Origin of the sequence: Microbacterium sp. Root322 (assembly GCF_001425645.1) — a bacterium.
GTDB classification, from domain to species: domain Bacteria; phylum Actinomycetota; class Actinomycetes; order Actinomycetales; family Microbacteriaceae; genus Microbacterium; species Microbacterium maritypicum.
Window position 1 is genome coordinate 1 of sequence record NZ_LMCS01000002.1, and the last position, 57,671, is coordinate 57,671.

Annotated in this window: 47 protein-coding genes and 1 tRNA gene (1 of these 48 running past the window's edge); 20 read left to right on the forward strand and 28 right to left on the reverse strand. The window is 69.0% G+C overall.

Annotation, left to right across the window (positions count from 1 at the left end; translation table 11 throughout):
- Window positions 1–285: rhamnan synthesis F family protein (locus ASC55_RS04870; RefSeq protein WP_327038150.1), on the reverse strand; the 285-nt coding region annotated here is incomplete at its 3' end.
- An 88-nt stretch (window positions 286–373) separates the two neighbouring features.
- Window positions 374–1,246, reverse strand: coding sequence for a glucose-1-phosphate thymidylyltransferase RfbA (gene rfbA / locus ASC55_RS04875; RefSeq protein WP_055864306.1), 873 nt, complete (start codon window positions 1,244–1,246; stop codon window positions 374–376).
- Window positions 1,247–1,325: 79 nt separating this feature from the next.
- Here rfbA and rfbB point away from each other — a divergent pair, with 79 nt between their 5' ends.
- Window positions 1,326–2,324: a dTDP-glucose 4,6-dehydratase gene (gene rfbB, locus ASC55_RS04880; protein WP_055864309.1), complete on the forward strand. Its 999-nt coding sequence runs from the start codon at window positions 1,326–1,328 to the stop codon at window positions 2,322–2,324.
- A complete protein-coding gene (locus ASC55_RS04885) occupies window positions 2,321–3,733 on the forward strand; it encodes a sugar nucleotide-binding protein (protein ID WP_442922346.1) in 1,413 nt (470 codons plus the stop codon). Before rfbB ends, ASC55_RS04885 begins: the two co-directional genes overlap by 4 nt.
- 60 nt (window positions 3,734–3,793) lie before the next feature.
- Here the strand turns inward: ASC55_RS04885 and ASC55_RS04890 are convergent, their stop codons facing one another.
- Together ASC55_RS04890 and ASC55_RS04895 are read right to left on the reverse strand one after the other, a co-directional pair.
- Window positions 3,794–6,610, reverse strand: coding sequence for a hypothetical protein (locus tag ASC55_RS04890; protein WP_055864312.1), 2,817 nt, complete (start codon window positions 6,608–6,610; stop codon window positions 3,794–3,796).
- A 134-nt stretch (window positions 6,611–6,744) separates the two neighbouring features.
- Window positions 6,745–7,818 carry a glycosyltransferase gene (locus tag ASC55_RS04895; RefSeq protein ID WP_055873218.1) on the reverse strand — a complete coding sequence of 358 codons (1,074 nt, stop codon included), beginning with the start codon at window positions 7,816–7,818 and terminating at the stop codon, window positions 6,745–6,747.
- A 122-nt stretch (window positions 7,819–7,940) separates the two neighbouring features.
- On the opposite strand from ASC55_RS04895, the gene ASC55_RS04900 reads away from it, so the two are divergent.
- Together ASC55_RS04900 and ASC55_RS04905 are read left to right on the forward strand one after the other, a co-directional pair.
- Window positions 7,941–9,704 carry a DUF4012 domain-containing protein gene (locus tag ASC55_RS04900; protein ID WP_055873221.1) on the forward strand — a complete coding sequence of 588 codons (1,764 nt, stop codon included), beginning with the start codon at window positions 7,941–7,943 and terminating at the stop codon, window positions 9,702–9,704.
- Window positions 9,705–9,848: 144 nt separating this feature from the next.
- On the forward strand, window positions 9,849–10,433 hold the full coding sequence (locus ASC55_RS04905) for a hypothetical protein (protein WP_055864321.1): 585 nt from the start codon (window positions 9,849–9,851) through the stop codon (window positions 10,431–10,433).
- Between the two features lie 210 nt (window positions 10,434–10,643).
- On the opposite strand, the gene ASC55_RS04910 is transcribed toward ASC55_RS04905, so the two are convergent.
- From ASC55_RS04910 to ASC55_RS04935, 6 genes are all read right to left on the reverse strand, one after another.
- Window positions 10,644–12,014 (reverse strand): LCP family glycopolymer transferase, encoded by a 1,371-nt coding sequence (locus ASC55_RS04910; protein ID WP_235563093.1) that lies wholly within the window; start codon window positions 12,012–12,014, stop codon window positions 10,644–10,646.
- A gap of 80 nt (window positions 12,015–12,094) precedes the next feature.
- Complete coding sequence (gene purE, locus ASC55_RS04915; RefSeq protein ID WP_055875921.1) at window positions 12,095–12,562, reverse strand: 5-(carboxyamino)imidazole ribonucleotide mutase; 468 nt, start codon at window positions 12,560–12,562, stop codon at window positions 12,095–12,097.
- Window positions 12,563–12,702: 140 nt separating this feature from the next.
- The gene (locus ASC55_RS04920; RefSeq protein WP_055873227.1) at window positions 12,703–13,827 is read right to left on the reverse strand and encodes a 5-(carboxyamino)imidazole ribonucleotide synthase; all 1,125 of its coding nucleotides are present in this window, start codon (window positions 13,825–13,827) and stop codon (window positions 12,703–12,705) included.
- Window positions 13,828–13,939: 112 nt separating this feature from the next.
- Complete coding sequence (locus tag ASC55_RS04925) at window positions 13,940–14,443, reverse strand: PH domain-containing protein (RefSeq protein ID WP_082524238.1); 504 nt, start codon at window positions 14,441–14,443, stop codon at window positions 13,940–13,942.
- 86 nt (window positions 14,444–14,529) lie between these two features.
- Window positions 14,530–15,300 (reverse strand): biotin--[acetyl-CoA-carboxylase] ligase, encoded by a 771-nt coding sequence (locus tag ASC55_RS04930; RefSeq protein ID WP_055873232.1) that lies wholly within the window; start codon window positions 15,298–15,300, stop codon window positions 14,530–14,532.
- Between the two features lie 2 nt (window positions 15,301–15,302).
- The gene (locus ASC55_RS04935; RefSeq protein ID WP_055873235.1) at window positions 15,303–16,586 is read right to left on the reverse strand and encodes a CDP-glycerol glycerophosphotransferase family protein; all 1,284 of its coding nucleotides are present in this window, start codon (window positions 16,584–16,586) and stop codon (window positions 15,303–15,305) included.
- 119 nt (window positions 16,587–16,705) lie between these two features.
- Between ASC55_RS04935 and ASC55_RS04940 the strand changes: the two genes are divergently transcribed.
- Window positions 16,706–17,779, forward strand: coding sequence for a glycosyltransferase family 2 protein (locus tag ASC55_RS04940; RefSeq protein ID WP_268244457.1), 1,074 nt, complete (start codon window positions 16,706–16,708; stop codon window positions 17,777–17,779).
- A 15-nt stretch (window positions 17,780–17,794) separates the two neighbouring features.
- Here ASC55_RS04940 and ASC55_RS04945 read toward each other — a convergent pair whose 3' ends face one another.
- The 3 genes from ASC55_RS04945 to ASC55_RS04955 are packed head-to-tail and all read right to left on the reverse strand — an operon-like array spanning window position 17,795 to window position 22,134.
- Window positions 17,795–19,231 carry a CDP-glycerol glycerophosphotransferase family protein gene (locus ASC55_RS04945; RefSeq protein WP_055873238.1) on the reverse strand — a complete coding sequence of 479 codons (1,437 nt, stop codon included), beginning with the start codon at window positions 19,229–19,231 and terminating at the stop codon, window positions 17,795–17,797.
- On the reverse strand, window positions 19,228–20,481 hold the full coding sequence (locus ASC55_RS04950) for a CDP-glycerol glycerophosphotransferase family protein (RefSeq protein WP_055873241.1): 1,254 nt from the start codon (window positions 20,479–20,481) through the stop codon (window positions 19,228–19,230). The genes ASC55_RS04945 and ASC55_RS04950 overlap by 4 nt, the downstream gene beginning before the upstream one ends.
- Window positions 20,482–20,529: 48 nt before the next feature.
- Window positions 20,530–22,134 carry a S1C family serine protease gene (locus ASC55_RS04955; protein WP_055875926.1) on the reverse strand — a complete coding sequence of 535 codons (1,605 nt, stop codon included), beginning with the start codon at window positions 22,132–22,134 and terminating at the stop codon, window positions 20,530–20,532.
- A gap of 98 nt (window positions 22,135–22,232) precedes the next feature.
- On the opposite strand from ASC55_RS04955, the gene ASC55_RS04960 reads away from it, so the two are divergent.
- Entirely contained in the window at window positions 22,233–23,435 is a 1,203-nt protein-coding gene (locus ASC55_RS04960) for an aminotransferase class I/II-fold pyridoxal phosphate-dependent enzyme (protein WP_055873244.1), read from the forward strand.
- 38 nt (window positions 23,436–23,473) lie between these two features.
- Here the strand turns inward: ASC55_RS04960 and ASC55_RS04965 are convergent, their stop codons facing one another.
- Complete coding sequence (locus tag ASC55_RS04965; protein WP_055873248.1) at window positions 23,474–24,304, reverse strand: carbon-nitrogen hydrolase family protein; 831 nt, start codon at window positions 24,302–24,304, stop codon at window positions 23,474–23,476.
- Between the two features lie 95 nt (window positions 24,305–24,399).
- On the opposite strand from ASC55_RS04965, the gene ASC55_RS04970 reads away from it, so the two are divergent.
- Window positions 24,400–24,473 (forward strand) — tRNA-Met (locus ASC55_RS04970).
- Between the two features lie 1,223 nt (window positions 24,474–25,696).
- Here the strand turns inward: ASC55_RS04970 and ASC55_RS04980 are convergent.
- Together ASC55_RS04980 and ASC55_RS04985 are read right to left on the reverse strand one after the other, a co-directional pair.
- Entirely contained in the window at window positions 25,697–28,609 is a 2,913-nt protein-coding gene (locus ASC55_RS04980; RefSeq protein WP_055873250.1) for a UPF0182 family membrane protein, read from the reverse strand.
- A 75-nt stretch (window positions 28,610–28,684) separates the two neighbouring features.
- Window positions 28,685–29,776 carry a YlbL family protein gene (locus tag ASC55_RS04985; protein WP_082524240.1) on the reverse strand — a complete coding sequence of 364 codons (1,092 nt, stop codon included), beginning with the start codon at window positions 29,774–29,776 and terminating at the stop codon, window positions 28,685–28,687.
- 118 nt (window positions 29,777–29,894) lie between these two features.
- Here ASC55_RS04985 and ASC55_RS04990 point away from each other — a divergent pair, with 118 nt between their 5' ends.
- Complete coding sequence (locus tag ASC55_RS04990; RefSeq protein ID WP_055864362.1) at window positions 29,895–31,304, forward strand: zinc-dependent metalloprotease; 1,410 nt, start codon at window positions 29,895–29,897, stop codon at window positions 31,302–31,304.
- Between the two features lie 839 nt (window positions 31,305–32,143).
- Here the strand turns inward: ASC55_RS04990 and ASC55_RS04995 are convergent.
- The gene (locus tag ASC55_RS04995) at window positions 32,144–33,865 is read right to left on the reverse strand and encodes an ATP-dependent helicase (protein WP_055873256.1); all 1,722 of its coding nucleotides are present in this window, start codon (window positions 33,863–33,865) and stop codon (window positions 32,144–32,146) included.
- Entirely contained in the window at window positions 33,862–34,743 is an 882-nt protein-coding gene (gene nudC, locus ASC55_RS05000; RefSeq protein ID WP_055873259.1) for an NAD(+) diphosphatase, read from the reverse strand. Before nudC ends, ASC55_RS04995 begins: the two co-directional genes overlap by 4 nt.
- 64 nt (window positions 34,744–34,807) lie before the next feature.
- Here nudC and ASC55_RS05005 point away from each other — a divergent pair, with 64 nt between their 5' ends.
- Complete coding sequence (locus ASC55_RS05005; protein WP_235563094.1) at window positions 34,808–36,169, forward strand: hypothetical protein; 1,362 nt, start codon at window positions 34,808–34,810, stop codon at window positions 36,167–36,169.
- On the opposite strand, the gene ASC55_RS05010 is transcribed toward ASC55_RS05005, so the two are convergent.
- Window positions 36,115–39,636 (reverse strand): ATP-dependent DNA helicase, encoded by a 3,522-nt coding sequence (locus tag ASC55_RS05010; RefSeq protein ID WP_082524333.1) that lies wholly within the window; start codon window positions 39,634–39,636, stop codon window positions 36,115–36,117. The genes ASC55_RS05005 and ASC55_RS05010 overlap by 55 nt on opposite strands.
- A complete protein-coding gene (locus tag ASC55_RS05015; protein ID WP_082524241.1) occupies window positions 39,633–42,851 on the reverse strand; it encodes an ATP-dependent helicase in 3,219 nt (1,072 codons plus the stop codon). Before ASC55_RS05015 ends, ASC55_RS05010 begins: the two co-directional genes overlap by 4 nt.
- Window positions 42,852–43,022: 171 nt before the next feature.
- Between ASC55_RS05015 and ASC55_RS05020 the strand changes: the two genes are divergently transcribed.
- Window positions 43,023–43,247: a DUF3107 domain-containing protein gene (locus ASC55_RS05020; RefSeq protein WP_017828623.1), complete on the forward strand. Its 225-nt coding sequence runs from the start codon at window positions 43,023–43,025 to the stop codon at window positions 43,245–43,247.
- 7 nt (window positions 43,248–43,254) lie between these two features.
- Window positions 43,255–43,542 carry a hypothetical protein gene (locus ASC55_RS05025; protein ID WP_017828624.1) on the forward strand — a complete coding sequence of 96 codons (288 nt, stop codon included), beginning with the start codon at window positions 43,255–43,257 and terminating at the stop codon, window positions 43,540–43,542.
- 51 nt (window positions 43,543–43,593) lie between these two features.
- On the opposite strand, the gene ASC55_RS05030 is transcribed toward ASC55_RS05025, so the two are convergent.
- Window positions 43,594–44,307, reverse strand: a complete 714-nt coding sequence (locus tag ASC55_RS05030) for a ferritin-like fold-containing protein (RefSeq protein ID WP_055873269.1) — start codon at window positions 44,305–44,307, stop codon at window positions 43,594–43,596.
- Between the two features lie 196 nt (window positions 44,308–44,503).
- On the opposite strand from ASC55_RS05030, the gene ASC55_RS05035 reads away from it, so the two are divergent.
- Window positions 44,504–46,024 (forward strand): DEAD/DEAH box helicase, encoded by a 1,521-nt coding sequence (locus ASC55_RS05035; protein ID WP_055873273.1) that lies wholly within the window; start codon window positions 44,504–44,506, stop codon window positions 46,022–46,024.
- An 81-nt stretch (window positions 46,025–46,105) separates the two neighbouring features.
- On the opposite strand, the gene ASC55_RS05040 is transcribed toward ASC55_RS05035, so the two are convergent.
- Window positions 46,106–46,978: a PHP domain-containing protein gene (locus ASC55_RS05040; protein ID WP_055873275.1), complete on the reverse strand. Its 873-nt coding sequence runs from the start codon at window positions 46,976–46,978 to the stop codon at window positions 46,106–46,108.
- A gap of 100 nt (window positions 46,979–47,078) precedes the next feature.
- Between ASC55_RS05040 and ASC55_RS05045 the strand changes: the two genes are divergently transcribed.
- From ASC55_RS05045 to ASC55_RS05055, 3 genes are read left to right on the forward strand one after another with little or no spacing between them, the layout of a single operon-like run.
- Window positions 47,079–48,101 (forward strand): endonuclease/exonuclease/phosphatase family protein, encoded by a 1,023-nt coding sequence (locus ASC55_RS05045; RefSeq protein WP_055864385.1) that lies wholly within the window; start codon window positions 47,079–47,081, stop codon window positions 48,099–48,101.
- Window positions 48,102–48,137: 36 nt separating this feature from the next.
- The gene (locus tag ASC55_RS05050) at window positions 48,138–49,559 is read left to right on the forward strand and encodes an aminopeptidase P family protein (RefSeq protein ID WP_055873278.1); all 1,422 of its coding nucleotides are present in this window, start codon (window positions 48,138–48,140) and stop codon (window positions 49,557–49,559) included.
- A 40-nt stretch (window positions 49,560–49,599) separates the two neighbouring features.
- On the forward strand, window positions 49,600–50,508 hold the full coding sequence (locus tag ASC55_RS05055; RefSeq protein WP_055873280.1) for a phosphotransferase: 909 nt from the start codon (window positions 49,600–49,602) through the stop codon (window positions 50,506–50,508).
- A 19-nt stretch (window positions 50,509–50,527) separates the two neighbouring features.
- On the opposite strand, the gene ASC55_RS05060 is transcribed toward ASC55_RS05055, so the two are convergent.
- Both ASC55_RS05060 and ASC55_RS05065 read right to left on the reverse strand, forming a co-directional pair.
- The gene (locus tag ASC55_RS05060) at window positions 50,528–51,178 is read right to left on the reverse strand and encodes an alpha/beta hydrolase family protein (protein WP_229778917.1); all 651 of its coding nucleotides are present in this window, start codon (window positions 51,176–51,178) and stop codon (window positions 50,528–50,530) included.
- A gap of 25 nt (window positions 51,179–51,203) precedes the next feature.
- Window positions 51,204–51,929: a general stress protein gene (locus tag ASC55_RS05065; protein ID WP_055873282.1), complete on the reverse strand. Its 726-nt coding sequence runs from the start codon at window positions 51,927–51,929 to the stop codon at window positions 51,204–51,206.
- Between the two features lie 85 nt (window positions 51,930–52,014).
- Here ASC55_RS05065 and ASC55_RS05070 point away from each other — a divergent pair, with 85 nt between their 5' ends.
- The 4 genes from ASC55_RS05070 to ASC55_RS05085 are packed head-to-tail and all read left to right on the forward strand — an operon-like array spanning window position 52,015 to window position 55,425.
- Window positions 52,015–53,280 carry a magnesium transporter MgtE N-terminal domain-containing protein gene (locus ASC55_RS05070; RefSeq protein ID WP_017828633.1) on the forward strand — a complete coding sequence of 422 codons (1,266 nt, stop codon included), beginning with the start codon at window positions 52,015–52,017 and terminating at the stop codon, window positions 53,278–53,280.
- The gene (locus ASC55_RS05075; protein WP_055873284.1) at window positions 53,280–53,792 is read left to right on the forward strand and encodes a DUF1003 domain-containing protein; all 513 of its coding nucleotides are present in this window, start codon (window positions 53,280–53,282) and stop codon (window positions 53,790–53,792) included. Before ASC55_RS05070 ends, ASC55_RS05075 begins: the two co-directional genes overlap by 1 nt.
- Complete coding sequence (locus tag ASC55_RS05080) at window positions 53,789–54,910, forward strand: Mrp/NBP35 family ATP-binding protein (RefSeq protein WP_055873286.1); 1,122 nt, start codon at window positions 53,789–53,791, stop codon at window positions 54,908–54,910. Before ASC55_RS05075 ends, ASC55_RS05080 begins: the two co-directional genes overlap by 4 nt.
- A 20-nt stretch (window positions 54,911–54,930) precedes the next feature.
- Window positions 54,931–55,425, forward strand: a complete 495-nt coding sequence (locus ASC55_RS05085) for a YcxB family protein (protein ID WP_055873289.1) — start codon at window positions 54,931–54,933, stop codon at window positions 55,423–55,425.
- Here the strand turns inward: ASC55_RS05085 and ASC55_RS05090 are convergent.
- Both ASC55_RS05090 and ASC55_RS05095 read right to left on the reverse strand, forming a co-directional pair.
- A complete protein-coding gene (locus ASC55_RS05090; RefSeq protein WP_055873292.1) occupies window positions 55,422–56,060 on the reverse strand; it encodes a hypothetical protein in 639 nt (212 codons plus the stop codon). The two genes, ASC55_RS05085 and ASC55_RS05090, sit on opposite strands and share 4 nt — an antisense overlap.
- Window positions 56,057–56,446, reverse strand: a complete 390-nt coding sequence (locus ASC55_RS05095; protein WP_055864411.1) for a twin-arginine translocase TatA/TatE family subunit — start codon at window positions 56,444–56,446, stop codon at window positions 56,057–56,059. Before ASC55_RS05095 ends, ASC55_RS05090 begins: the two co-directional genes overlap by 4 nt.
- 90 nt (window positions 56,447–56,536) lie before the next feature.
- On the opposite strand from ASC55_RS05095, the gene ASC55_RS05100 reads away from it, so the two are divergent.
- Window positions 56,537–57,175, forward strand: a complete 639-nt coding sequence (locus ASC55_RS05100) for an O-methyltransferase (protein ID WP_055873296.1) — start codon at window positions 56,537–56,539, stop codon at window positions 57,173–57,175.
- Between the two features lie 103 nt (window positions 57,176–57,278).
- Here the strand turns inward: ASC55_RS05100 and ASC55_RS17260 are convergent, their stop codons facing one another.
- Both ASC55_RS17260 and ASC55_RS05105 read right to left on the reverse strand, forming a co-directional pair.
- Window positions 57,279–57,452, reverse strand: coding sequence for a DUF3117 domain-containing protein (locus ASC55_RS17260; protein ID WP_017203323.1), 174 nt, complete (start codon window positions 57,450–57,452; stop codon window positions 57,279–57,281).
- 94 nt (window positions 57,453–57,546) lie between these two features.
- Window positions 57,547–57,671, reverse strand: the end of a protein-coding gene (locus ASC55_RS05105) for a hypothetical protein (RefSeq protein ID WP_055873309.1). It continues 1,093 nt past the right edge of the window; the window shows 125 of its 1,218 coding nt (coding positions 1,094–1,218); its start codon lies off the right edge, out of view; the stop codon is at window positions 57,547–57,549.

The following is a 57,671-nucleotide window of genomic DNA, read 5'->3' on the forward strand; positions in this document are numbered from 1 at the left end:
CAGCCGCGACCCCACATGATCCAGAGCATCCTTATGCGCCCAGATATCGAACCCGACGTTCTCCCGAACCAGGATCTCGTCCGACACCGCCTCCAGCTTGCCGCGACCCTCCTCCGACAGAGAACCGTTCACGACCACCAGCACATGAGCCGCATGCTCACGCAAACCCGCCAACGCGTACGGAACATAATCGTCCACACCACCACGCCGGTCGAACACCACATACACGACGAGCCGACGACCACCCACCGGAAAAACACCCGGCACCCGACTCACGACTGTCATGCTCCTGTGGGCCCCCGGATCCGGTGATGATCATCGACAGGCCCGTCCCGTCGACGCGTCGCGGGCCGTCGACCATCCTAGCCCGGGGTCAGACGCGACCCTGGGCGAGTGCCTTGAGCAGATAAGCCCCGTACCCGCTCTTCACGAGCGGCTCGGCACGCTCGCGCAGTTCGTCGTCGGTCAGGAAGCCCATTCGCCAGGCGACCTCCTCAGGGCACCCGATCGACAGGCCCTGGCGCTTCTCCACCGTGCGGATGAAGTCCGTCGCCTCCGCGAGCGAGTCGAAGGTCCCGGTGTCGAGCCAGGCCGTACCGCGCGTGAGCACCTGCACCTTGAGCTTGCCGCGGTCCAGGTACTCGCGATTGACGTCGGTGATCTCCAGCTCGCCACGGGGCGAGGGCTTCAGCGCCTTGGCGATCTCGATCACATCGTTGTCGTAGAAGTAGAGGCCAGGCACCGCGTAGTTGCTCTTGGGCTGCGCGGGCTTCTCCTCGAGCGAGACCACTCGGCCCGCGTCGTCGAACTCCACCACACCGTACGCCGTGGCGTCGTCGACCCAGTATCCGAAGACGACGCCGCCGTCGAGCTCGGTGTACTGCCGCAGCTGCGTGCCCATCCCCTGCCCGTAGAAGATGTTGTCGCCGAGAACCAGGGCCGCGGAATCCGAGCCGATGTGCTCTTCTCCCAGGACGAAGGCCTGCGCGAGTCCGTCGGGCGAGGGCTGGGTCTTGTAGGTGATGGACACCCCGAACTTCGAGCCGTCGCCCAGCAGACGCTGGAAGGACTCCGCGTCGTGTGGCGTCGTGATCATCAGGATGTCGCGGATTCCCGCGAGGATCAGTGTCGACAGCGGGTAGTAGATCATCGGCTTGTCGTAGACCGGGACCAACTGCTTCGAGACGCCGAGAGTGATCGGGTGCAGCCGGGAGCCTGTTCCTCCGGCGAGAATAATGCCACGCATGGTGAACAGTCTCCCTGATCGGCCCCACCTGAACAAACGCCCCGAGTCTCACAGGAGGGCTCCCGCTACGCTGGGGGGCATGCAGAGACTGCTCGTCACCGGCGGCGCCGGCTTCATCGGTTCAAATTTCGTGCACCACGTCATCGAGAACACCGATGCCCATGTCACCGTGCTCGACAAGCTCACCTACGCGGGCAACAAGGCCTCTCTCGAGGGCCTCCCCAGCGACCGCCTGCGCTTCGTCGAAGGCGACATCGCCGACGCCGAACTCGTCGACGGCCTGTTCGCCGACGTCGACTCGGTCGTGCACTACGCCGCCGAATCGCACAACGACAACTCCCTGCACGATCCCCGCCCCTTCCTCGACACCAACATCATCGGCACCTACACGCTGCTCGAGGCAGCCCGCCGTCACGATCGTCGCTTCCACCACATCTCGACCGACGAGGTCTACGGAGACCTCGAGCTCGACGACCCCGAGCGGTTCACCGAGCAGACGCCCTACAACCCCTCGTCTCCTTATTCCTCCACCAAGGCCGGCAGCGATCTGCTGGTGCGCGCCTGGGTGCGTTCGTTCGGCGTGCGGGCGACGATCTCGAACTGCTCGAACAACTACGGTCCGTATCAGCACGTGGAGAAGTTCATCCCGCGCCAGATCACGAACGTCATCCGCGGCATCCGGCCCAAGCTGTACGGTGCAGGGCTGAACGTCCGCGACTGGATCCACGCGGACGACCACTCGTCTGCGGTGCTCACCATCCTCGACAAGGGGGAGATCGGCGAGACCTACCTGATCGGTGCCGACGGCGAGAAGGACAACAAGTCCGTCGTCGAACTGATCCTCACTGAGATGGGTCAGCCGGCGGACGCCTACGATCACGTCACGGATCGCGCCGGTCACGATCTGCGGTACGCGATCGATTCCACGAAGCTGCGCACCGAGCTGGGCTGGACCCCGGCCTTCGGCGACTTCGAGTCCGGACTCGCCTCCACCATCGCTTGGTATCGCGACAACGAGGCCTGGTGGGCCTCGTCCAAGGATGCCACCGAGTCGTTCTACGCCTCCAAGGGACAGTGATGACGGAGTTCGGCAAGGCACTCGCGGTCACCGAGACCGCGATACCCGGACTGCTCCTCGCGGATCTGCCGGTGCACGGCGACTCCCGCGGCTGGTTCAAGGAGAACTGGCAGCGCGAGAAGATGGTCGCGGCGGGTCTGCCCGACTTCGGACCGGTGCAGAACAACATCTCCTTCAACGACGCGATCGGTACGACGCGCGGCATCCATGCCGAGCCCTGGGACAAGTGGGTCTCCGTGGCGACCGGCCGCATCTTCGGCGCATGGGTCGACCTTCGCGAGGGCCCTTCGTTCGGAACGGTGTTCACGGCGGAGATCGACCCCTCACAGGCGATCTTCGTACCCCGCGGCGTCGGCAATGCGTACCAGACGCTCGAGCCCGACACCGCCTACGTCTACCTGGTGAACGATCACTGGTCGGCCGATGCGGAGTACTCGTTCCTGAACCTCGCCGACGAGACAGCTGCCATCCAGTGGCCGATCCCGTTGTCCGAGGTCGAGATCTCCGCCAAGGACCACGCACACCCGCGTCTCGCGGATGTCACGCCGATCCCCGCCAAGAAGACGCTCATCGTCGGCGCCGGCGGTCAGCTGGGCCACGCGCTGCGCGCGCACTTCGGCGAAGCCGCCGAATACGAGTACGTGGGACGGGACGAGCTCGACCTCTCGGACGGGTCCTTCCCCTCGGCCCGCCGTTGGCGCGACTACGCGACCATCATCAACGCCGCCGCCTACACCGCGGTCGACAAGGCGGAGACCACCGAGGGAAGAGCAGACGCCTGGGCCGCGAACGTCACCGGCGTCGCGGCTCTGGCGAAGATCGCCGTCGACAACGGCATCACGCTCGTGCACGTCTCGAGCGACTACGTGTTCGACGGCACCAAGGTCGGCGAGTACACCGAGACCGACTCCGTCCGCCCTCTCGGCGTGTACGGCCAGACCAAAGCTGCAGGCGACGCTCTCGTCTCCACTGTCCCGCGCCACTACATCATCCGCACATCCTGGGTGATCGGCGAAGGGAACAACTTCGTGCGGACCATGGCCTCGCTCGCCGAGCGCGGCATCGACCCTCGCGTCGTGGACGATCAGGTGGGACGACTGACGTTCACCACCGATCTCGCCGCCGCGATCGCGCACCTGATCGACGGCGATGCCGAGCCCGGCATCTACAACCTCAGCAGCACGGGAGAGCCGCAGTCCTGGGCCGACATCGCCCGCGAGGTGTTCTCGGCGGTCGGACATGACCGCTCGCGCGTCACCGGCGTCACGACCGAGGAGTACTTCGGTTCCGCCGATGCCCCGGTCGCACCCCGGCCGCGCAACAGCGTGCTCGATCTGTCGAAGATCATCGCAACGGGTTTCACGCCGCTCGACGGCGCCGCGCACCTGCGCGACTACCTTCGTCGCTGACGGACAACAGAAGAGGGCCTGGGAGATATCCCAGGCCCTCGTCTTCTGTCCCCTCGAAGGTCAGGGCACGACGACGTTCTTGCAGCCCAGGAGCGTGTGCCCACCTGCGCCGTTGTTGATCGCGTAGACGCAGACCCCGTGGTTGCCCGGCGACATCGGCACCGTCTGGTAGAAACCGTGCTTGAGGCCCGTACCGGGGTATGCGGCCAGGACATCCGGGCGATCGAGGGCTGCGGTGTACGCGGAACCCACTCCGTCCACGTAGATGTGCACGGCGATCGGATCCGTCGTGTCCGGATCGATGGCCCATCCGGCGACGATCGCGCCGCCGGCCGTCGCCTGCAGTGCCTCGTAGTTTCCGAACGGAGCCCGTCCGCGATCCTGCACGGGCGCCGTGATCGTGACGCTCTTGCAACCGAGAAGGGTGTGGCCGCCCGGCCCGGTGTTGATGGCGTAGGCACAGACGCCGGTGGTGCCGTTGGGGACGGTGAACGACTCCGAGAATCCGTGCGCGTCGCCGTATCCCGGGTTGGCTCCGCCGACGTCGGCGCGGGCCTTGTCGGCCGAGTACTCGCGTCCGACTCCCGCGACGTACAGATGCACCTTGATCGACGACGCGGTGTCAGGATCGATCGCCCATCCGCTGGCCGTGACGGTGTTGCCGCTGACCTGAAGGGCTTCGAACGAGCCGATGGGCATCCGCCCTCGCTCCTGAATTCCCGAGGTCACGTTGACCTCCTTGCAGCCGAGCAGCGTGTGCGCTCCCGGACCAGTGTTGATCCCATAGGCGCAGACGGTCGACTTGCCTGCGGGAAGCGGCACCGACTCCTCGAAACCGTGGTTCGTGCCGTAGCCGGGGTAGAGCGTGCCGACGTCGGCGCGGTTCTTGTCGGCGGTGAACTCTCGTCCGATCGATCCGACGTACAGGTGCACCTTGATCGGCGAACGGGTGTCGGGATCGACCGTCCACCCCTTGGCCACGGCCGTCGTGCCCGAGACGACGACGGAGTCGAGTGCGCCGACCGGCATCCTCCCCTGCTCGGGGATCTGCGTGTTCACGGTGACCTTCTTGCAGCCGAGCTCCGTGTTCCCGCCCGCTCCGTTGTTGATGCCGTACGCACACACGGTCGCCGACTCACCCGAGACCTTGAGCGTCTCTTCGAAGCCGTGTCCGTCCCCATAGCCCGGGTTCGCCGCGCCCACGTCAGGGCGCGACTTGTTCGCGAGGAACTCCCGCCCGACTCCCGCTTCGTAGAGGTGGACGCGTGCGGGTGCCGCCGTGTCAGGATCCAGGACCCAGCCGGTCGCGGTGACGGTGCCTGGCGCGGTGGATGTGAGCGACTCGAACGCACCGATCGGCGCCCGCCCGCGATCCTCGATCACGGTGCCGGGGTGCGTGTTCTGCGAGCAGCCCAACTCGGAGTTCGCTCCGGGGCCGACGTTGATGGCGTAGGCGCAGATGGTGTGCACTCCCGCACCGGCGGGGATCGTCGCCTTGAAGCCGTGCTTCGTTCCGTGGGGACGGTACGCGGCCGGCAGATCCGTGCGCTCCACATTCGCGGTGAAGGAGCGTCCGACCCCGCCGATGTAGAGATGGACCTCGATGGGCGACGCCGTATCGGGATCGACCGCCCACCCCGTCACCTCGAAACCGTCCTTCACGGGCTTGATGCTCTCGACCGCGCCCGCGGGAGGGCCGCTCAAGCTCGCCAAGCGCTTGCAGCCCAGGAGCACGTTGGCGCCGGGTCCCGCGTTCATGGCGTACACGCACACCGTCGAGTCGCCGGAACCTGCTGCCGGGACGCGGGCGGAGAACCCGTGTTTGTTCCCGGCCCCCGGGTAGACGGCGCCCACATCGGGACGATCCTCGTCCGCGGTGAAGGCACGTCCGACGTCGCCCACGTAGACATGGACCGAGAGCGATGCGCTCGTGTTGGGGTCGATCGCCCACCCCGACACGGCGAACTCACCCGGACGGGCTTCGATCATCTCGATATTGCCGAAGGGGTTGTTCGCGCCGCCCTGTGTGGAGCCGAACCAGTCGGTGAAGTAGTTGTAGAAGTTGCGGTTGCCGTACGCGGAGCAGCCGTCACCCTCGCCGTAGCCCGCGCGCATCGCCGCTGCATTGGGCTGGTACGGCGTGTAGTAGTAGAGGGCCGACGTCGCCTTGTTGGCGATGTAGACGGGCGAGCTGCCGCAGTTCGCGTTCGGGTTGTAGAGGATGTTCCAGGTCCGACCCGGTGCGTACCACTGGAACCACTTGCCTTCCATGTAGATCTGCATCTGGCGCGCGGCGCCGTAGATCTGATGGAAGAAGCCGATGTAGTTCGGGTCGCAAGGCGCGGTGTCAGGGCACCCCTGCCCCAGCGCGATGTTGTATCGCCACGCGCTCGGCCAGGTGTGGGTGATCAGCCCCTGCTCCTTCTGGAGCATCACGATCAGCACCTGAGGATTGATGTTGCAGGACTGCGCGACACGGTAGATGATCCGCGCCGCGGACTCGTTGGCCGCGCCGGTGTAGCCGTCGCAGTAGGCGTCGGCGGGGCGGGTCACCGACGTGATGCGGAAGTCCTTGATGCAGACGTAACCGCTCTGACAGCTCGACACCTTGCTGTTGAAGAAGGCCTGGATCTGCGCCTCGGACATCGTGCCCGCGTTCGTGAAGACCGCATCGCTGATGATATTGCCCGCCTCGAAACCTGCAAGCGTGGACTTCACCATCCCGGCCGAGACCGGGTCGACGGCTGCTTTCGCGATGCTCGCGCTGCTCGAGCCGCTCGCGGAGACGGACGCGGTGGCGGCAGTGGCGGGGACCACCGTTCCGATGACAAGGGCGGAGACAGCGAGGAAACAGGTGAGGAGTCGGGGGAACCTCATGTTGTTTCGCGAGCGTGGGGCACGTCGAGACATGTGACCAGTGTGACGGAAGTTGCGTGATGATGCCACTGTTACACGCTTTGCGCCACAACTTTTCGGCGTGTCGCCCGTATGCGCAGGTTGCTCTCAGCGAATCACAGGTCTGCGTGCAGGCCCCAGAGGCGTTCCGCAGAGCTCGCCCAGGAGAAGGCTCGCGACCGGTCGCAGGCGAGCACGCGGAGTCTGTCCGCCGCTCCACCGGTCGCCTCGGCGACCGCGTCGGCGATCGCCTCGGCGGGGACCAGCATGCCCCCGTCGGCGATGACGTCCCGATGCGACCCGCTGGAGACCGCCACGACGGGCACGCCGAGCACCATGGCCTCCACCGCGCGCCACGGCCAGCCTGCCACCGCGTCCGTCGCGACATAGGCGGATGCGCCGTCTAGTACCGCTGCACGATCCTCGACGCTCAGTGCCCCCCGCACATGCGTGCGCCTCTCCGGCAGTCCTGCCGCCGCAGCGGCGTCGGCGTGACGAGGCTCCGCCCCTTCGGGCGCGTCGATGACCACCGCGTCGAGGCCGGCGGCCACCGCACCCCGGAAGCCGTCGGACAGACTCGAGACGGACCCGGTGAGAACCACGTACTCGTCGGGCAGCGAGAGAGCGCGGCGACGCTCGGACGCGTCACCGGGAGCACGGAATCCCTGAGGCGGTGCACCGGCGATCACACGGAGACGGTCGCCGATCTTCGCGAGCTCGGACAGACGCTCCGCGACGGCGTGCGAGGGCACCACGACCGCGTCGGCATGCCTGACGGCGCGTCGGAGCATGCCGCGCTGCCAGGCGACGCTGCCTTTGGAGAGCGTCTCCGGCGCTTCCCATGCGCGCAGATCCCACACCGTGACCGTGGTCTGGTCGTTGTCGTGCACGCGATCGTGGCGCACGAGCGGGGCCATGAGCGTCGGCGAATGGATCAGTCCCCCGCCGACACCGGGGACGATCCCGAGCTGCCAGGCGGCAGCGATTTCTCGGCGCCCCATGCCGAGGGTGCGGACGTCCCCGATTCCCGCCACGGGCACGGTCGCGCCCGACGGGACGATGGCATCGACCGCGCACCCGGAGGGCGCCGTCGCGACCAGTCCTGCCGCGAGTCCCACCGCGGCGTCCGCATGATCGGCATCGACGACGCTCACGAGCTGATCCAGAACAACACGCAGCCGAGCACCCATGCCCACAGGCTATCTTCGCCGTGCCGCTCCCCCACGGAACGCGCCGACCGCGCCGCCCGAATGTCAGCGTTCGCACAGTTTTCCCCCACCACCACTGCAGCGGTTCGTGCTTGAATGCTCGGGTGAGCGATGGTCGACTTCCCGTCCGGCGCCGATGGATCGGGTGGACCGTCGGCGTTCTGCTCTCCCTTCTCCTGATCGCCATCGGCTGGGTCTGCATCCGTGGGATCGGCGCGGTGAACGACCTCCAGCAGGTGGCGAAAGGCGCCTCTCAGCTGAAGTCTTCGATCGCGGCCGGAGACCTCGAGGGCGCCAAGCCGCTCGCGAAGAGCATCGCGCACAACGCGGAGTCCGCTCGCAGCCTGACGTCCGACCCCGTGTGGCACGCGTTCGGCGCCCTGCCATGGATCGGACCGAACTTCAGCGCGGTGAGCGAGATCGCCGAGATCGCCGACGACGTGTCGGCCGACGCGCTCACGCCCCTCCTCGACGTGGCGGCGGACTTCGATCTGGCGAGCCTGGGCTTCGCCGGCGGGGCGATCGATCTGGCGCCGTTCGCAGAGATCGCCGGCCCGCTCGGCACGGCCGACACCGCGCTCAGCACCGCGCAGCTGCACGCACGACGCATCGACGCCGATGCCACGCTCCCGCCGCTCGCCGACGCCATCCGCACCATGCGCTCATCCGTCACCGAGGCCGCGACGGTCGTGGGTTCGCTCCATGGCGCAGCCGTGCTGCTGCCCACCATGCTCGGCGGCGAGGGACCGCGCAACTACGTACTCGCGATGCAGAACAACGCTGAGCTGCGCTCGTCGGGCGGCATCATCGGATCCATCGCCCTGTTGCACGCCGAGGGGGGCAGGATCACCCTCCAGAGCCAGGCGTCGACGCGGGACTTCCCTCCGCTCGACACCGCGCTGCCCCTCAGCGACTCGACGATCGCGCTCTTCGAGGACCGTCCCGGCCGCTATCTGCAGAACATCACGAGCATCCCCGACTTCAGCGAGGCAGGAGCTGCCATCGCCGCCCGCTGGGAGGGTCGATTCGGTGGGACCGTCGACGGCGTCATCGCCGTGGACGCCGTCGTCGCGAAGCATCTGATCGCGGCGACCGGAGACCTCACGTTCGGCCCGTTCACGGCGACGCCCGAGAACGTCACCGACATCCTGCTCTCAGAGATCTACGCCGCGGTTCCCGATCCCGCCGTGCAGGACGAGATCTTCGCGCAGGCCGCAGGAGCGCTCTTCGGCGCCGCGCTGTCCGGAGGAGACCCGCGCGCACTGATCGGAGCACTGGCGACGTCGGCGGAGGAGGGCCGCATCCGGATCTGGAGCGCCCATGACGACGAAGAGGCCGTGCTCGCCGGCTCTGCACTGGGGGGCACGATTCCCACCGACAGCGTCGATGCGACCTACGTGGGGGTGCTGATGAACGACACCACCGGCGGCAAGATGGACTTCTACACCCGCGCATCCATCTCGACATCGGTCGGGAGCTGCCAGGGGACCCCGACCACGCAGGTGCGGGTGACATGGACCAACACGGCCCCCGCCGACGCCGCCACCTCGTTGCCGCCCTACGTCACGGCGGACGGCTTCTACGGCGTGCCCGCAGGCACGGTGCGCACGCTGATCGCCGTGTACGGCCCCGAGGGGGCGACGCCGTCGCGCATCGACCGGGACGGCGCAGAAGAGGGCGTGCAGACGGCGATGATCGGCGACCGCTCGGCTGTGCAGCACGAGGTCTCCCTCGCGCCGGGCGAATCGACGACGATCACGGTCGAGTTCCAGGGCACCGGTGCGGGAGAGCGACTCACGGATGTGCGGCACACCCCGCTGATCCACACCCCCGACACGACACGGGAGCCCCTCCGATGCGCCTCGTGACATTCCCGGCTCGATAGGGTACTGTCGACTCACTGGGGAATATCTGGCGTCTGCCATCCTGCCGTGGGGGCAGGAAGACGCCACGCAGTTGGATGCAGGGGTGTGTCCAAAAGCGATTCCGCGTGAAATTTCTGGGGAGAAATCATGCTGAAGAAACTGGCTGTCATCAGCCTTGCCGCTGGCGCGCTCGTACTCGTCGCGCCCACTGTGGCCACCGCTGCGCCGACTGTGCCGGCCGCGTCGTCCGACTCGTATCCGACGCCTCCCGGCGCCAAGGTCGGCGACCCGATCATCGACATCTGCGAAGTCTCGACGATCGTGTTCGGTCCGGGGTATTTCCTGGCGTCCGAGAACGTGAACGTGTCGGTGTCCGGCTACAACGCCGGCAAGGCCGCCGTCTCCGGCAACATCGCCGGCGCCGACGGAAGCCTGACCCTCACGTTCCGTCCGCCGTCCGACGGTGAGGGATCCTACGCCGTCGCCTTCAACGGCTCGCGTTCGTACACCGCCACGATCACGGTTTCGCACGGCCACGATGCGGCCACCAGCTGCGACCACGATCCCGGGGTTGCGACCGCGGGATCGGAGCTGCCGCTCACCGGTGGCGGTATCGAGCTGGCTCTCACCGGCGGAAGCGTGTCGCCCTGGGTCCTCGGCGGCGGAGCAGCAGCTCTGGTCGCCGGTGGAGCCCTCGTCGCGGTGGGAGCATCGCGCCGCAAGCGCGCCTAGGTCCGGCTGCCGCCTCGTGCGGTGGTCGACTGGACGACGGTGATCCCTCCCCCTCCGATCACCGTCGTCTGGTGCATCCGGTGGAATCCACCGGAAGCCCACGGTCGTTCTCCTTCGGGAGACGGCCGTGGGCTTTGTCGTTCATGGCGTCGGCACAGAGGGGCGCGCATGGGGTGCCGAGCGGGGAGCTCGACCCTCAGGCGGCCGTGATCACGGCTCGGGCGTCGGCGTCTCCGTCGGCGGATGCAGCTTCTGCTGGATCAAGTCGTGGATGAAGGCGTAGTCGGGCTGGTGCTCGTCCACGCCGGCGTCGGGGGTGAGCTCGATCGACGTGACCGGCTGCTCCTTCGCCTTGAGCATCAGGTCGAAGAACTCCGGCAGTTTGTCCGACGGGAGATCCGTGCTGATCAGGGCCGTCCCGGCCGCTGCCACCTCGTTGAATCGGGTGAGGACGGTCTGCGGCGTGAACTGGGCGAGGATGGCAGCCTGCAGCTCCCGCTGACGCTTCATCCGGTCCCAGTCACTGGTCGTGTAGCGCGAACGGGCGTACCACTGCGCCGTGTCGCCGTCCATGCGCTGCGTTCCCGGTTCGATCCAGCCGATAGCCCACTCGTTCACGTCGGTGCCCGTCCACCCCTCGGGCGGACCGCCCTTGGGCAGCCGCTCCGTGACGTCGATCTCGACACCACCCAGTGCATCGACGAGCTCAGCGAAGCCGTGCATGTCGACGAACACGTAGTACGGGATCTCGATCCCGAGTACGCCTTCGGCCGCATCCTTCGTCGCCTCGATACCCGGTTCCGACCCGTTGGCCACGGCGTCGGGGTAGAGACCGGCGCCGGCGTCTTCCCGGCAGACCTCGGCGGCGTTGCGCACGTGGTTCATCCATCCGTTCCAGCCGCAGGTAGAGGAGCCGTGGCCCTCGAACCCCTCCGGATACAGCTCCTGCATCGGGCTGCCGTCGCTGAACGGCGCGTTGGGGAGCTCCCGGGGGATGCCGGTGATCGTCACGGCACCGGTGTCGGCGTTCACCGAGACCACCGAGATGCTGTCGAACCTCATGGAGTCGCGGCCGTCGCCGCTGTCGGCTCCGAGGAGGAGGATGTTGTAGTAGCCGTCGCTGGGCTGCACACTGGGTCCGCTCTGTCCGAAGATCGAGCCGATGGTGTTGCGCACCGATCCGACGGCGGTGGCTGCGTATCCCGCCCCGCCACTGACGAGTCCCAGCAGTACCAGCGCCACGACCGGGATGGCGAGTCGGGAGACTCCTGGCACCTTCACAAGGCGCACCAGACGCAGGGTGTCGAATGTGAGCACCACCCAGAGCACGACGTATCCCACCAGCAGCACCTGAACGATCGTCAGTACGGCGGCCGAGAAGAAACCGCCACCGATCGTGAGCCACAGCAGGACAGGGCGTGCGAAGAGCGCGAGTCCGAGAGCGACGATCGCGAGGATCCAGGAGACCAGTGTGGCGCCGAGCCCGAAACGGCCGAGGCGGCGGTTGCCGGCGAGGACCTGGGCGGAGCCCGGCACCAGAAGGTTCACGGCGACCAGCCACCACCCGCGTTTGGTCATCATCCCCGAATCGGCGGAGTCCGGGTGCCGCAGCGGCCGGGTCTCGATCAGCGGGCGCCGTGTTGCGCGCGGAGGCGCAAGAGTCACAGGGAGGCCTTCAGCCGTTCGTTCTTCTCCTCGACCTGCGCCTCGAGATCGCGCGCGTGCTCCTCGACGCGGTCAGCGAGAGCGGTGTCGGCCGTTCCGAGGATCCGTGCGGCGAGCAGACCCGCATTGCGAGCGCCGCCGATGGAGACCGTCGCAACCGGGATGCCGGCGGGCATCTGCACGATGGACAGCAGGGAGTCCATGCCGTCGAGATACGCGAGAGGCACAGGGACACCCACCACGGGGAGCGGAGTCATCGAGGCGAGCATTCCCGGAAGGTGGGCTGCTCCCCCGGCGCCGGCGATGATGACGCGGATGCCGCGCGTGCGCGCTTCTCGCGCATACGACATGAGCTTGTCCGGGGTGCGGTGTGCGGATACCACCTCGACCTCGTGCGGGATGCCGAAGTCCGTGAGCGCCTGGGACGCGTCGCTCATCACACGCCAGTCGGAGTCGGATCCCATCACGACGCCGACCAGAGGCTCGGCGGAAGAGTGCAGTGGCTCGGTCACCAGATCAGGGTACGGTCTGCCGCTGTGAGATTCCCCGAACGGCACGCCTCTTGCCCCGCATGTGTCGGCGAAGAGGCGATGCGGGCTGCGGATCAGTCGAAGTGTGCGGCGACGGCCCTGGCGACGTAGACCGCGTCGTCGAGGTCGTCGTCGGCGACATTCACATGTCCGACCTTGCGGCCCGGTCTCGGCGCCTTCCCGTAGGTGTGGATCTTCGCCTGCGGGTGCTCGGCCATCGCCGCGCCGAAACGCTCGTCGAGCGTCCCCTCGACGGGTCCGCCGAGGATGTTGACCATCACGGACCACGCGGCTCGCGGCGCGGTGCTCCCGAGAGGAAGATCGGCGACGGCACGCAGGTGCTGTTCGAACTGGCCGGTGACGGCGCCGTCCTGGCTCCAGTGCCCGCTGTTGTGCGGCCGCATGGCGAGCTCGTTCACGAGGATGCGCTCGTCGTCGGTCTCGAACAGCTCGACCGCGAGCATCCCGGTCACGCCGAGCCCTTCGGCGATGGTGCGGCCGATCGCCTCCGCGACCTCGGTCAGGCGCTCGGCGGCGGCGGGGGCCGGAGCGATGACCTCGGCGCACACGCCGTCACGCTGAACGGTCTCCACCACGGGATAAGCGACAATCTCACCGCCCGCTCGACGGGCGACCTGCTGCGCGAGCTCGCGCACGAACGGCACGAGCTCCTCGACGAGAAGCGCCTCCCCCTCGGCGAGCGCTTCCAGCCAGTCCTGCGCGTCCCGTGCTGCACGGACCACGCGCACGCCCTTGCCGTCGTAGCCTCCGCGCGGAGTCTTCACCACTCCTGCTCCTGCGTGCTCGTCGAGGAACGCCTGCAACTCGGTCGTGGTGCGCACAGCCGCCCAGTCGGGCTGGGGCACTCCGAGTTCCGCAAGACGCGCACGCATCACGAGCTTGTCCTGCGCGTACTGGAGGGCGTCCGGCCCCGGGTGCACGACGACGCCGTCTGCGACGAGCTGACGGAGAACGTCCTGCGGCACGTGCTCGTGGTCGAAGGTCACGACATCGACGTCGGCCGCGAAGGCGCGCACGGTCTCCAGATCCCGGTAGTCGCCGACCGCGGTGGCCGCGAGTCCGGCGGACATCCCTTCACCCTCGGCGAGCACTCGCAGTTCGAGCCCGAGTTCGACCGCCGGAGCGATCATCATCCGGGCCAGCTGTCCTCCGCCGATCACGCCAACACGCAGCGCCATGTGCCGCCTCCATTCGTCTGCCCCCATTCTCCCGCACCGATGCGGGCGTGCACGACAGATTGCGGATCGGCGGCACGGATCACCGCGCTCGGCCGTGCGAATGCCGCCGAATTCAGTCGCCGACGGCCTGCGCGTCGCGGTGCGCGAGAATCTGCCCGACCTCGATCTGGTCGGCGAGGGTCTCATGCACGAGGGTCACGTTCGGGACGTTCGCCAACCGCAGCGGCGTGTCGACGCCGTTCGACAGCGTGATCGTGCCCGAGCCCCACATCCGCTGCAGCGGACCGCGGCGAACGGCGATGGTGTAGCCCCGGGCATGGGACATCTCGTGACGCCGACGGGAACCGATCCCCTGGCGGGCGATGACCCTCCTGGTCGTGACGGTGGTGCTCCGCGAGTACCAGATGACGAACGGCAGCACGACGGCCAGCAGCACCAGAGCCCCGGCGGCGGTGAGGAGCATCCAGTCCTCGATACCCTCTGGCAGATTGCCGAAGAAGTACCCCGTCGCCCCGAAAGTCGCGATGAGCACGAGTGCCGACCCGAACAGGCGACGTGCGTGGCTCCGGAAGCGCGCGATCAGCAGCTCCTCCGAAGGCGTACCGGGCGGCGGCATCAGGGGCCTCCCGCCGAGCGTCACAGGCTGGGTCACCCCACCATTGTGCCCGTGATCTGCGACAAAGCCGTCTGTGCGGCGGCGTGTCAGGTTCCGGCCGGTCGCACGTGCACGACGTCGCCGGCGGAGATCGGGTACTCGCGACCATCCGATTCGACCAGAAGACGGCCCTCCGCATCGATCGCCGTGGCCACCCCGTCGAGGGAGCGGCCGGCCGGCAGAGACACGCTTACCCTCAGCCCGAGCGTCGCGCAGCGGGCGGACACGACACCGTGCAGGCCGCTCACGACGGCGTCTCCAGAGGCGGTCAGCGCCGACAGGTGCCCGTCGAGCTTCTCGAGGTAGGCGGACAGCAACCGGTCCTCGTCCACGACGACGCCGAGGGATGCGAACGACGTCGCCGTCGGCACAGGGAGCTGCTCGATCGTCATGGCCGTGTTGACGCCCGCCCCGACGATCACCGCCGCCGTCGTCGCCTCCGCGAGGATGCCGCAGATCTTCCGCCCGTCGACGAGAACGTCATTCGGCCACTTCACGGCGACGTCATGTCCGACGAGCTGCTCGGCGATCGCCTCCGTCATTGCCGCACCAGCGGCGAGCGGGATCCATCCCCGCGCGGCCGGATCGGCCGGAATCATGCGCAGCAGCACCGAGATCGCGAGAGCGGAATCCGCCGGCGCGACCCACGTGCGATCGAGGCGACCACGTCCGGCCGTCTGGTTGCGCGTGACCAGGGTCGCCAGGTGCGGCCAGTCCCCGGCGTCAGCCGCTTTCGCCCGCAGGTCGGCATTCGTCGAACCGGTGTCCGCCACCAGCTCGAGGCGAGGCACGATCGCGCTCGCGAGCGGGAAGTCCATCCTCAGGCGTCCTCGTCGTCTGTTTCTTCGTCGTCGTCGTCCTCGTCTTCGCGGACGGTTCCGACCTCATGCGCCTGCCAACGCTCCCACTCCTGCATGAGGCGCTCGACCGCGGCATGGAACTTCGCGGTCGCCACCCCCTGCGTGGTGTCGCCGAAGTAGTGCTGGACCCACATCCGCAGCCGGGCGATCGCAGCCTCATCGGCTCGGACCCGATCGACCTCGGCGACGATGTCGACCGCAGCCTCCGCGGTCAGCCATTCGCAATCCGACAGGTAGCCCTGCGTGTCGATCGATGCCTGCTCGTCCGTCGGACGCGTGATCATCAGCGGCTTTCCGGCGGCGAGCCGGTCGTAGACCATGGCGGAGATGTCGACGATGGCGACGTCGGCCGCGGTGAGCTGCCAGCCCAACTCCGGAGCCGCGTCGTAGACATGGTGAGCGGTCGCGTCCGCGGCATTCGCCGCTTCGATCGCGGCCACGATCCGTCGATGCGCGGCGCCGTACGCCTCATCGACCACGCCACTGCGGGGATGGGGGCGGTAGATCACACGGTGGGCACCGGTCGCCAGCAGCCGGCTCACGAGCTCCTCGCCGTGCGAAGCGATCGAACCGTAGTGGGCGCTGGGACGGTCGCCTTCCCAGGTCGGCGCATAGAGCACGACGGTCCGCTCATCGGGCGTGTACGGAAGCGTTCCGGAGTAGTGATCGGCCTGCGGGCGCCCGATCTCGATCGTGCGGTGGTTCACGTCGTAATCCCACAGCGTGCGCGAGAGACGATCCCGAGCGGCCTGTCCGGCGACGAAGGCGTAGTCGTAGGCCTTGTACTGGTTCGTCGTCATGTACATCTTGTCGGACTCGCCGTGATTGATGAACACATGCCAGCGCCGCCCGTACCGGAACATCTGGAAGTTCCTGGTGTTCTGGTTGACGTACAGCACGATGCGGATGTCCTGGGTGGCGATGAACCGCTCCAGATCGCGCACCTTCGGGACGAACACCACCGGAGGGGCGTCTTCTTCGAGGAGCTTCTCGGTCCCGGTGGCCTGCCGGGAGAGCACGACGACGGGCCAGCGCTTCGCGAGCTCGGCGAGCGGGCGGTACCACTGACGCATCTGGTACATGTTCACGGCACCGTCGGCGAAGTAGACCGCGACCTTGAAGTAGTCGGTCGGGAACGGCTCGCGCTCGGCGAGCCGGCGTCGCACGCGCTGCACCGCGGTGCGAGACGCGAGCGCCCGCTTCAGCAGACGGTATGCCTTCTTCGCGTCAGACAGTGCACCCATCCCTCCAGAATAGTTCGTCCGCGTCCGATCCTCCCGCCGCAGCCCGTCCCGCGGACTGCGGACGCCCTGCCGCGCCCTCGATCAGGGAACGTGCGTGGACACCGTGCCATGATCATCATGTGCGCGCCGACGAATTCTCCGCTCCCCTGCCCGGGGTGTCCTTCGTGATGCCGGTGCTCAACGAACGCGCGTACCTCGAACACGCGATCGCCTCGGTGCTCGCTCAGGATGTCGATGCCCCCACCGAGCTCGTGCTCGCGCTGGGCCCGTCGACGGATGGCACGACCGAGCTCGCCCGACGACTCGCGGCGACGGACGACCGCATCCGGCTAGTGGACAACCCTGCGGCGCACATCCCGGTGGGGCTGAACGCCGCGATCCGGGCAAGCCGCTACGGCACGATCGTGCGCGTCGACGCGCACTCCGAGCTCTCCCCCGGTTACGCCGCCCTGGCGTTGCAGACTCTGGAGCGCACCGGATCGGCGAACGTCGGCGGCGTGATGCACGCCGAGGGGCGCACGCCCTTCCAGAAGGCGGTCGCTCGTCTGTACAACTCCCCTGTCGGGCTCGGCGGAGGCGCCTATCACGGGAGTTCGCAGGAGGGCGAGGCGGAGTCGGCGTACCTCGGCGTGATGCGGCGCGACGTCCTCGATGAGGTCGGCCTGTTCGACGAGTCGATCCGACGTGGCGAGGACTGGGAGCTCAACCTACGGATCCGACAGGCCGGCCACAAGGTGTGGTTCGACCCCGATCTGTCGGTCACCTACTGGCCGCGGGAGAGCTGGCTGCGACTGGCTCGGCAGTTCCGCGCGACGGGCGCCTGGCGCGGTGAGCTCGTGCGTCGGTTCGGTCGCCGCAACGGGATCCGCTACTTCGCCCCGCCCGCGCTCGTGGTGGTCGTGGCCCTCGCCGTCGTCATCGGCGTCCTGCAGCTGACGGGCGTGCTCAGCGGAGTGGCGTCTCTGATCGCATCGATCCTCGTCTACGTGCCGCTCGCGCTGTATCTGCTGCTCGTGATCGGCGTGGCGCTCGCGCCCGGCGGAGGGGGCGTGCGCCAGCGGGCGTGGACGCTCCTGGTGCTGCCGACGATGCACATCTCCTGGGGCCTCGGCTTCCTGGGTGGTGTGCTGCGCGGTGCCCGCGACACCGTCGACGCCTCGCGCCTCGGCACCCGGAACACACCTCTCCCCTGACGCGGCCGCGCGGACTCAGGGCGTGACGAACCCCAGATCGAGGATGCGGTCGACCACACGCTGCGCGGCATGACCATCGTCGCGGGAGTTGAACTGCTTCCGCCAGGCCGCATAGCGATCCGCGTACGCGGCCACGTGGCCCGCGTCGTCCAGAGCGGCCGCGAGCTCCTCCTGAGTGCGCACGAGCGGACCGGGTGCGCGCTCCGCGAGGTCGAAGTAGAACCCGCGCAGCTGTCCGCGATAGTGATCGATGTCGGGCACCAGGAAGTACATCGGCTTTCCAGTGACGCTGAAGTCGAACATCACCGAGGAGTAGTCGGTGATCAGGGCGTCTGCCGCCAGAAGCAGCCGAGCCGTCTCGGGGTACCCGGTCACATCGATGACCCGTGCACCCGCGCGATCGCGTCCCTGTTCCAGAGTGCGGGAGTGACCGCGCACGAGGACCACGGCGTTCGCCTGGTGCGCCAGAAGCTCGGCATCGACGAAGTCGACCATCTCGGCACGGTCATCGCGCCAGGTCGGTGCGTACAGGAGCACGCGCTCCTCGGGCCCGATCCCCAACGCCGCGCGGACCTCGGCAGGGTCGCCGTTGGTGAGCGCATCGTTGCGGGGGTATCCCTCCACCCAGATCGGCCGCCCGAGGAAGGCGTACGCCTTGCGCAGGATGCGCTCGGAATAGGTGTTCTGGGCCAACAGGACGTCCCAGCGCCGGGATTCCTTCACGACCGCGGCCATCCGTCGCGGATCGAAGCCGGGACGGTGCAGGGCGAGCCGCTTGAGCGGTGTGCCGTGCCAGGTCTGGAGCACCTTCTGCCCCGGCTTGCGGGCGAACCGTCGACGCAGCCAGTCGTTGACCACCAGCAGCCGTGCGGCTCCGCGGGCGTGCCACCACTGGGGGCTGCCCTCGACGACGGCGATCGCCCCCTCCGGCACCTCGACCGAGAGGTCGACGACGCTCCAGTAGCGTCGCACCTCGGGTGCGCGCGCCGCGAGCTCGCGATCGATGGCCCGCGGGTTGCATCCGACGCTTCGTCCGTAGAAGCTCTCGAAGAACACGGCGTTCTCTGTGCCGCCCGCCTGCGCGACGTACCGTTCCTCGAGGGTCGAGCGCCCCTCAGCGGTCTCGTACACCGGATCCACCGGCGCGGCGATGCGGACGGCACCGGCATTCAACGCGATCCGAACCCCGGTGAGCACGGCAGGAGCGAGTCGCACATCATCGAGATCGACGTCGGCGATCCGCAGCTCGTACGTCCCCGTCGGCAGGGGAAGCGAAGGGCCGCCCCAACGGGAGGCCTGCAACGGGAACGTCGCCTTCCAGGTCTTGCCGCCCCCGGTGACACGAGCCTCGACGTGCGCTCGCGGTCCGACCAGGTCGGCCGTTTCCGGTCGCTGACCGGTCCCTTCGATGATCAGGGCCTCCGCCGCGTCATCGATGCGGGCCGTTGTCATGCTGCTCCCTTCGGCGCGGGAATCCCCCGCGCGCGGATGACCTGGTACACGCGCTCGGTGTTGCGCCCGTCCCGATATGCGTGCATCTCCGCGCTGAGCGTAGCGGAACGCTCGGACGCCGCGTCGTGGGCGGCTGTGTCTTCGAGGAGCGCTTCGAGCTGTGCCAGGAGCTCCGCCCAGTCGGTGGCCGCGTCGGGGCCTGCGACGTCGTCGTACCGGCCGTAGAAGCCACGAGTGCGGGCGTACTCCTCAGCATCCGGAGCCAGGAACAGCACGGGCGTGCGCAGCAGACCGACGTCGTATGCGAGCGAGGAGTAGTCGGTGACGAGCACGTCGAACGCGGCGAGCGCCGGCGTCACGTCGGGAAGCATCGCAGCGCCGAGCGCGTGCACCCTGCGGCTCGGAAGCGGGGGCGCATATCCGCCCTCTCCCAGGGGATGAGAGCGCACGAACAGGACGGCGTCGTGCTCTTCGAGGACCCGGACGATGCGGATCCACTCCTCAGCGGTGGGAACGGCGGGGTCGGGAGCCCCATCACGCCAGGTCGGCGCGTAGAGGATGGTGCGCGCGGTATCGGGAACTTCCCCCACGACGCTGCGAAGCAGAGCGGATGCCGCGGACCTCACGTGTTCCGCCGATCCTGCCGAGAGCACGTCGACGCGAGGTTCCCCTGTGACCACCACACGGTCATCACCCAGGCCGAACGCGGACTCCAAGCGCCCCCGTGCGCGGTGCGAAGCGGCCGGGAGCACGCGGATGCGCTGGGCTGCGGCGCGGTAGAGGATACCGACCGCGCGACGCAACAGCGCCGCCGCGGGAACATTCGGAACCTGGGTCGTCGCCGGAGAATCCAGCCCGATCCGCTTCAGCGGGATCCCGTGCCAGAGCTGGACCACGAAAGCGCCGCCGTTCGCGTAGCGGTTCACGTCGCCGAGTCCGTGGGTGACCACGAGCACCCCCGCCCGAGCGGTCGTCCACCATCCGCGCAGTCCGCTCTTGCGCACGGTGCGGATACCGAGGGCGGCAGCGTCCCGATCCTCGCGCTCCGACGCCGTGAGCCAGACGGTGTCGTGGCCCGCCTCGGACGCGTAGCGCTGGAGTGCGAGAGCGCCGTCGCCCACTCCGGCACCGCAGCCGAAGACCCAGCGCCGGCCGCGCGGAAGGAGGAGGGTGCCGATGCGTCCGACGGCATACAACGGGATCCGGAGGAGCTTGGCCGCATTGCCGGTGCCGAAAGAGAAGGACGCCACTCCGCGAGCCTATCGCGGCGGTGGCGTCCTTCCCTGTGCGTGGTGGGGTCAGCCGGCGAGTTCGCCGAGCGTCACCTCGATGTCGTACTCCTTGCCGCCGCGCACGTAGGTGACCTTGGCATCGCTGCCGGCCGCCGCCGCGCGCACCTGCGCGGTGAGATCGCTCGCGCTGGTGATCGGGACGCCGTTGAACCTGGTGACGATGTCGCCCTCCTGGATACCCGCAGCTGCGGCGGCGCCGCCGTCGGTCGCCTTGGCGATGTACGCCCCGGAGACGGTAGCGCCCTGCACGCTCGAGGCATCCTGGACGGACGCGCCGAGCAGGCCGTGCGTCGCCGCACCGTCGGCGATGATCTCGTCCGACACCCGCTTGGCGATGTTCGACGGGATGGCGAACCCGATACCGATCGACCCCGACTCTTCGGAGCTTCCCGAACTCGCGATGGCCACGTTGATGCCGATCAGCTCGCCCTTGCTGTTCACGAGCGCGCCGCCGGAGTTGCCGTGGTTGATCGCGGCGTCCGTCTGGATCACGGCGATCGAGATGGAGTCCGAGGTCTGCGGCGTGCCGCTTCCGGGGATGTCGAACTGGAACGGCCCCTGACCCTGACCCTGATCCGGCGTCTGCTGCTGGTCCGGGGCGTCCTCGGAGGAGGAGTCGGGCAGGGCGGACGAGGCGATCTGGATGCTGCGGTTCAACGCACTCACGATGCCGGTGGTGACGGAGTTCGCGAGCCCGAGAGGAGCGCCGAGCGCCACAGCGGTGTCGCCGACGTTGAGCTTCGAGGAATCGGCGAAGTCCATCGGGGTCAGCCCCTTGGCGTCCTTCAGCTTGATCACGGCGAGGTCGTAGATCGGGTCTGTCCCGACCACGGTCGCCTCGAAGATGCGCCCGTCCGATGTGGTCACGCGGATCGTCGGATCGGCGACCGCGCCGCCGAGGGTCACGACGTGCGTGTTGGTGAGCACGTAACCGTCATCGCTGATGATGACACCGGATCCGCTGCCTCCCTGATCGGCGCCCGCCACCTCGATGGTGACGACGGACGGGAGTGCGGCCGTCGCGACCGCTGTGGTCTCGTTGACCGATCCCGGGTTGTTCACCGTCACCGTCTGCGGACCGGAGGCCGTGCCGGAGGACGGGCGGTCCTGGAGGCCGTTCAGCAGCGCACCGCCGCCGAACCCGGCGACGCCGCCGACCAGAGCGGCCGCGACGATGAAGGCGGCGAACTTCGCGCCCCCACGAGGCTTCTGCTCCTTGGTCTTCGCGCCATCGCCCTGCGTGCCGTACGCGGCGCCGCCGTCGAGCGGCTGCGTGGGCTGGGTGTAGGACGCCGCGGTGGGGATGCCGAAGGCGGCTCCCTGCGCGGTGGCTGCGCCCGGCGCGCCGGCGGCAGGTGCTGCGTAGCCGTGAGGGACCGGAGCGATCACGGGCGCGGCCGGGGCCTGCGAGGTGAACGTCGACGGCATCTGATGCCCCTGCATGGGGGCGGCAGCGGCCGGCGCGTTGGGCGCCGGGGCGGCAGCGGCCGGCGCGGTCGTGTCAGCGGCGGCATCCGTCACCGGCTGAGCGGCGATCTGTGCGGCCTCGGTGGACGGCGTGGCGTCGTTCGACGCGGATGCCGACTGGTCCTGGGGGTTGTCTTCGTTCATGGTGTGTGCTCCTTCGACGACCATTTCAGAATGACGCCTGTATCTGTGCGTTCCTTATGCCGAAGATGAGTTTCAGCTATGGCCTTAGCCTGTTCTTCATGAGTGTCATTCCCGGCGCATGGCGTCGTACCGCAGCGGGGGCAGGTCTGCTCGCTGCCGACGGAACCGTCGCGCCCACCATCTTCGCAGAGATGTCGGCAGCGGCGGCTCGAACCGGGGCGGTCAATCTCGGCCAGGGCTTCCCCGACGAGGACGGTCCCGCAGAGGTGCTGGAGGCGGCGCGAGCCGCCATCGCGAGCGGAGCCAATCAGTACCCGCCCGGTCGCGGCACACCGGATCTCCTCGATGCCATCAGCGAGCATCAGCGGCGCTTCTACGGGCTCCGTGTCGATCCTTCCAGCGAGGTGATCGTGACGGCCGGAGCGACGGAGGCTCTGACCGCGACCCTGCTGGCGCTGATCGACGGCCCCGAAGACGAGGTGGTCGTGTTCGAGCCCTACTACGACTCCTATGCCGCTGCTGTGGCGCTCGCGGGGGCGCGGCTGCGCACGGTTCCGCTGCGCGCTCCGGACTTCCAGCCCGACCTCGAGCGGCTCGCCGCGACGGTGACCGATCGCACCAGGATCATCCTGGTCAACGACCCGCACAATCCCACGGGAGCGATCTTCGGGCGTGAGGTGCTCGAAGAGGTGGTGCGCCTGGCGGAGAAGCACGATGCGATCATCGTCACCGACGAGGTGTACGAGCATCTGGCGTTCCATGCCGCGCACACCCCGATCGCCACGCTCCCCGGAGCATCCGCGCGCACGCTGACGATCTCCTCGGCCGGGAAGACCTTCTCCACGACGGGGTGGAAGATCGGGTGGGTGCATGGACCGGCCGCGCTCATCACGGCCGTGCTCACCGTGAAGCAGTACCTCACCTACGTCAACGGCTCGCCATTTCAGCCGGCTGTCGCCGTGGGGCTGCGGATGGACGACGCGTACTTCACGGACGCGGCCGCCGTGCTCGCCCACAAGCACGGGATCCTCGGCGACGGGCTGAGGGCGGCCGGATTCACCGTGCACGCCCCTCAGGGCGGCTACTTCACCGTCGCGGATGCGACGGCGTTGGGCGGAGAGGACGCCGCGGCCTTCTGCCGGGCCCTGCCGGAGCGCGTGGGCGTCGTGGCGATCCCGCTCACGGCCTTCGTCTCCGAGGAGCACAGGAGCGAATACGCGGGCCTGGTGCGCTTCGCCGCCTGCAAGCGCGTCGAGGTCCTCGAAGAGGCGGCGACGCGCCTCGCCCGCTTCTCTGCGTGACCACGCCTGGCCAGGCCTGACCCGGGCCGGGTCCGCGCCTAGGCTTCCGGGGCCACGACCTCGCGAGGAATGACGGAGTACCGCCGCACGCGCAGCGACGGGTTCGTGATCCGCACGCGCTCGATCGTCTCCCTCTCGACCACCGCGACGGCGATCCCGGGAGCGGTTCCCACTCCGGCGAGTACGACGCCCTGGGGATCGACGATCTGCGAGTGTCCCACCCCGATCGGGGTCGGATGGTCTGCCGCGACCACGTAGACGGTGTTCTCGATCGCACGAGCGGCGAGCAGCGTCGTCCAGTGGTGTTCCTTGAGCGGCCCCCTGACCCACTCGGCCGGCACGACCAGGGCATCGGCCTGCGCATCGACCAGGGAACGGGCCACTTCAGGGAAGCGGAGGTCGTAACAGGTCATGAGCCCGAAACGCAGGCCCCCCAGCTCGAAAGTCGCGGCCTCCCCCACCTCACCCGGCTCCACCCAGTCGGACTCGGTCTGGCCGAACGCGTCGTACAGGTGCTGCTTGCGGTACACGGCGAGGACGCGGTCACCCCGCACGGCCACCACGGTGTTGCGCACTCGATGCCCGTCGGTCGCCCGTTCGGCCAGACCCGCGACGATCACGACGGCGTACTCGGCGGCCAGTGCCCTCAGGGTCTCGACGAACTCCCCGTCGAGGTCCTCCGCATTGGCAGCCAGGCTCTCGTCCATGGGGTCGACGAAGTAACTCGAGTACTCAGGGAACACGATCAGCTTCGCCCCCCGCCCGGCGGCGTCGGCCGTCAGCGCGGCGATCCGCTCCCGGTTCTCGGCTCGGGAGGCGGTCGGCGCGAACTGGCACACGGCGACGGGGACGGCTGCGGTCTCGGACATGTCTCCATCCTCTCGCATCGACACGCCCGGGACGTCGCCCGGAGGCCCCCAGGATTCGCCCGCCTTCGGAATCCGTGATAAGTTACTTCTTGTGCCGCGGGGTGGAGCAGTTCGGTAGCTCGCCGGGCTCATAACCCGGAGGTCGCAGGTTCAAATCCTGTCCCCGCAACAAGAAAGGCCCCGAGATCATCACGATCTCGGGGCCTTGTCCTTTTTGGGCCGAGTCCTATTCGACAGATTCAGTCGACAGTTGGCCGATTGGGGCGAACGGCTGCGAAGTGCTCCTCGGCGAGATCAGCAGGCTCCTCCAAAACGGAATCGGTATCCCCAGCGACCTGAGCAGCTCTGTCTTCGACATCCGCTCAGGGAACCGGCCGGTTGACGCGGCATATCTCACCGGAACGACAACCTGGGGCTCTCACGCGGTTCGCCTCGATGACCTGTCGATAACAGACTTCAACTATCAGTTCAGTGCTGAGGTGGCAGATCCGACTCTCTTCACCCCGCGATTCCACTGCGACACGAACGCCAATCGTTGCTTCTACCCGAACGGGGAAGAAGGGGGCCTCTAAAGAGAAGAGACGCCGAACCGGCTACGCGCCGGCACTATGCCCCGATACTCCACCTGAAGTGTCGGGGCATAGATGCGCACAGCGAGGCCTCGATTGAGATCAATGGTGAGCGTGCCCGATAGGCTCGCGTCTGCACGGCCCGTCAAACTGACCGTGAGTAGGCTGCCCACGCGATCGGCGTCAACCATGCGGTAGAGGTCGTGACGGCGCCCCCAGATCGGTAGGGACATCGGGAAGGCTAGGCGCACTGGAAGGGGCTCTGTGAGCAATGCACTGGCCTGGCGCTGCACTATCTGCCCGTCAGTGCCAAACGAGCGCGTCGTGTCGTCATAAGACTGTTGCCTACCGGTCCGAGGGTCGACGAGGACATACGACGAGTGCATCGGTTCGGCGTGAAGCTCGAGGCTCTGGGGCTCTTCGCCCGGATCTTGCACGATGACTTCACAAGAGAAGGTCCGAACCAGACGCCAGTCAGTCAAAGTCGCGACAGCATCCATGAGGAGCGAGGTGGACTTCTCAGACAAGCTCAGGTCCTTCCTTCGGCCTTCAGGCCCCAGATGGGCCCACCGCGGGGCGTGCGCAACCTGCGGGCACCTTCGTGATCGTACCGGCACGAGCGGCCGACAGCTGATCGCCACCGGTCGAGCGGAAACGAGTTCTTACTTGGAATCGCGAGCCGAACGTAATCGCATATCGAACTATCTGACTCGGAGAAATCCAAGCCAGAGGGCCTTTCGCTTTGCCCGGACGATGCCGGGCGCCACCCCGATACGAGAATGGGCGCCCCCTCGGGGGCGCCCATTCCATACGGTGCTGCGGATCAGTTGCCCGCTGCGGAGTCCAGCTCGATCAGCTTCTGAACCGCCGCGGTAAGGCGCTCGTCGGCCTCGGCGAACTTCGCGAGGTCTCCGGCCTTCAGCGCGGCCTCACGGTCGAGCAGCGCGGTCTGAGCGGCAGCCAGGGCCTCGGCCTCGGCTCCCGTCGGCTGCGTGGGCTCGGTCGTCGGCACCTCGCCGGTGTCGGGCACCTCGGCGTTCGGATCCGGTTCGACCGTGTCGTCACCGCCGGTGGCACCGGAGTCACCGCCGAAGAGGGTGTCGAGCGCCTCGGTCAGGGTGTTCTCGAAGGCGACGCGATCACCGAAGGCGACCAGCACCTTCTGCAGACGCGGCAGCTGCGTTCCCTCAGACGACTGCACGTAGACGGGCTGCACGTAGAGCAGACCACCACCGACGGGCAGCGTCAGCAGGTTGCCGTAGATGACCTCGGACTCCCCCTGCTGGAGCAGGTTGAGCTGAGGCACGACCGAAGTGTCCGAGTTGTAGGTGTTCTGCACCTGACCGGGACCGGGGACCGTGGTGTCGGTGTCGATCTCGAGCATGCGCAGCTGGCCGTAGCCCTCCGCCTTCACGCCCTTCTCCGAGCCGGCATCCGAATCCACCGCGAGGTAGCCCATCAGCACATCGCGGCTGCCGCCCGCTCCCTGCGAGTTCGGGATGAACGTCGAGAACATCGAGAACCGGGGAGAGTCCTGACCCGGCATCTGCATGGTCAGGTAGTACGGCGGCTGCAGCATCGATTCGCTGCGGGGGTCGTTGGGCGTCTGCCAGCGGTTGTCCTGCTGCGCGAAGGATCCGGCCTTGTCGACGTGATACACGCCGAGGATGTCGCGCTGCACCTTGAACAGGTCGGTCGGGTAGCGCACATGGCTCATGAGCTCCCCCGACATCTCGCTGATCGGCTTCACCGTCGACGGGTAGACCTTCTGCCAGCTCTTGAGCACCGGGTCCTCGTCGTCCCACGCGTACAGCTTCACCGAACCGTCATAGGCATCGACCGTCGCCTTGACGGAGTTGCGGATGTAGTTGATGTCGTCGATCGCGAGGGTCGGCGAGGGGATGTTGGAGTCGGCGATGGCGTCGGACAGGCTCACGCTCGTCGAGTACGGGTAGGTCTGGCTCGTCGTGTAGCCGTCGACGATCCACACGATGCGTCCGTCCACCACGCTCGGGTAGGGGTCGCTGTCGAGCTCGAGATACGGTGCCACCTTCTGCACGCGCGTCTTGGGGTCGCGGTCGTACAGGATCTGCGAGTCCTCGTTCACGAGGTTCGAGAACAGGATCTGCTCCGACTGGAACTTCAGTGCGTAGAGCAGCTTGGTGAACGTGTCGCCGACCTTCGGGCCGCCGTCGCCGTCGAACGTGGTCTTCGTCTCGCTCGAGCCGTCCTTGCCGCGCGGGTAGTCGATCTCCGCGGGCTCCGAGCCCTCGGGAGCGCCGACGATCGAGTACTCGGGCGAGTTCTCACCGAAGTAGACGCGCGGCTCGAAGTTCTCCCGATCGGACAGGAATCCCGAAGTGGGGATACCGCGCTCGAGGAACACCGGCTCGCCGTCGGTGGTGCGCTGGTTGCCCGCGGCGGCGACGAGGCCGTAGCCGTGGGTGTACACCGCGACGCGGTTGTTCCAGTTGTCACCGTCGCCCAGGCCTGACATGTCGAGGTCGCGCACCGACACCACGGTGTCCTGCATCTTCCCGTCGATCTCGTACCGGTCGACGTCCATCGTCTTCTGGAACTGGTAGTACCCGCGGTACTGCTCGAGCTGACGCACCGTCGGCGGGATGACCTTCGGGTCCATGATGCGGGTGGAGGCGGTGGTCTCCGCATCCGCGCGCAGCTGACCCGCCTCGGCGTCGGTCTTGGCGGCGAAGGGCGTGGTCTCGAGGTCTGCGACCCCGTACGCCTCCTTCGTGCCGTCGATGTTCCGCTGGTAGTACTCGGCCTGGTAGGCGTTCTGGTTCGGCTTCACCTGGAAGGTGGTGACCACCCACGGGTATCCGACGCCGACGACGAGCGAGGCCACGATGAGCAGCGCGGTCGCGGCCAGCGGGAAGCGCCAGCGGCCGATGACGGCCGTGACGAAGAAGAGGATCGCCACGACAGCGGCGATGATCGCGAGGATGGCGAGACCGGGGATCGTCGCGTTCACGCCCGTGTACGCCGCACCCGTGATGCGATCGTCGGGCTCGACGAGCGTCTTGTACTGGTCGAGCCAGAGGCTCGCCGCCTGCACGAGCAGGTAGAGACCGGCGATGACCGCGAGCTGGATGCGCGCGGGCTTCGAGATGCGCAGCTCACCCTGACCGATGCGCACCGAGCCGTACAGGTACGACACGAGGGCGGTGACCAGGAGCGAGAGCAGGAGCACGGCGGAGACGAACGCGAGCAGGATCGTGTAGAACGGCATCGCGAACATGTAGAAGCCGGTGTCGATGCCGAACTGCGGGTCGACGTCCGAGGTGGCCACACCGTTGATCCAGAGCCAGACCGTCTTCCACTGCCCCGCGGCCGCGAAGCCGGCGAACAGTCCGAAGAAGATGGGCATGCCCCACATCGCCAGGCGACGCAGCGGCTCGATGACCTCCTGGTACCGGTCCAGCTGCGAGCTGAGCCGCACGTAGACCGGACGCAGCCGGTAGGCGAGCTGGATGACGACGAACAGCGGAACGGCCATCCCGAGGAAGCCCACCACGAACATCACCGCCGTGGCGATCCACTGCGTCGTGAGGACGCCGGTGAAGCCCACCTGGTCGAACCAGAGGAATTCGGTGTAGAGGGAGGCGAACACGAAGAACACCGCGATCAAGGCGGCGATGATCACCAGGGAGATGCCGAGAATGCGTCGTGAGGTTCGAGGCGTGGCCGGATTCGGAGCTGAAGGCGAGGAGGTCACCCCACCATCCTAGGCATCGCTCACTGTGCGCAGGCTGTCATCCCGATCACAGCGCGGTCACGGTGACGTCTGCGCTCAGCTGCCTGCGAGGTCGCAGGTCGGGAGCGCTGAGACGTCGCCGTCGTCCGCGATGACCTCGAGGGCGGCGAGCGACTCCTCGAGCGTCGCCGTGCGGATGACCTGCAGTCCGTCCGGCACGTGTCCGACGACCTCGTCGCAGTTCGCCGCGGGAGCCAGGAAGTAGTCGGCTCCTGCGTCTCGCGCGCCGTAGAGCTTCTGACGGATGCCGCCGATCGGACCGACCGTGCCCGCCGCGTCGATGGTTCCGGTGCCGGCGATGTCCTTCCCGCCGTTGAGCTCCCCTTCGGTCAGCGTGTCGATGATCCCGAGCGCGAACATCATCCCGGCGCTGGGTCCGCCGACGTTGTCGAGCTGGATCGTGACGTCGATCTCGAAGTCGTAGTCGGTGCGCAGCGTGATGCCGATGAGCCATGCGGTCGCGTCGCCCTCGGTGCGCTTCTCCGGGGTGACCTCCACGGTCTGCTCGGCGCCGTCGCGCAGCACGGTGAGCTGCACCGGCGCTCCCGCCGCGGCCTGGATCGCCTCCCGCAGCTGCGTGGCCGAGGAGACCGGAGTTCCGTCGATCGCGGTGATGACGTCATCGGCTTCGAGGATGCCGTCGGCCGGGGAATCCGCCACGGCCTCGACCACGACGACCTCGGCGCCGGTGTCGTATCCGAGCTCGTTCAACGCGGCCGCTGTCGCCTCGTGCTGGGAGTCGACCATCAGCGTGGCGTTGCGCTCGTCGCGCTGCTCGCTCGTCACCCCCTGGGGGAACACCGAGTCGAGGGGGACGACCGCCTTGGACGAATCCATCCACGCCAGGGCGAGCTCGAACCAGCTGGGTGTGCGCTCGCGGTTGCCCACGACCTGCACCGTCGTGAGGTCCAGAGTCCCCGCGGTCTCGAACGTCTCGGCGCCCTCGACGCTGATCAGCGGCACCTGCTCGCCGTCAGCACCCTTCGCGGTGCCGAGGGTGTCGTACACCGGCCCCGGTCGCTGGATCACGTAGGGCGACGGAAGGAACGTCAGCACGACCAGCGCGAGGAGTGCGACGATCAGCGCCCAGACTCCGAGTCCGAGCTTCCCAGACCGCGTTCGATCCACTGCATTCCTCCGTCGTTCGCGAGCGGCGTACACCGATCTGCCCGCATCGGGTTCGCGCGCAGAAACCTGTGACTAGCGTAGATGCCACGGCAACAGAAGTGCTGAGAGGGCGAGCGACATGGCAGACAACGACCCGACACCCGAGGACTTCCAGGAGTTCCTGCGGAAGATGCTCTCGAACCAGAGCGGCGGCGACATCGATCCCGAGGCGCTGCGGGGCGCCTTCGAAGGGATGGACGGCTTCACACTCGACCCCGCGATGATGCAGACGATCATGTCGCAGCTGCAGGGCGCCTTCGGCGGCGACCCCTGGGAGAACGCGCTGCGTCAGGCTCTTTTCATCGCCAACCGCGACGGACAGGGCGTGACCGACGGATCGCGCACCTCGCTCGCCGATTCCTTCGCGCTCGCGAACCTGTGGCTCGGCGAGGCGACGACCATCTCGGAGCTCTCCGAGACCCCGACCGCGATGACCAGGGGTGAGTGGGTGGAGAAGACCCTTCCGGTGTGGAAGGAGATCGCCGATCCCGTGTCGACGAGCATCGCTGACGCGCTGACCTCGGCGTTGGACACGCAGGTGCCCGAAGAGATGCGCGGCGTGGTCCAGGGCGCAGGCCGGCTGATGCGGGGCCTGGGCGGCTCGGTGTTCGCCGCGCAGTTCGGACAGGTGCTCGGCAACCTCTCTCTCGAAGTCGTCTCCGGCGGTGACGTCGGCATCCCGGTGCTGCCCGCAGGCACCGCGGCGATCATCCCGCAGAACCTCACGGCCTTCGGCGAAGGCCTCGAGATCCCCGAAGACCAGATCGCGCTCTACCTCGCTACCCGCGAGCTCGCCTACGCGCGTCTGTACCGGCACGCGAAGTGGCTGCACCTGCACGTGATGGCGCAGATCACCGACTTCGCTCGCGGAGTCACGGTCGACGTGGACGCGCTCGAAGACGTCGCCAGCCGCCTCGATCCCTCGAACCCCGAAGAACTGCGCGCGGCGATCGAGGGTGGTGCGCTCCTGCCCGTGCAGAGCGACGCCCAGCGCGAGGCGCTCACCCGCCTCGAGAACCTCATCGCCACGATCGACGGCTGGGTCGACGTCGTGACCGCCCAGGCGACCTCTCGTCTTCCCGACGGCGCGCGCATCGCGGAAGCCGCCCGGCGCCGGCGCGCGGTCGGCGGACCCGCCGAGGACGCTCTCGGTGCCCTCGTGGGCCTCAAGCTCCGTCCACGGCGCATGCGCGAGGCCTCGGCCATGTGGCAGACGGTGACGGATGCCGTCGGCATCAGCGGGCGAGACTCCCTGTGGGACTACCCGGACCTCATGCCGACCGCCGAGGACATCGACGACCCGAGTGCGCTCGTCGCTCGCCTGCAGGCTGCCGAGCGCGGCGAGCAGCCGGCCGCCGACGAGTTCGACGAGGCCCTCGCCCGCCTGCTCGACGGTGACGACTTCTCGGAGGACGCTCCCGCCGAGGACTCGACGAACGATGCGGACGAAGACGGCGACGCCGCCCCAGAGGGCGACAGGCCGGTCTGAGCGCGAAGGTGCGGGCGGGCCGCGGATTCCGCGGACGCCCGCACCGCTCCTGCCCCGTTCGACGAGCACGGAGAAGTTGTCCACGGATGCCCGGTTCCGGCCCCGCACCGACCGCATCCTCACCACAATCGGAGAGATGCCGCTGACTCCTCCGCTCCTCACGCGTCTGCACCCGAGCTCGCCTCTGCTCTGGCGCGACGCGCACACGCTCCAGCTCGGCGACGAAGCCGGACTGCGCATCGCTGCTGACGATGCATGGGTCGAGCCGCTGCTCAGCAGACTGCGCTCCGGTTTCCGGCGCGGGGCGTTCGACGTGATCGCACACGCGGCTGGCGCGCCGCGGGAGGCGGCGCGCACGCTCCTCGCCCGCCTCGATCCGCTGTTGCTCGACGACGCCGCCCCGCCACGATCCGCCTGGGTCGAGAGCATCGGGATCGCCGACGGGCGCAGCGAGTACCGCATGCGCGAGGCGCTCGCCGACGAAGGCATCACCCTCGTCGAGGTCGGCCGTCGGCCCGGCGTGGGCGTCGTGCTCGTCAACGGCGCTGCCGCCGCGCTGCAGTTCGCCCGGTTCCTGCGCGAGGACATCCCGCACCTGCCAGTATCTTTCGAACCCGGCCGCGTGACCGTCGGGCCGCTGGTGGTACCCGGCGCGTCGGCCTGCCTCGCCTGTCGCGACGCCCACGCGCGAGACCTCGACCCGGCCTGGCCCCTGCTGCACGCGCAGATGATCGGCCGCGACCCCGGCCCGATCCGCGCGGCGCAGGTCGCCGAGGCCGGGCGGTTGACTGCCCTGCTCCTCGCAGACGACGAGACCGCCGACGGGCGCCTGGTGCGCGTCAGCGCGGACGGCTCGCTCGAGTGGCGTTCGGTGTCGTTTCACGAAGAATGCCGGTGCCGCGCCCCGTGGTCCCCATCTCAGCGAGGAACCGAGACGGGGAGCGCTCACCCCGCCCCGCTGATCTCGACCACGACAGCGCCAGCGTTCGCGCGGCGCGCGTGACCCCCACGTAGGCCAGCCGTCGCTCTTCGTCGACCGCCTCGAACGTCGTCGCATACGAGATGGGCAGCGATCCCTCCGCCCATCCGGCCAAATAAACGTGCGGCCACTCCAGGCCCTTGGCCGCGTGCAGGGTAGAGAGCGTGACGGTGCGCATCGTCGGTTCGTGCTGGTCCTTGGCCCGCGCCATCAGCGCGTCGCTGAAGCTGCGCAGGTTCGCATCCGCTCCTGCCTCCTCAGCGAGCCTCAGGATGGCGCGACGCGCCTCCCATCCGCTGCGCTGCGCTCCCCCTGCGGCCGGCGGCTCGTCGGTGAGTCCGAGCTCGCGCAGCACGCGCTGCACCCCGGGCAGGAATCCCTGCTCGCTGGGGGCGACAGCGGCGGCCCGCAGGGCGAGGATCGCCTGACGGACCTCCGGCATGGCGAAGAATCGTGTCCCGCCCAGAACGGATGTCGCGATGCCCTCGGCGGCGAGCGCCTGCTGCAGCACAGCGGACTGCGCGTGAGCGCGATAGAGCACGGCGATCTCCGACGGCGAGGCCCCCGCCTCGATGCGCGCGGAGATCGACGCGGCGATCCCCGCGGCTTCCTCCCCCTCCGTCTCGTATGCGGTGACGGTCGGCGCATCCGCGGTGAACTGCTCCCGTGCCGGTACGAGCTCCAGCGCTCCGGGCCGGCCGTGCATCAGAGCGTTGGCTGCGGTGAGGATCGGCGGCTGCGAGCGGTAGTTCGTCTCCAGACGCACGACGGTGGCGTCCGGGTGACGGCGCTCGAACTCGAGCAGGAAACGCTGCTCCGCGCCGGCGAACGAGTAGATGGTCTGGCTGGCGTCGCCGACCACGCAGATGTCGTGCCGGTCTCCGAGCCACAGCTCCAGCAGGCGGTTCTGCAACGGGGAGACGTCTTGGAACTCGTCGACCGTGAAGTGCCGGTACTGCTCGTGGACGGATGCGGCGACGCGCGGCTCCGCCTCCAGCATGCCGGCACAGGCGAGGAGCACGTCTTCGAAGTCGAGCTGGCGACGATCGTCCTTCAACGCCTCGTACCCGCGCATCAGCTCGATCAGCTGCCCCGCGTCGACCCCGCTGATCGGACGGCCGAGCGCTGCGTACTGGTCGATCGACAGCATCGACACCTTGCGCCACTCGATCTCGGAAGCGATGTCACGGAGCGTCGCGGTGCTGGGACGGAGGCGGATCGCGTCGGCCGCCTGCCCCAGCATCCGCACCTTGTTGTCAATGATGGATGGCGCGGGCGACCCTGCCAGCGTGGGCCAGAAGAAGTTCAGCTGCGCGAGCGCGGTCGCATGGAACGTGCGGGCGGCGACGCCTTCGACACCGAGCGCCCGCAGGCGACCGCGGAGCTCTCCCGCCGCTTTCGCGGTGAAGGTGACCGCCATGACGCGCGAGGGCGAGTATGCGCCGGTGTCGACGCCGTGTGCGATGCGATGCGTGATCACCCGGGTCTTTCCGGTTCCGGCTCCGGCGAGCACGACGACGGGACCACGCAACACGGATGCCGCTGCCCGCTGCCGCTCGTCGAGGGCATCGAGTGCGCTCACGCGCGATCCTCGTACCAGTCGACGATCAGCGCACGGGCGATCGACGCCGGACCCGGAAGCCCCACCGGGCCGTCTCCGGCGAGCGCGGTACCGATCTCGGCACGCGTGAACCAGCGCACCTCGATGATCTCCTCGCCGTCGGCGCGCGCCGCGGACTCGTCGTCGACAACGGCACGGAAGCCGACCATGAGCGATCGCGGGAACGGCCAGGCCTGCGAGGAGACGTACCGCAGGGCGGAAAGACGCACCCCCGATTCCTCCTCGATCTCGCGATACGCGGTCGACTCGAGCGATTCCCCCGCCTCGGTGAAACCCGCGAAGCAGGAGAACATGCGCCCGCCCCAGTTGGCATTGGCGCCGAGCAGGAGCCGCTCGCCGTCTCTGCTCTCGACGGCGACGATCACGGCTGGATCCGTGCGCGGGAAGTGCTGGCGTGCGCACACGAGGCAGCGCCGCGACCATCCGCCCTGCTGCAGCTGGGTCGCCCCACCGCAGGTTGGACAGAACGGCGCGTCGCGAAGCCATCCGGCGAGGGCGATGGCGCCGATCAGGAGCTCGGACTCCTGCCCGTCGAGGCGACCGCCGAGATCACGCAGGCCGAGCCAGATCTCGTCCGGGGCGGTGTCGAGCGCGTCACTCTCCGGCGGTGCGGCGGCGAGGAGCAGCACGGTGCCGTCGGCATCGCGTCCGAGAAGAGCCCAGCTCGCCTCGACGACCTCGTCAGGGGTGACGCGCAGCAGCGCGGAATCCACGACCCTGACCCGGCCCTCGCGCACGACGATCACACGGGTCGCCGGGTCGTTTCGCAGACGATCGAGCACGTCCGGCTCCTCGCGGAGTTCGGCTGCACGATCGAGGGATGGGCGCGGAATGGTCATCGACTCCCTCTCTCACGGGCGTGGCGGAGGCGGGACCGCCCCTGAGCCGACCTACCCTGGGGGCATGGGACGCTCTCCTTTCACTCTAGCCGCGGCAGTGACCGCCGCACTGCCCGGGGCGGAGGTCACGGGTGCGCGCAGTCTGAGCGCGGATGGCGAGGGGCGATTCGACTCCGCCGTCGCCTCGCTGGCCGACGGTCGCGAGCTCGCGATACGCGTCGCGGACGACGACGAGACGGCGCGTGAACTCGCCGCCGAGGCGATCGCGCTCCGTGCGCTCACCGACGGGGCCCGTGCCATGCTGCCGTTCCGCGTGCCCGCCTACATCGGCGAGACGCGCATCGGCGACGGACGCGCACTCGTGACCGAGCTTCTGCCCGGCTTTCAGATCGAGGCCCCCCTGGTACCGCCGGGACGCGGAGCCGCGCAGTCGATGGGCGCATCGATCGCCGCCGTGCACGGCCTGCCCACCTCGGTCGTCCGCGGGGCGGGACTCGCCACGCGCACCGCGGAGGAGAGCCGCGCCGAACTGGAGCGTCTGGTCGACACCGCCGCCGCCACCGGCCGGGTTCCTGCACGTCTCACCGTGCGCTGGCGCGACGCCGTCGCCGACGACTCCCTGTGGCGCTTCGAATCCACCGTGGTTCTCGGGGGTGTGCAGTCGACCTCGTTCCTGTTCGAGGACGACCCGGAGCTCGGCCCCGAGGTCGTCGGCCTCCTCGGCTGGCACGGGCTCTCGGTCGGAGACCCCGCGCTCGACCTCTCCTGGCTCTCGGCAGCACCCGACGCCGCCGCCGACGTGCACGCCGCCTATGCCGGTGCGATCGACCGTGCACCCGACGCCGGCCTCGAGGTGCGCGCTCGCCTGCTCGCCGAGCTCGAGTTCGCCCGCTGGCTGGTGCACGGCGACTCCATGCACCGACCGGACATCGTCGACGACGCCGCCGCGCTGCTCGACGCTCTCGCCGAAGGCCTGCGCACAGACGATCTCAGCATCATCGACGCCCGCACCGCCGGCGTCGACTCCGCGCTGGATGCGCTCGACCGTGTGCCGAGGGGCGCTGTCACCGAGGTGGACACCTCCATGCACACGGATGCCTACAATCCCGAAGAGCTGTGGATCGAGGTTCCGGAGGAGTCCGACTCGGCGCAGACCGACACGGAATCGGTGGAGCCGGTGCGCACGGTCGGCACGGATCTGGATCACGATGACAGCGCCCACCGCACCGAGATGCTGAACGTCGAGACGGAAGACCTCTCCGAGGCGCGGAGCATCTTCGCAGGAACCCACAGCGCCGATGTCGGCGAGGCGACACGTCCCGCCGCGACGAACGCGGCGGCCGCGTACGACGAAGACGACTCGGACGAGGCTCAGCGCGCGGCGCGTGCGGCGCTCCAGCGCTGGAAGAGCTCCTCCTCCGAGTAGACCCGGTCGCCGCGGATGATCAGGTCGTCCGCGACGTAGTACAGCGCGACATTGATCTCGTCCAGGGGCACGTCGAAGCGTCGGTGGTATGCGAGACGGTAGAGCGCGAGCTGCAGCATCCGCTCCTCGCGCTCGGCCGCCGTCCGCGGAGCCTTGCCGGTCTTCCAGTCCACGATCTCGATGCGATCGCCGCGGTCTGCTCGCCGGTAGACGGCGTCGAGCTTGCAGATGACGATGTGGGACTCCCCCGCATCCGGCCCGGAGAGACCGGCGCCGAGGGCGAAGTCGATCTCGATCTCGACGGCGATCGGCTGCAGCCCGCCCCACTCGCTGCGCTCGAACGTCGCCTGCAGAACCGCGAGATCGGCGGCGTCGGCAGGTGCACTCGGCCCTTCGGCCGCCCCGGGGTCACCGTACGCGGGCAGTGGCGGGGCCTCGTCCTCGTCGAGCTCCCAGAGCGCCTCGTCCACACGGCTGCCGACGCCCACGAGCTCGGACCGCTGCTCCACCCAGGCGTGGAAGAGCGTGCCGAGACGGGTCTGCCGGTACGGCCGCTCCGGCATGGGCCTGACGATGGAGGACAGCGTGCCGGAGAAGTCGGTGACGTAGTCCTTGAACCGCGATGCCGGCACGCGCGTGGGCGCTTCGGCATCGGTGCCGCGCTGCCGGGCCGCACGCTCGGCCAACAGGCGGGCCAGCTCCACGGACGGTTCCGCCGTTCCGGCTCGGGCAGCATCCTCAACGGCCACGGCTGCGGCGGAGACGACTCCTCGTCGAGCCCCCAGCGGGTCGAGCGGCCAGCGCAGGGTGGCACCGGGGCCGTCATAGGGGTTGTCGTCGGGGTCGACCGCTTCGATGGGATCGAGACCCTGCACATCGATGGCCTCGACGAGATAGGGACTCGGCGTGCGCGGTGACTTCTGCCCTGCCCAGTGCGCACCGCTGAGGAGCAGATCGGTGCGCGCACGCGTGACCGCGACGTAGGCGAGACGCCGCTCCTCCTGCTGCTGATAGGCCCTGTAGGCATCCTTGAAGCGTTTGATCGCGCCGCCCTGCGGGTTCGCCTTCGTCGCACCGCCGGACAGCGATGCCTGCGCGAGTCTCTGCCTCTTGACGGGGTCTTTCTCGTCGCCCATCGCCTCGACCGGATCCCACTCGAATCGGGGAAGCGCGTCTCTGTCGCCGCGGAGAGCGAACGGGACAACCCCGAATCCGAACCAGCCGGAGGTGTCGGAGACCCGACTGGGGAGTTCGTCGACCACCAGCCGCACCACGGCGACGGCATCCCACTCCAGCCCCTTCGACCCGTGAATCGTCAGCAGCTGCACGACACCGGCCTCGGGCGGCTCCGGCCGCGGCATCAGCTCGTCGGTGCTCTCGGCCTTGTCGAGCCACGCCAGCAGGCTGCCGATGCTTCCCCGATCGTCCGCGGCCAAGAAGGCGCGGACCTCGTCTGCGAAGGCACGCAGTTGCGTCGCGGCGATGCGGGCGGGCCCTCTGGTCTCGTTGGCGGCCAGCTCGATGTCGAGGCGCAGCTCGAGTTCGATCAGGCGGATCAGCTCGGGGATCGGCTGCGAGGATGCGCGGCGGAGGCGCTCCAGCATCTCTCCCGCCGCGCGCACCCGAGCCCTGCCGTCGGGGGTGATCGCCTCGAGGAGCCGGTAGTCGTCGCGCACCGCCCGCACCACGTCGACCGCGTCGATGATCGACACCGCCTCATCGGCACCGCGCGAGGAGCGCAGCCGCACGCGCACCTCCTCGGGCAGCGGCGCCATCGCGGGATCGCGCTCCGACAGCGTGCGGCCGAGGTCGTAGAGCGCGGCCATGTCGGCCACTCCGACTCCGAAACGCGGTCCGGAGAGAAGGCGGATGAGCGCCGACCCCGCGGTGGGGTCGTGCACGACCCGGAGTGTGGAGACGACATCGACCACCTCCGGCGTCGCCAACAGTCCGCCGAGACCGAGGATGCGGTGCGGGATGCCCCGCGCCGCGAGCGCCGCGGCGAAGGTCTGCATGTGCCGCTTCGACCGGAACAGGATCGCTCCGGTGTGCGCCTTACCGCCCTGTGCCTCGCCGGCGTTGCGGGCTTCGTGTGCGGCCCGGCGCTCGGCGAACCACTCCGCGACGACCGACGCCTCCTCATCGACCGTGAACGGGAACTCCACCGTCACGGTGCCCTCTCCCGCGCCCGGACGCGGTTCCAGCGGCGGCACGTCGAGCCCCGGGCGCTGGAGCGGTTCGAGCACGCGGTTGGCGATCCCGAGGATGCCGCGGTCGTTGCGCCAGCTCGTCATGAGGCTGTAGGTCTGCGCCGCACCGGTGCGGGAGAACGTGCCGGAGAAGGCGTAGAGGTTGTCGGCACTGGCTCCCCGCCACCCGTAGATCGACTGGTGCGGGTCGCCGACGGCCATCACCGCGGTGTCGCGGAAGAGTTCCGCGAGGAACCGGGTCTGGATGACCGATGTGTCCTGATACTCGTCGAGCAGCACCACCCGGTGCTGCTCGCGGAGCTCGTCGCGGACGTCGGGAGCGGACTCGACGATGTCGTAGGCACCGCCCACCTGGTCGGCGAAGTCGAGCACGCCGCGGCGCTGCTTCTCGGCGATGTAGTCGCGCACGAGGCGCGACAGCGTCGGCAGACTGAGGAGGTTCACCGCCGCCTTCTCGACATCGCCGTTGCCGCGATACAGCTCGAAAGCGAGGGCCTGATCCCGCGCGATGCGCTCAGCGAGATCGAGGTCGACACGGTGGTCGAGGGCGTCACCGGCGAGCCTCTGCACGGCATCGATGACCGTGCCGAGCGCGAACTCGATGTTCTCCAGCTCGGGGAGGTCGCTGCGCAGCACGACTTCCCGTGCCAGCATCCAGGAGGCGGCCTGACTGAGCATCGCCACGTCGGGATCCCGCCCGATGCGTGCCGCATGTTCGCGCACGATGCCGTCGGCGAAGGCGTTGTATGTCGAGACACGGGGCCGGATCATCAGCTCTTCCGCGGCACGCGGGGTCGCCGGATCCCACCCGGTTCCCCGGTGCGCGGCGATCTCATCGAGCACGTGTGCGCGCACCAGCTCGCGCTGACGGCCGGGCGCAGCCTCCTCGACCCTGCGCAATGATCCGTCGGCCACGATCTCCGCGAGATACGGGAGCAGGCCGCGGCGACCGTACTCGTCGATGACCGCGAGACGATGGCCGATCCGCTCCGCGAGCTCGCCAGCGGCCTTGCGGGTGAAGGTGAGACCGAGGATCTCGTCGCGGCGCACGTGCCCGTTGGCGACGAGCCACACCACACGTCCTGACATCGTCTCGGTCTTGCCGCTGCCCGCACCCGCGACCACGAGAGCAGGCTCAGGCGGCGCCTCGATCACGCGTTGCTGGGCCGGCGTCGGCGATGGCTGCCCCAGTGCGGCGGCGATGTCGGTGGCCGAGATCCCCTCGCCACCCTGCTCCGCCCGGTTCCACCCCGTCACGAGCTCACCGCCGGCACCGTGTGGATACGGCACGGATGCACCCGACGCTGCGTGTCGGCGCAGTGCGACTCGACCTGAGCGGTGAAGCTCGACGCCGACATGCCGCGGGCCGCATCCGCGACGCGCAGCAGGAAGGCCGAGCGCGACTCGTCGTCCAACGTGTGCTGATGGGCGATGCGGTAGTCGCTCTTGGCAAGGGTCTTGGAGACGATCACGAGCCGTGCTCCCGCCAGTGACGACGGCGGCGCCCCCTCGACCAGCCCCTGCTGCACGGCGACCTGATAGGCGGCCAACTGCGCATGCGCGAGCACGCCCGAGTCGGATTCGGGATCGTTCTTGCCCGTCTTCAGATCCACCACGACCGTGGGCCCGTCCGGACCTCCCGACATCCGCTCCCAGCCGCGACCTCGCGCCGCGGGGTGCTCGCCCGCTCCGGGCGGGTAGGCCTCCACCCGGTCGATGTAGCCGTGGATGATCGCCTGATTCGCCCGGTCCTCCCCCACCTCGTGGACGGTGGGAACGGCGTCGTCGGCCGACTCCGCCACGTCGACGGCGAAGCGGAACTCGACCTCGCTGCCGATCACCCGCCCACCCTCGCGGCGCACATCACCCAGGTAGGTGTGCAGCCGATCCACGAGCAGGTCGGCGCGACGGCGCTCCTTGCGTCCGATCCACTCGGTCTCGAAATCGAGCTCCGGCCAGTGCTCGGCCACGATCGCGCGCATCTTCTCGAGATCTCCCTCGGGAACCCGCTCCATCGCCTCGTGCACGATCGTCCCTATGCCGGCTGTGGGCGGCATCACCGTGTCACCGCCGAGAGCCGAGACCACCCAGTTGAGACCGCATTCCTCATACGACTCCATCTTCGAGGGTGAGACCCGCGCCCCCGTGACGGCGAGATCGCGCAGCGGCGCCGCGGTCGAGGGAGGGGTCATCCCGTACCAGTCCGCCGGATCCGCCCCCGGCACGCCCTCACGCGCGAGAACGGCGAGCTGCGCCGCGGCGGCCCGCCGCACCGGCTCGGCTGACACCGTGGTGAGGGTGCGCCGGTGGCGGGCGACGAGTCCGCGCAATGTGAGCGGGTGCTCCGCCGACGCGTGCCGCTCCGGAGGTTCAGGGGCGGGCAGGAAGCCGAAGAACGGACTGGGCGTCAGGTCGTCGTCGTCCACCGCCGTGATCAGGAGACGGTCGCGCGCACGCGACACGGCGCGGACGAACAGCCGGAGCTCGTCGTGCAGCGCCGCACGTCGACGATCCAGGGCTCCCGGAGGCTCGATGAGGGTCCCCGTGCGCGCAGCCTGGATCGCGTCGGGCAGGCGCCAGGTCTGCAGCAGACCGCCGCGCAGACGCACGTTCGGCCAGATGCCGTCCTGCACACCGGCGACCACGACCGCGTCGAACTCCGTACCCAGAGCGGTGGCGGGGGTCAGCAGCGTGACCTTCCCCGGCCGGTCGGGTGTAGACAGCGAATCCTCGGGGACCTCGCTGTCGAGGATGTCCCGCACGAAGACCTCGGGCTTCTCGTTCGGTGTGCGCTCGACGAAACGCTTCGCCGCGTCGAACAGGGAGACCAGCGCATCGAGAGAACGGGCCGTCTCCGCCCCCGTCGGCAGCAACGAGATCTCACGCCAGGCGATCTGCAGACGCCTGCCGTCGACGGCCCTGGCCTGATCCCACACCCGCCAGAGCAGGTCATGGATCGTCTCTCCCGCCGCCGCGCCACGGGCCAGCGCTTCGATCACCAGCGCGAAACGCTCGGCCGTGCGCGACTCCGGGGCGTCGATGAGCGTGAGGTCCGCCGGATTCGCCATGGCCCGCCGCAGCAGCTCGCGCGCCGGCGTCGATCCCCCCTGTTCGAGTTCGACGTGGCGGAGTCGGGCACGCAGCCGCCGCAGGCCGATCGCGTCCATCCCTCCGAACGGGGTGCGCAGCGCCTCCTCGAGGGCTTCCGACGTGCGCTCCTGGACCGGGGTGAGCGCCAGGCGCACGATACCCACGATGTCGCGCACGATGCCCTCGCTGCCGAGCGGGCGTTGCACACCGGCCGCACGCGTCGGGATCTCCCTGGCGGCGAGTTCGGTCTCCAGCGTCGTCACCTGCCGCGTGTCGTGGGCGATGACCGCCATGCGATCCCACCGGATGCCGTCGGAGAGGTGCCACTCGCGCATCACTCCGGCTATGCGATCGAGTTCTTCGTAGGGAGACGGGGCCACGAACGTCGACACCCCGGCCTCGACCTCTTCGGCCGTCACGGGCACGGGGGCGCGCCGATGCTCGACCCGGCCCGACACACCGATCGCCTGGGTCACCGTGCGGGTGAGGGCGGTGAGCGCCGGACGCTGGCGGTGCGGCCCGTCGAGCACGTGCACCTCTCCCAGAACCCCGGCGAGCTGTGCGAACAGCTCGGGGCTTGCTCCGCGGAACGAGCCGGAGGAGATGTCGGGATCACCGAAGGCCAGCACGGCGATCCCCCGGCTGCGCAGGGCCTTCACGACGGCGATCCCCCCACGCGTGAGCTCCTGCGCGTCGTCGATGAGCACCACGCGCAGAGGCGCGAGCGGGCCGAGGGCGGCCGTCTCGGCCGTGTGCAGGATGGTGCTCGCCTCGCTCAGCAGGTCGGCGGCGTCACGGTGGGCCGACCGGAGCGCGTCGAGCACCGCGCGGTACTCCACGAGGAACTCCGCCGTCGCCGCCCACACCTCGTTGCCCGATGCTCGCAGCTCCGCGGCGTCGACACCGATCTCCGTGCACTCGGCGAGGAATGCGCGCAGCTCCGAGCGGAACCCCTTCGATGCCCGCACCGAAGGGCTCAGCGCATCCGGCCACGGGATGCGTCCGTCTTCCGCATCGCCGCTGAGCAGCTCGGCGATGATCCGGTCCTGGTCGGCACCCGTCAGCAGCGCCGGCGGCTCCGCTCCCTCTCTCACCATCGCTCCACGCACCAGCTGGAAGGCGAAGGAGCCGAGCGACCGAGCCAGTGGCCCGGGCGTCGCCTGGCCGATGCGCACGCCGATCCGGTCGCGCAGAGCGGTCGCCGCCTGACGGTTCGGCGTGAGCGCGAGCACCTGCTCCGGGCGGAGCGCCTCGGCATCGAGCAGGTGCACGATCCGGTCGATCAGGGTGCGCGTCTTACCAGTTCCCGGGGCGCCGATGATGACTCCGGATGCCGTCGGCTCCGCGGCGATCACAGCGCGCTGAGCAGTATCCGGTGTCATGCCTCCACGCTATCCGGACGCGCGGACATCGCCGTCCGCACCCGCCACGCTCACTCGCGTGACCGCGGCCCGTCCGCCTGTGCGCTCACGGCGAAACCGGGCGCCACCGCCGATCCCGCCCCGTGCTCGCGGGGTAGAGTTGGCGCAGTCCCCGAACTTCAAGGAGCACGCGTGGAAATCCGCATCGGCATCATCAACACCGGCCGTGAACTGAGCTTCGACACCGGCGCAAGCGCGGAAGAAGTCCGCACCCAGGTCGCCGCGGCGCTCGAGCAGAGCGCATCGCACGTGAGCTTCGCCGATGTGAAGGGCAACTCCTACATCGTCCCGACCGCGAACCTCGCCTACATCGAACTGGGCACCGAGGAATCGCGCCGCGTCGGCTTCGTCGCCTGACCCGACGATGTACATCCTCCTCGCACTCATCGGCGCGTGCGCTCTGGGAATCGCCGCGCACTTCCTGATCGGTGACCGTGAGCTGCGCGGAGTCGCACTGACTCCGTCGATCGCGACCGCCGTCTCGGCGATCACGTACACGGCCCTGCAGTGGGCGGGCGTCGGCGAGGACAGCATCTGGCTGTGGCTCGCGAGCGTGCTGGGAGCGCCCATCGTCGCGGCGCTGGCGACCGTGGCGCTCACCAGGCTCCGCAAGCGCTCCGACGCTCAGAACCGGGCAGCGCTCGGCATCTGACCCGCCGGGCTCCGCCTGCGAACGGACGGGACGGTTCGAGCGAATCGTCCGCTAGGACGCGAGTCCCATCGCGTCCATGCGCCGGGCGTGCGCGCCCATGAGCTCGGTGTACACGGGCTCGATGCGCTCCTCGTCGACGTCGAGGCGCTCCGGTCGCAGCGCGGAGCGGCACACGAGGATCGTGTCGCCGACCAGACGGCGGGCCCACATCGACAGGAGCGATCGCCACTCCTCGTCGCTCTCGATGGTCTCCTGGACGATGGCGACGATCTCGTGCCGAGCGTCGTCCTCACGGAGGATCTCCGCCACGCGGCGCCCGGTGTCCCCGTAGCTGGAGGCCAGCGCGAGGTAGAAGTCGTCGAGCATCCCGGCGGTGATGTACACCGCCAGCAGCGTCTCCCTGGGCCGCGCGCCGATGGTCTTGCGGCGGAAGGCGTCGAGGTTCTCCCGGAACGGGAGCATCAGCTGCGTCGGGTCGTCCCCGCGCTCGGCGATGAGGTCGACGATTCCTCGGTGCTTGGTCAGAGCGGCTCCGGCGGCGCGCGAGAGCGACTCCTTCTCGGAGAGCTCGGGCGTGGCCCGGATGAGGCGCGTCAGCGTCTCGAAGTAGCCCAGCTGCAGATAGGCGGCCTGACCGAGGAAGCGGTTGAGCTCGGGGGCGAGTTCGGCGAAGTCGATGCGCGTCGTATCCCCCTGATCGCCTCTGCTGCGCAGGGCCAGAGTGCGTCGCGGCGCGTCGTCGCGCTGCCAGAACCACTTAACCACGAGGTCGTCCTCCCGAGTCCACCACGTCGTTCACAATACTCGTGCCGGACCCACCTTCCTGGCCGATACCACCCCTCGGGTAGGCTGGGCGTGTCCCCGCCGTCGGAGCGGGGCCCCGCGCCTGTGGCACAAGAGACGGCGTGGATCCGTTAACGTGGCGATCCCACAGGGTCGCCGGACAGGCAATCTGAATAAAGTGACAACTTTCGCCGATCTCGGCATCGACCAGGACATCGTCGACGCACTCGCCGCCAAGGGCATCGTCGACGCGTTCCCCATCCAGGAGCAGACCATCCCCCTCGGCCTTCCCGGCCAGGACATCATCGGTCAGGCCAAGACGGGAACCGGCAAGACCTTCGGCTTCGGCATCCCCGTCGTCCAGCGCCTCGGCAAGGACCCGGAGCACGGGGTCAAGGCGCTCATCGTCGTCCCCACGCGCGAGCTCGCAGTGCAGGTGTACGAAGACATCGACCTGCTCACCAGCAACCGCTCGACCAGCGTCGTGGCGATCTACGGCGGCAAGGCCTACGAGGGGCAGATCGACCAGCTCAAGGCGGGCGCGCAGATCGTCGTCGGCACGCCGGGGCGACTGATCGACCTCGCGGGCCAGCGCCTGCTCGACCTCTCGAACGCGACCGAGGTCGTGCTGGACGAGGCCGACAAGATGCTCGACCTCGGCTTCCTCGCCGACATCGAGAAGATCTTCCAGAAGGTTCCGGCCGTCCGCCACACGCAGCTGTTCTCTGCGACCATGCCCGGCCCGATCGTGGCCCTCGCACGTCGCTTCATGACGAACCCGATCCACATCCGCGCGAGCGACCCCGACGAGGGTCTCACGCAGGCCAACATCAAGCACCTCGTGTACCGCGCGCACTCGATGGACAAGGACGAGGTCATCGCCCGCATCCTGCAGGCCGAGGGTCGCGGCAAGACCGTCATCTTCACGCGCACCAAGCGCGCGGCGCAGCGCCTCGTCGACGAGCTGGGCGACCGCGGCTTCAACGTCGGCGGTGTGCACGGCGACATGGGCCAGGACCAGCGTGAGCGTTCGATGGCCGCTTTCAAGGCGGGCAAGCGCGATGTCCTCGTGGCCACCGATGTGGCTGCCCGAGGCATCGACGTCGACGATGTGACGCACGTCATCAACCACACGATCCCCGACGAGGACAAGACCTACCTGCACCGCGCCGGCCGCACGGGCCGCGCGGGCAAGACCGGCATCGCCGTCACCTTCGTCGACTGGGAGGACCTGCACAAGTGGGCCCTGATCAACCGGGCGCTCGAGTTCGGCCAGCCGGAGCCCATCGAGACCTACTCGTCGAGCCCGCACCTGTACGAGGACCTCAACATCCCCCAGGGCACCAAGGGCCGACTGGTGTCGGCACCCAAGACCGAGTCCGTCAAGACCGAGCGCACCCGTCGCCCGGAGCGCGCGGCCGATGCTGCTGCCGAGGGCACCGACGAGAGCGGCACGCGCCGTCGCCGCCGCCGTCGCAACAGCACGACCCCGGTCGGATCGACGTTCACCGAGGGTGCAGCGGAGCCCGCATCGGGCGAGGGACATTCCGCGCCGTCAGCCGACCGCGGTGCCGAGGGCGCAGGAACGCATGACGGCGCCGGCAAGGAGCACCACGACGGCAAGCCGGCCCCGGCACGTCGTCGCCGCCGTCGCCGCGGCGGTTCCGGCGCAGGCGCAGCTCCCGTCACCGGAGCCTGAGCTTCGACCGAAAGGGCGCATGCGTCCGGTTCACACCGGCGTATGCGCCCTTTCCCGTGCGCGCGCGGCGCGGCGCGAGGTTCAGGGAACGCGCGGGGCGATGCCGGTGCCGCGCGCCAGGAGCCTGGCGACCATCTCATCGGCTGTGGTGTTCTCGCCGGGGCGGTTCGGCTTGCCGGTGCCGTGATAGTCACTGGAGCCGGTGACGATGAGGTCGTGCTTCGCGGCGATCTCGCGCAGCATCCTCTTGCCCGACTCCGTGTTCTCGCGATGCTCGATCTCGAACCCGCCGAGGCCGGCGTCGACGAGCCGCTCGATGAACGGCACCGGCATCATGCGGTCGCGGCCCGCCGTCACGGGGTGGGCGATGATCGCCACTCCCCCGGCCTCGGTGATCAAGCGCACCGCGGTGATCGGATCGGGCGCATAGTGCGGCTCGTAGTACCCCTCCCGCGGGTGCAGGATGCCGTCGAACGCCTCCGTCCGATCCCGCACGATCCCCCGCGCGACGAGAGCGTCGGCGATGTGAGGGCGCCCGACCGTCGCGTCGAGCGTCGTCTGCGCGACCACATCGTCCCAGTGCAGGTCGTAGTCGCGCCCGATGTTGCGCACGATGCGCTCGGCACGACCGATCCGGTCCCCCCTGATGCGATCCGTCTCGGCGCGCAGCGCCTCGTCCTGCGGATCGAAGAGATAGCCGAGCACGTGCACGCTGCGCCATTCGTGCTTCGCGGAGAGTTCCATCCCCGGGATGAACGTCATCCCGAGCGCGACGGCGGCATCTCCCGCCTCGGCCCATCCGGTGGAACGGTCATGATCGGTGAGCGCGAGCGTGCGCACCCCGTGCGCGTGCGCCTGCGCGACCACCTCGGCGGGCGACTCCGTGCCATCGGAATGGTTGGAGTGCAGGTGCAGGTCGGCGGGACCGGCGAACCCGTGGGACGAAGTGGCCATCCTCCGAGCGTACCGAGCGTCGCCCGGTGCAGGCGCCGAGGCGCACGGAGGCGGATGTCGAGGCAGGGACTTCACAGGCGGCGCTCCTAGGCTGGAGGGGATGTTTCGTCTCCTGGGGATCCTGTTCACCGTGCTGCTCGCGATCGCGACGGCGATCGTCGTGTGGCCGCAGTTCTTCCGTCTCGAGCAGACCTACCCGTTCGCACAGCTCGTGTCGGCGCGCGGCCTCGTGCTCGGCGGATTCCTCGTGGTCGCGGTCCTCGCGCTCCTGCTGCTGTTCGCCCGCCCGCTGCGTGGATTCGCCGCCTCCGTGCTGATCGTCGCCCTGCTCGGTGCCGGCGCGACGGCGGCCATCGGCGCCACCCGCGGCTTCGGCGGCTCCGACCTCCCGGAGAAGACCGAGGGCAGCATCAGGGTGCTCACCTGGAACACAGCGGGTGAAGCCGTACCCGCCGAGGTGATCGCGCAGCGGATCCTCGATCAGGGTGCCGATATCGTCGCCCTCCCGGAGACCACCGAGGCCGTCGGCGAGCGCATCGCGATCATGCTGCGGGAGCAGGGGCATCCGATGTGGGTGCACCACGTGCAGTTCCGCCCCGATGTGCAGGACGGTCCGCAGTCGTGGCAGACCACCGTGTTGGTCGCCCCCGACCTCGGGGAGTACTCCGTGATCGAGTCGGCGAAGGACGGCACGAGCAACACCGGCTCGGTGCCCAGCGTCGTGCTGATGCCGATCGACGGCTCCGGCCCCACCATCGTCGCCGTGCACGCGGTGGCCCCGCGCATGGAGGAGATGCAGCAGTGGCGCAGCGACCTCCAGTGGATCGCCGACCAGTGCCCCCAGGGCGACTTCATCCTGGCCGGTGACTTCAACGCGACGATCGACCACATGGCTCCGCTGGGCGTGGAAGGCGGCGACATCGGCTACTGCCGCGATGTCGCTTCCCGCACCGGCAACGGGCTCACCGGCACCTGGCCGAGTTCTCTGCCCGCGCTGGCGGGCGCGCCGATCGATCATGTGATGGCATCGCAGAACTGGTCTCCGACGGGATCCGTCGTGCTCGATGACGCCGGGGGGAGCGACCACCGCGCCCTGGTCGTGCAGCTGGAGCCCGCCGGCTGATTCCCGCGCCAGCCCGCCAGGTGACAGACTGGAGGGATGAGCACTGGAGAGCGCGACACGATCGCAGAGCCCACCGTCGAAGCGTCTGTCGAGAACGGCACCACCAACCGCAAGCAGCCCTTCCCCCAGGGCTTCCTCGACACCATCTCGACCGGTTGGGCCGAGCGTCCCGAGACGCTCCCCTCGCCGCGCGCACAGGCGCCGTACGCGGCGGTGCGGCGCGCAGCCGTCTCCGCGGCCTTCCCCGGCAAGCGTCTCGTGATCCCCGCCGGCTCGCTCAAGCAGCGCAGCAACGACACCGACTACGTCTTCCGCGCGCACTCGGCCTTCGCGCACCTCACCGGTTGGGCATCGGATGCCGAGCCCGATTCGGTGCTCGTCTTCGCCCCCACCGAGGGTGGTCACGACATAACGCTCTTCTTCCGTGAGCGCGCCGACCGCACGACGACGGAGTTCTACGCCGACGCCACGGTCGGAGAGTTCTGGATCGGTCCGCGCCCGTCCCTCGCCGGTGTCGCCGCCGACCTCGAGATCGCGACCGCGCACCTGGACCAGTTCGAAGCCGTCGAGGGCGAGCTCGTGCTCGACGAAGACGAGACCCTCACACGATTCGTGTCGGAGCTGCGCCTCGTCAAGGACGAGTTCGAGATCGCCGAGATGCGCCGTGCCGTCGAGATCACCGCGAAGGGCTTCGACGACATCATCCGCGAGCTTCCCGCGGCTACGGCGCATGCACGGGGCGAGCGTGTCGTCGAGGGCGTCTTCCACCGCCGTGCGCGTGAAGACGGCAACGGCGAGGGGTACGACACGATCGCCGCCTCCGGCCCGCACGCCTGCTACCTGCACTGGACGCGCAACGACGGCACCGTGGTCCCCGGCGATCTGATCCTGGTGGATGCGGGCGTCGAGGCCGACAGCCTGTACACCGCCGACATCACCCGCACGCTGCCCGTCTCCGGAACGTTCACCGAGGTGCAGCGACGGGTCTACGAGACCGTGCGCGAGGCCGCAGACGCCGCGTTCGCCGCCGCCCGGGTCGGAGTGCGCTTCCGCGACGTGCACGGCGCAGCCATGAAGGTCATCGCCGAGCGCACGGCCGAGTGGGGCCTGCTGCCCGTCACCGCCGAAGAGGCCCTGGACGCCGACAAGGGCGGCCAGCACCGTCGGTACATGGTGCACGGCACCTCGCACCACCTCGGCATCGACGTGCACGACTGCGCCCAGGCCCGTCGCGAGATGTACTACGACGGCATCCTCGCACCGGGCATGGTCTTCACGATCGAGCCCGGACTGTACTTCCAGATCGACGACCTCACGGTGCCGGCCGAACTCCGCGGCATCGGCGTGCGCATCGAGGACGACATCATGATGACCGAAGACGGCCCCGTGAACCTCTCGGCCGGCATCCCCCGCACCGCCGACGAGGTCGAGGCCTGGATCGCGCGACTGCAGAGCTGACGCCGATGCGCAAACAGGGGCGGGCTCGGCCGTTCTGACGATGCACGAGGCTGCGCACACGGTCGACCTCGCGCTCGCGCGCGAGTTGATCGCCGCGTCGTTCCCCGAACACGGCGATGCGGTGCTCCGCCCTGTCGCCACCATCGGGACGGTGAACACGATCGTCCGTGTCGGGAAGGATCTGGTCGCCCGCTTCCCTCTCCTCCCCGTCGCACGGGCGGAGGCGGAGGCGGAGGCCGCGTCGATGACCGCGCTCGCGGTGAGCAGCCCCTTCCCGGCACCGCTGCCTCGCGGCGTGGCCGACGGCAGCGCAGCCTTCCCCTCGGCCTGGTCGCTGCAGACCTGGCTCACCGGCGAGACCGCCGGCTCCACCGCGCAAGCGGCATCCGCGTCGCTGGCGGAGGACCTGGTGACGCTGATCCGGGGGCTGCGGGCGACCGAGGTCGAGGATCGGGTCTTCGACGGCCGTGGCCGCGGAGGTACTCTCACCGACCATGACGGATGGGTGGCCGAGTGCCTGCACAGGAGCGGGCATCTTCTCGACACCGACCGCGCCACCCGACTCTGGACGGCGCTGCGTTCCCTGCCATCGGACGGCCCGGACGTGATGAGTCATCGTGACCTCACGCCGTTCAATCTTCTGGTCCGTGAAGCCGACGGCGTCACCCGACTGGTGGGGGTTCTCGACGGCGGCGGCTTCGGGCCCGCCGATCGGGCGCTCGACCTCGTCAGCGCCTGGCATCTGTTCGACGCTCCCGCCCGCGCGGTGCTGCGCGACGGAGTGGGGGTGAGCGACACCGAGTGGCTGCGAGGCGCGGCGTGGGCCTTCCAGCAGGCGATCGGGCTCGGCTGGTACTACGAGCAGTCGAATCCCCCGATGAGCACGCTGGGGCTCACGACGCTGCGGCGCCTGCTCGACGACCAGGAGCTGGCGACGCTGGATCGGTGACGTCGGCGCGGTGACGTGCTCAGCGATCGATGAACTCGGCGACGATCGGCGCGAGCGACGCCCCGATCTCTGCCGCGGGGCGCTTGTGCCCCTTGACCTCGAAGGTGTGGCCGGCACCCTCGACCCAGACCACGCGCGCATCCTGGCAGCTCGCGACGGCCTCCTCGAACTGGGCGATCGGCTGGATGAACGGATCGTTCGTCCCCTCGACGAACAGCTGCGGCACCGTGATGCCCGGCAGATGCTCGATGCGCGGCTTCTCCGGCCGCCCCGGCGGATGCAGCGGATAGCCGAGGTAGGCGAGCCCGTCGACGAGCATGCCCTCGGCGACCGCCATCGACGCCATGCGTCCCCCATACGACTTCCCGGTCGCCCACAGGCTCGCTGAGGGGGCGGACTCTCGGGCGAAGGCTGCGACGGCGTTCCAGGTGGCGATCGCGTGCGCGGCAGGTCCCGGCATCCGTCGTCCCTGCTCCACGTACGGGAAGTTGAAACGCAGGGTCGAGAAGCCGCTCGCACCGAGCGCGTCGACGTAGCCCGTGAGGAACGGGTGGTCCTTGCCGGTACCCGCGCCGTGCGCGACGATCACCGTCGCCCCGTTGTCACCGGGGGTCCAGTCTGCGGAGACGACAGTGGGACCGTTCGAGAGTTCGACCGGGATCTGGACCATCAGACGGAGAGTGCGCAGATCGCCGTCATGCCCGCTCGCCCTGGATGCCGTCCGCATCGGGGGCGGCATCGGGCTCGACCGGCGTCACCGTCGACGCAGCGGCAGTCCCGGCTTCCGGCGTCGCACCGGATTCCGGTTCGGCGACGGGCTCGGCCACCGGGTCGGCGGGACGCGGCGGAATGACGGGCTCTTCGGGAGAGGGAGAGGGAGCGGTCGCACCGGGCGTGATCCGCTCACCGTAACGCGGCGGCTCATCGAGGTTGACCGGGGGGCGCACCGGGGCGACCTTGTTGGCGCCGAGCACCTGGCGGGCCTTGCCCAGCGATGTGGACAGGACCGTGACCTCGTAGTGGTCGGCCGCGAACTGCGTGACGCTCGCGAAGTCACGACGACGACGGACGATCGCGTACGTGACGAGGCTCAGGAGCATGCCGACCGCGACGCCGATGAGGACGAAGCCCAGGAAGAGCTGGATCGGAACCTCGGGGTTGCCCAGCACGAGGATGGCGGCGAGGAACAGGCCGATCAGCACGCCGTTGATCGCTCCGGAGCGCGCGGCGGCCGCGTAGCCGAGCTTGCCGGTCACACGCTCCACGGTGCGCACGCTCTGTCCGACGATGGCGATGTCGCGTGCGGGCACCTCCCCGGCGATCAGCTTCGAGACCGTCTTCTGCGCGCTCTCGTAGTCGCGCATCGACGCGACGATCTCGCCGGTGTCTGTGCCGCTCGCGGGCCGGTTCAGCATGCTCATCCGGCTATTCTTCCACGCGCACCGTCGGACGGCCCGAGGCGCGACCATCCCGCCGGAGACCTGAGCCGCCGACTACTCTGGAGAAGTGAGCACACAACGGGTTTTCGCCGCGCGCCTCGCCGGGTGCGCCGTCTTCGATCCCGTCGGCGACCGGCTCGGCAAGGTCCGGGATGTCGTCGTCGTGTACCGAAGTACCGCGGCGCCCCGCGTCATCGGTCTGGTCGTGGAGATCCCGGGACGCCGACAGGTGTTCCTCTCCATCGGACGCGTCACCTCGATCCGCGCCGGCCAGGTCATCAGCACGGGTCTGATCAACGTGCGACGGTTCTCTCCGCGCGCCGGCGAGGTGCGGGTGCTCGCCGAGATGCTCGGGCGACGCGTGAGCTTCGTCGACGGCAGCGGCACCGCGGTGATCGAAGACATCGCGATCGAGCCGAACCGCCTCGGCGAATGGGCGATCAGCCAGCTGTTCCTCCGCCGCCCGAAGACCAGCGCCTCCCCGTTCGCGAAGGGACCGACGACTTTCGCGGGGTGGAGCGAGGTCACCGAGCAGCGTGCGCCCGGCGAGTCGCAGTCGGCCGAGCAGCTCGTCGCCTCGTACTCCGAGCTGCACGCCGCCGACCTCGCCAACACGCTCCTCGACCTTCCGCAGCAGCGCATGATCGAGGTCGCCGAGGAGCTGTCGGACGACCGCCTCGCCGACGCCCTCGAGGAGATGCCGGAAGACGAGCAGGTGCACATCCTCGACCGGCTGGGCGACGAGCGCGCGGCCGACATCCTCGACCAGATGGAACCGGACGATGCGGCCGACCTTCTGGCCCAGCTGGCCCCGGACCGTCTCGAGCAGCTCCTCGAGCTCATGGAGCCGGAGGAGGCCGAGGACGTCAGGATGCTGCTGCGGTACGGACCCGACACCGCCGGCGGTCTGATGACCCCCGAACCGATCATCCTGTCGGCCGATGCCACCGTCGCCGAAGCACTGGCCCTGATCCGCCGCCATGAGCTGCACCCCGCGCTGGCCGCCGCGGTGTTCGTGACGCTCCCGCCGTTCGAGACCCCCACCGGGCGCCTGCTCGGGCTCGTGCACTTCCAGCGGATGCTGCGCTACCCGCCGCACGAGCGGCTCGGCGCGATCCTCGACGACAGCCTCGAGCCCGTACCCGTCACCGCATCCGCCGCCGAGGTGGCGCGACTGCTGGCGAGCTACGACCTCGTCTCGCTCCCGGTGATCGATGCGGCGCACCGCCTCGTCGGAGCGATCAGCATCGACGACGTGCTGGACTACCTGCTCCCGGACGACTGGCGCTCGCACGACAGCGACGACAGCTCCCCCGCGAAGGAGATGCGCTGATGGCCCGGTCCCCGCGCCTCGACGCACCGGGCCGCACCACCACCCGCCCCAGGGCGACCTCTCGCGACCGCTTCGGGCGCTTCACCGAGTGGGTCGCTCGTGCGATGGGTACGCCGGCCTTCCTGCTGATCCTCAGCCTCTTCTGCGTGGTCTGGATCCTCTGGAACACGTTGATGCCCGACGAGCTGCGCTTCGACGACGCCGCCCTCGGATTCACGGCGTTGACTCTCATGCTCTCCCTGCAGGCCTCGTACGCCGCACCGCTCATCCTGCTCGCGCAGAACCGCCAGGACGACCGCGACCGGGTGCAGATCGAGCAGGACCGGCAGCGTGCCGAGCGCAACCTCGCCGACACCGAGTACCTCGCCCGAGAGATCGTCGCGCTGCGGATGTCGCTCGAAGAGCGCAACTCGCAGTCCGTCACCCGCGACGTGCTCAGGCAGGAGCTCAAGGCACTTCTCGCCGAGCTCGAAGACGCGCCGGACAAGACCCGACCCGGCACCGCCTCATGACGGCGGCCGAGCGCGTCCGATCGGCCGTCGCCGCCGTGACGGATCCGGAGCTGCGCCGACCCATCGGCGAACTCGACATGGTCCGCGAGATCTCCGTCGACGGCGAACGCGCCCGCGTCGGTATCGTGCTGACGATCGTCGGGTGCCCCGCGGCGGCCAGGATCGAAGCCGACGTGCGCGGTGCGGCCGCATCCGTTCCCGGCATCGCCGAGGTCGAGGTCGAGGTCGGCGTGATGACGCCGGCCGAGCGCAAGGCGCTCACCGAGAAGCTCCGCGCGGGCAGACCCGCACGACACATGCCGTTCGGCCCCGACTCGCTCACCCGTGTGATCCTCGTCTCCAGCGGCAAGGGCGGCGTCGGCAAGTCGACGGTCACGGCCAACCTCGCCGTCGCCCTCGCCGATCAGGGACTGTCCGTCGGCCTCGTCGATGCGGATGTGCACGGGTTCTCGATCCCCGGGCTCCTCGGCATCCCGGCGGGTACCCAGCCGACCCGCATCGACGACCTGATGCTCCCCCCGGTCGCGCATGGCGTGAAGACGATCTCGATCGGGATGTTCCTCCGCGACGGCGAGTCCGTGGTGGCGTGGCGCGGACCGATGCTGCACCGCACGGTGTCGCAATTTCTCACCGACGTCTTCTTCGGGGATCTCGATGTGCTCCTGATCGACATGCCGCCGGGAACGGGCGACATCGCGATCTCGATCGGCCAGCTCCTCCCCCATGCGGAGGTGCTCGTCGTGACCACCCCGCAGACCGCCGCGGCCGAGGTCGCCATCCGCAGCGGCCTCGTCGCGCGTCAGACCGGTCAGCGCGTGATCGGAGTGATCGAGAACATGGCGGCGTACACGCTCCCCGACGGCACCCTGATCGACCTGTTCGGCTCCGGCGGGGGCGCGGCCGTCGCCGAGGCGCTCTCCGAGCCGGGAGCGACGGTCCCGCTGCTCGCCTCGATCCCCCTCAGCCCCGCTCTGCGTCAGGGCGGAGACGCGGGAGAGCCGATCGTCGGCGGCGGGACGACCGATGCCGCGGCCTCGACGATCCGCGACCTCGCGGCCACCCTCGCCCGGCAGGGCAGGGGCCTCTCCGGTCGATCGCTGCCGATGTCGATCGGCTGAGCGCGTGGGAGGATGAACGAGTGTCCCCACGCTCCCTGACCGTCGACGAGAGCCTGCTGCGACGGATGGCGCGCGACGCCGCCATCTATTCGCTGACCCGCCCGTCCGCCCTCGTGATGTGGTTCGCCCTCGCCGGTGCGCTGGTGCTCAGCATCCTCAATCTCAGCGCCCCCGTGTCACCGGGGGAAGAAGCCCCGTTCGCCGCGGGCTGGATGCCTGTGATCATCGCCGGGCTCGCAGGCTTCGCCGTCTTCATGTCCATCTCGGGCGCCCGAACGGCCGTGCGGATCGCGATGCCGGTGGAGCAGGTGGTGTGGGTGGCCCTCGAAGACGACAGGCTGCAGATGGGCAGCGGTCGCCGTCGATCCGACATCGACTACCGCACGTTCCAGAAGATGCACGTGGGCAAGGACGCCGTGCTGCTGAAGCTGCGTGACGCCTCGGTCGCCACCGCGATCCCCCGCGCCCTGCTCACGGACGACGACATCGCGACGCTCCGCTCCAAGATCTCCTAGCTCTCCCAGACCTCAGGCGACGACCTCCGAGGCTCAGGGCCGTCAGCGCGACGACGCCGGACGACCAGGCGACGGATCAGGATGACGCCGGGGACGAGCACGACGATCAGCGGGCAAGCCACCGCGCCGAAGGCCAGGAGCGAACCGACGGCGAAGTCGCTGCCTCCGTTGCGACCGAGACCGACGGACCCGCGTCCGAAGGTGTCACCGGCGACCAGGAATTCACCGTCGTAGGTGTCCAGCGCGTCGACGCAGGTCACGGTGTGGATGCCGGCCTCGACCGAGGTGAACTGCGCGCTCTGCGCGAAGCCCGGCCGGGGCGTCATCCACCACAGCGTGTCGTCCCAGGTGAGCGACGGCGCGCCCGACAGCGGCAGTCCGACGCCATCCGGGCCGACCACCGCGCACTCCATCGTGCCCAGCGCGGCCGAGATCCCGTTGCCCCAGATGCCACCCCGCTCACCGGAATCGAGCCCCACCTCCGCGGAGCGCCCGAGCGGTGACGGAGCCGCGTCATCGACGGAGGCCGCGACCGGCAGCACCCAGAGGGTCCAGATCAGGACCGACACGCACGCGCACAGCGCGGCGAGCCAGAAGGCCACGGCGTCGCGATCGGCGAGCCGCCCTCGGGTCACGTGGCTTCAGGGTCGAAAGGCGGGCGATTGGTCGCGCTGAACTCCTGCGGAGCCACACGCGTGGGGGCGACGGTTCCGGCGATCGGCTCCGCGATCGTCTCGCGCGCCTGCATGGGAGTCGCGGGCTGAGGTTCCTCCATCAGCGCGTCGCGGATGATCCGGCGGGGGTCGTACTGACGAGGGTCGAGCTTGCGCCAATCGACGTCATCGATCTCGGGCCCCATCTCCTCACGCACCCTCGTCTTGGTCGCGCGCAGGTACTCTCCGGCCTTGCGAACCATGCGGGAGAAGCTCTCCGCCGCCCGCGGCAGACGTTCGGGGCCGATGATCAGGACCGCGATGAGGCCGATCAGCAGCAGCTTCTCGAAAGTGAGCCCGAACGTCATCTCTACAGGCTACCGCCGCGCCTGCGGTCCCCGCACTCGCCGACCGAATACGCTGGAGAGGTTCACCGGGCAGGCAGGGAGAAACAGGCCATGAGCGAGTATGACGCGAACGCGCGTTTTCTGCGCGAGTCCATCGTGGAACCCGACGCCATCACCCGCGCCCGCGCACATGCGGTCGAGCTGGGAGCGATGCCGATCAGCGCGGCCGTCGGCTCGCAGATCGCCGTGCTCGCCGCGGCGACCGGCGCCCGTTCCATCGTCGAGATCGGCACCGGAGCCGGCGTCTCCGGACTCTGGCTGCTGCGTGGAGCCCCGCAGGCCGTGCTCACCTCGATCGACAACGAGCCGGAGCATCTCGCCGCGGCACGGCAGGCCTTCGCCGATGCGAAGATCCCGTCCACACGAGCCCGTTTCATCACTGGGCGAGCGATCGATGTGCTCCCCCGCATGAACGAGAACTCCTACGACATCGTGCTGGTGGACGCCGACCCCGAGCACGTCATCGAATACGTCGAGCACGGTCTGCGTCTCGCACGTACCGGGGGGCTCGTCCTCGTGCCCCGGGTGCTCGCAGGCGGCCGCGTCGCCGACCCCGTGCAGCGCGACGAGATCACCTCCGCCTACCGGTCCCTCGTGCAGGAGACGCAGGAGTCCTCGGCCGTCCTGGCCACGCTCTCCCCCGCCGGCGAAGGACTACTGCAGCTGATCAGCCTCGCAGAGCGCGACTGACGCACGAACCTCGCGGGGCACAGGCACCGTTCGCAGACGAAAAGGGCGGTGGATCCGAGGATCCACCGCCCTTTTCGGATCCGCTCGAGCGGACCCAGGTCGATCAGGCCGGTGCCACGACGGCGGCAAGCACGTCGTGAAGCTCCTTGGCCTCGGCGTCGTTCACAGAGACGACCAGGCGGCCGCCGCCTTCGAGCGGAACGCGCACGATGATGAGTCGTCCTTCTTTCACGGCTTCCATAGGCCCGTCTCCGGTCCTCGGCTTCATCGCTGCCATCGTGGCTCCCTTTCCTCCGGTGGTATGGGATGAGTTTATCGGGTGTCACCGGGACCTGGAGGTCACGGAGCAACAATTGGCTCGAGCTTCACGATCACGGCACCTGCCAGAACGTGCTCCCGAGCGCATATACGTGGTAGATCCAGAACCATTGTCCGACCAGACATGCGGCCAGCACCCCGATGCGCCAGAGGCGTGATCGAGGCACGGCGACCGCAC

What these genes read in the sequence shown, in the direction of transcription:
- rfbA (WP_055864306.1), bottom strand. Translation starts at nt 1,246, where the DNA reads ATGCGTGGCATTATTCTCGCCGGAGGAACAGGCTCCCGGCTGCACCCG.
- rfbB (WP_055864309.1), top strand. Translation starts at nt 1,326, where the DNA reads ATGCAGAGACTGCTCGTCACCGGCGGCGCCGGCTTCATCGGTTCAAAT.
- ASC55_RS04890 (WP_055864312.1), bottom strand. Translation starts at nt 6,610, where the DNA reads ATGAGGTTCCCCCGACTCCTCACCTGTTTCCTCGCTGTCTCCGCCCTT.
- ASC55_RS04895 (WP_055873218.1), bottom strand. Translation starts at nt 7,818, where the DNA reads ATGGGTGCTCGGCTGCGTGTTGTTCTGGATCAGCTCGTGAGCGTCGTC.
- ASC55_RS04905 (WP_055864321.1), top strand. Translation starts at nt 9,849, where the DNA reads ATGCTGAAGAAACTGGCTGTCATCAGCCTTGCCGCTGGCGCGCTCGTA.
- ASC55_RS04910 (WP_235563093.1), bottom strand. Translation starts at nt 12,014, where the DNA reads ATGATGACCAAACGCGGGTGGTGGCTGGTCGCCGTGAACCTTCTGGTG.
- purE (WP_055875921.1), bottom strand. Translation starts at nt 12,562, where the DNA reads ATGGGATCCGACTCCGACTGGCGTGTGATGAGCGACGCGTCCCAGGCG.
- ASC55_RS04920 (WP_055873227.1), bottom strand. Translation starts at nt 13,827, where the DNA reads ATGGCGCTGCGTGTTGGCGTGATCGGCGGAGGACAGCTGGCCCGGATG.
- ASC55_RS04925 (WP_082524238.1), bottom strand. Translation starts at nt 14,443, where the DNA reads ATGCCGCCGCCCGGTACGCCTTCGGAGGAGCTGCTGATCGCGCGCTTC.
- ASC55_RS04930 (WP_055873232.1), bottom strand. Translation starts at nt 15,300, where the DNA reads ATGGACTTCCCGCTCGCGAGCGCGATCGTGCCTCGCCTCGAGCTGGTG.
- ASC55_RS04935 (WP_055873235.1), bottom strand. Translation starts at nt 16,586, where the DNA reads ATGGGTGCACTGTCTGACGCGAAGAAGGCATACCGTCTGCTGAAGCGG.
- ASC55_RS04945 (WP_055873238.1), bottom strand. Translation starts at nt 19,231, where the DNA reads ATGACAACGGCCCGCATCGATGACGCGGCGGAGGCCCTGATCATCGAA.
- ASC55_RS04955 (WP_055875926.1), bottom strand. Translation starts at nt 22,134, where the DNA reads ATGAACGAAGACAACCCCCAGGACCAGTCGGCATCCGCGTCGAACGAC.
- ASC55_RS04960 (WP_055873244.1), top strand. Translation starts at nt 22,233, where the DNA reads ATGAGTGTCATTCCCGGCGCATGGCGTCGTACCGCAGCGGGGGCAGGT.
- ASC55_RS04965 (WP_055873248.1), bottom strand. Translation starts at nt 24,304, where the DNA reads ATGTCCGAGACCGCAGCCGTCCCCGTCGCCGTGTGCCAGTTCGCGCCG.
- ASC55_RS04990 (WP_055864362.1), top strand. Translation starts at nt 29,895, where the DNA reads ATGGCAGACAACGACCCGACACCCGAGGACTTCCAGGAGTTCCTGCGG.
- nudC (WP_055873259.1), bottom strand. Translation starts at nt 34,743, where the DNA reads ATGACCATTCCGCGCCCATCCCTCGATCGTGCAGCCGAACTCCGCGAG.
- ASC55_RS05005 (WP_235563094.1), top strand. Translation starts at nt 34,808, where the DNA reads ATGGGACGCTCTCCTTTCACTCTAGCCGCGGCAGTGACCGCCGCACTG.
- ASC55_RS05015 (WP_082524241.1), bottom strand. Translation starts at nt 42,851, where the DNA reads ATGACACCGGATACTGCTCAGCGCGCTGTGATCGCCGCGGAGCCGACG.
- ASC55_RS05025 (WP_017828624.1), top strand. Translation starts at nt 43,255, where the DNA reads ATGTACATCCTCCTCGCACTCATCGGCGCGTGCGCTCTGGGAATCGCC.
- ASC55_RS05040 (WP_055873275.1), bottom strand. Translation starts at nt 46,978, where the DNA reads ATGGCCACTTCGTCCCACGGGTTCGCCGGTCCCGCCGACCTGCACCTG.
- ASC55_RS05045 (WP_055864385.1), top strand. Translation starts at nt 47,079, where the DNA reads ATGTTTCGTCTCCTGGGGATCCTGTTCACCGTGCTGCTCGCGATCGCG.
- ASC55_RS05050 (WP_055873278.1), top strand. Translation starts at nt 48,138, where the DNA reads ATGAGCACTGGAGAGCGCGACACGATCGCAGAGCCCACCGTCGAAGCG.
- ASC55_RS05055 (WP_055873280.1), top strand. Translation starts at nt 49,600, where the DNA reads ATGCACGAGGCTGCGCACACGGTCGACCTCGCGCTCGCGCGCGAGTTG.
- ASC55_RS05060 (WP_229778917.1), bottom strand. Translation starts at nt 51,178, where the DNA reads ATGGTCCAGATCCCGGTCGAACTCTCGAACGGTCCCACTGTCGTCTCC.
- ASC55_RS05065 (WP_055873282.1), bottom strand. Translation starts at nt 51,929, where the DNA reads ATGAGCATGCTGAACCGGCCCGCGAGCGGCACAGACACCGGCGAGATC.
- ASC55_RS05075 (WP_055873284.1), top strand. Translation starts at nt 53,280, where the DNA reads ATGGCCCGGTCCCCGCGCCTCGACGCACCGGGCCGCACCACCACCCGC.
- ASC55_RS05080 (WP_055873286.1), top strand. Translation starts at nt 53,789, where the DNA reads ATGACGGCGGCCGAGCGCGTCCGATCGGCCGTCGCCGCCGTGACGGAT.
- ASC55_RS05095 (WP_055864411.1), bottom strand. Translation starts at nt 56,446, where the DNA reads ATGACGTTCGGGCTCACTTTCGAGAAGCTGCTGCTGATCGGCCTCATC.
- ASC55_RS05100 (WP_055873296.1), top strand. Translation starts at nt 56,537, where the DNA reads ATGAGCGAGTATGACGCGAACGCGCGTTTTCTGCGCGAGTCCATCGTG.
- ASC55_RS17260 (WP_017203323.1), bottom strand. Translation starts at nt 57,452, where the DNA reads ATGGCAGCGATGAAGCCGAGGACCGGAGACGGGCCTATGGAAGCCGTG.